Origin of the sequence: Streptomyces sp. NPDC090445 (assembly GCF_044769385.1) — a bacterium.
In the GTDB taxonomy this organism is placed as follows: Bacteria; Actinomycetota; Actinomycetes; order Streptomycetales; family Streptomycetaceae; genus Streptomyces.
In genome coordinates, this window is record NZ_JBIVXV010000012.1 from 1 (window position 1) to 56,171 (window position 56,171).

The 56,171-nt window shown below is 73.1% G+C and carries 33 protein-coding genes and 1 pseudogene; 17 read left to right on the forward strand and 17 right to left on the reverse strand.

All coding sequences use genetic code 11. From position 1 onward, the window contains the following. The coding region (locus ACIQUT_RS22645) for a type I polyketide synthase (protein WP_403565079.1) at window positions 1–10,604 on the reverse strand (10,604 nt) is incomplete at its 3' end. Between the two features lie 297 nt (window positions 10,605–10,901). Here ACIQUT_RS22645 and ACIQUT_RS22650 point away from each other — a divergent pair. Then, window positions 10,902–11,324, forward strand: a pseudogene (locus ACIQUT_RS22650) (hypothetical protein); the annotation flags it as partial. A gap of 76 nt (window positions 11,325–11,400) precedes the next feature. Continuing rightward, window positions 11,401–12,024: a nucleotide disphospho-sugar-binding domain-containing protein gene (locus ACIQUT_RS22655; RefSeq protein ID WP_403565081.1), complete on the forward strand. Its 624-nt coding sequence runs from the start codon at window positions 11,401–11,403 to the stop codon at window positions 12,022–12,024. A gap of 87 nt (window positions 12,025–12,111) precedes the next feature. On the opposite strand, the gene asnB is transcribed toward ACIQUT_RS22655, so the two are convergent. The 5 genes from asnB to ACIQUT_RS22680 all read right to left on the reverse strand — a co-directional run bounded on the left by asnB (window position 12,112) and on the right by ACIQUT_RS22680 (window position 23,745). Further along, on the reverse strand, window positions 12,112–13,956 hold the full coding sequence (gene asnB, locus ACIQUT_RS22660; protein ID WP_403565083.1) for an asparagine synthase (glutamine-hydrolyzing): 1,845 nt from the start codon (window positions 13,954–13,956) through the stop codon (window positions 12,112–12,114). Window positions 13,957–14,313: 357 nt separating this feature from the next. Further along, complete coding sequence (locus ACIQUT_RS22665) at window positions 14,314–17,187, reverse strand: AAA family ATPase (RefSeq protein WP_403565084.1); 2,874 nt, start codon at window positions 17,185–17,187, stop codon at window positions 14,314–14,316. 210 nt (window positions 17,188–17,397) lie between these two features. Then, window positions 17,398–18,153, reverse strand: a complete 756-nt coding sequence (locus ACIQUT_RS22670; RefSeq protein ID WP_403565349.1) for a thioesterase II family protein — start codon at window positions 18,151–18,153, stop codon at window positions 17,398–17,400. A 273-nt stretch (window positions 18,154–18,426) separates the two neighbouring features. Next, window positions 18,427–19,797 carry a M1 family metallopeptidase gene (locus ACIQUT_RS22675; RefSeq protein WP_403565085.1) on the reverse strand — a complete coding sequence of 457 codons (1,371 nt, stop codon included), beginning with the start codon at window positions 19,795–19,797 and terminating at the stop codon, window positions 18,427–18,429. Between the two features lie 42 nt (window positions 19,798–19,839). After that, window positions 19,840–23,745, reverse strand: a complete 3,906-nt coding sequence (locus ACIQUT_RS22680) for a Pls/PosA family non-ribosomal peptide synthetase (RefSeq protein WP_403565087.1) — start codon at window positions 23,743–23,745, stop codon at window positions 19,840–19,842. Window positions 23,746–24,063: 318 nt separating this feature from the next. Here ACIQUT_RS22680 and ACIQUT_RS22685 point away from each other — a divergent pair, with 318 nt between their 5' ends. The 3 genes from ACIQUT_RS22685 (at window position 24,064) to katG (ACIQUT_RS22695) (ending at window position 28,868) form a co-directional block, all read left to right on the forward strand. Continuing rightward, the gene (locus ACIQUT_RS22685) at window positions 24,064–24,849 is read left to right on the forward strand and encodes a class I SAM-dependent methyltransferase (protein ID WP_403565089.1); all 786 of its coding nucleotides are present in this window, start codon (window positions 24,064–24,066) and stop codon (window positions 24,847–24,849) included. 381 nt (window positions 24,850–25,230) lie between these two features. Beyond that, the gene (locus ACIQUT_RS22690; RefSeq protein WP_403565091.1) at window positions 25,231–26,526 is read left to right on the forward strand and encodes a serine hydrolase domain-containing protein; all 1,296 of its coding nucleotides are present in this window, start codon (window positions 25,231–25,233) and stop codon (window positions 26,524–26,526) included. Window positions 26,527–26,678: 152 nt separating this feature from the next. Continuing rightward, window positions 26,679–28,868: a catalase/peroxidase HPI gene (gene katG / locus ACIQUT_RS22695; RefSeq protein ID WP_403565350.1), complete on the forward strand. Its 2,190-nt coding sequence runs from the start codon at window positions 26,679–26,681 to the stop codon at window positions 28,866–28,868. A 71-nt stretch (window positions 28,869–28,939) separates the two neighbouring features. Here the strand turns inward: katG (ACIQUT_RS22695) and ACIQUT_RS22700 are convergent, their stop codons facing one another. Then, window positions 28,940–30,025, reverse strand: a complete 1,086-nt coding sequence (locus ACIQUT_RS22700; protein ID WP_403565092.1) for a DUF5954 family protein — start codon at window positions 30,023–30,025, stop codon at window positions 28,940–28,942. A gap of 102 nt (window positions 30,026–30,127) precedes the next feature. Continuing rightward, window positions 30,128–30,580, reverse strand: coding sequence for a Fur family transcriptional regulator (locus ACIQUT_RS22705; protein WP_403565094.1), 453 nt, complete (start codon window positions 30,578–30,580; stop codon window positions 30,128–30,130). A gap of 250 nt (window positions 30,581–30,830) precedes the next feature. On the opposite strand from ACIQUT_RS22705, the gene katG (ACIQUT_RS22710) reads away from it, so the two are divergent. The 3 genes from katG (ACIQUT_RS22710) (at window position 30,831) to ACIQUT_RS22720 (ending at window position 35,895) form a co-directional block, all read left to right on the forward strand. Continuing rightward, window positions 30,831–33,062 carry a catalase/peroxidase HPI gene (gene katG / locus ACIQUT_RS22710; protein ID WP_403565095.1) on the forward strand — a complete coding sequence of 744 codons (2,232 nt, stop codon included), beginning with the start codon at window positions 30,831–30,833 and terminating at the stop codon, window positions 33,060–33,062. 272 nt (window positions 33,063–33,334) lie between these two features. Then, window positions 33,335–35,011: a phospholipase D family protein gene (locus ACIQUT_RS22715; RefSeq protein WP_403565097.1), complete on the forward strand. Its 1,677-nt coding sequence runs from the start codon at window positions 33,335–33,337 to the stop codon at window positions 35,009–35,011. A 137-nt stretch (window positions 35,012–35,148) separates the two neighbouring features. Beyond that, a complete protein-coding gene (locus tag ACIQUT_RS22720; RefSeq protein WP_403565099.1) occupies window positions 35,149–35,895 on the forward strand; it encodes a class E sortase in 747 nt (248 codons plus the stop codon). 61 nt (window positions 35,896–35,956) lie between these two features. Here the strand turns inward: ACIQUT_RS22720 and ACIQUT_RS22725 are convergent, their stop codons facing one another. Both ACIQUT_RS22725 and ACIQUT_RS22730 read right to left on the reverse strand, forming a co-directional pair. Next, entirely contained in the window at window positions 35,957–36,757 is an 801-nt protein-coding gene (locus ACIQUT_RS22725; RefSeq protein ID WP_403565101.1) for a M4 family metallopeptidase, read from the reverse strand. Between the two features lie 103 nt (window positions 36,758–36,860). Beyond that, entirely contained in the window at window positions 36,861–37,292 is a 432-nt protein-coding gene (locus ACIQUT_RS22730) for a hypothetical protein (RefSeq protein WP_403565102.1), read from the reverse strand. Window positions 37,293–37,421: 129 nt separating this feature from the next. Between ACIQUT_RS22730 and ACIQUT_RS22735 the strand changes: the two genes are divergently transcribed. Both ACIQUT_RS22735 and ACIQUT_RS22740 read left to right on the forward strand, forming a co-directional pair. Further along, window positions 37,422–38,396, forward strand: a complete 975-nt coding sequence (locus ACIQUT_RS22735) for an aldo/keto reductase family oxidoreductase (RefSeq protein ID WP_403565104.1) — start codon at window positions 37,422–37,424, stop codon at window positions 38,394–38,396. Between the two features lie 224 nt (window positions 38,397–38,620). Then, window positions 38,621–39,202: a hypothetical protein gene (locus tag ACIQUT_RS22740; RefSeq protein WP_403565105.1), complete on the forward strand. Its 582-nt coding sequence runs from the start codon at window positions 38,621–38,623 to the stop codon at window positions 39,200–39,202. A gap of 73 nt (window positions 39,203–39,275) precedes the next feature. Here ACIQUT_RS22740 and ACIQUT_RS22745 read toward each other — a convergent pair whose 3' ends face one another. Beyond that, on the reverse strand, window positions 39,276–39,497 hold the full coding sequence (locus ACIQUT_RS22745; protein WP_403565106.1) for a hypothetical protein: 222 nt from the start codon (window positions 39,495–39,497) through the stop codon (window positions 39,276–39,278). Between the two features lie 223 nt (window positions 39,498–39,720). Between ACIQUT_RS22745 and ACIQUT_RS22750 the strand changes: the two genes are divergently transcribed. Continuing rightward, on the forward strand, window positions 39,721–41,412 hold the full coding sequence (locus tag ACIQUT_RS22750; RefSeq protein ID WP_403565107.1) for a SulP family inorganic anion transporter: 1,692 nt from the start codon (window positions 39,721–39,723) through the stop codon (window positions 41,410–41,412). A 164-nt stretch (window positions 41,413–41,576) separates the two neighbouring features. On the opposite strand, the gene ACIQUT_RS22755 is transcribed toward ACIQUT_RS22750, so the two are convergent. Next, a complete protein-coding gene (locus tag ACIQUT_RS22755; protein ID WP_403565108.1) occupies window positions 41,577–42,812 on the reverse strand; it encodes a PP2C family protein-serine/threonine phosphatase in 1,236 nt (411 codons plus the stop codon). A 261-nt stretch (window positions 42,813–43,073) separates the two neighbouring features. Between ACIQUT_RS22755 and ACIQUT_RS22760 the strand changes: the two genes are divergently transcribed. Continuing rightward, on the forward strand, window positions 43,074–44,075 hold the full coding sequence (locus ACIQUT_RS22760) for a formylglycine-generating enzyme family protein (RefSeq protein WP_403565110.1): 1,002 nt from the start codon (window positions 43,074–43,076) through the stop codon (window positions 44,073–44,075). An 88-nt stretch (window positions 44,076–44,163) separates the two neighbouring features. Here ACIQUT_RS22760 and ACIQUT_RS22765 read toward each other — a convergent pair whose 3' ends face one another. Beyond that, entirely contained in the window at window positions 44,164–46,515 is a 2,352-nt protein-coding gene (locus ACIQUT_RS22765; protein WP_403565111.1) for an arylsulfatase, read from the reverse strand. 221 nt (window positions 46,516–46,736) lie between these two features. On the opposite strand from ACIQUT_RS22765, the gene ACIQUT_RS22770 reads away from it, so the two are divergent. Together ACIQUT_RS22770 and ACIQUT_RS22775 are read left to right on the forward strand one after the other, a co-directional pair. After that, entirely contained in the window at window positions 46,737–47,228 is a 492-nt protein-coding gene (locus ACIQUT_RS22770) for an SRPBCC family protein (RefSeq protein ID WP_403565113.1), read from the forward strand. Window positions 47,229–47,364: 136 nt separating this feature from the next. Next, window positions 47,365–48,435, forward strand: a complete 1,071-nt coding sequence (locus ACIQUT_RS22775; RefSeq protein WP_403565114.1) for a PI-PLC domain-containing protein — start codon at window positions 47,365–47,367, stop codon at window positions 48,433–48,435. Window positions 48,436–48,522: 87 nt separating this feature from the next. On the opposite strand, the gene ACIQUT_RS22780 is transcribed toward ACIQUT_RS22775, so the two are convergent. Beyond that, window positions 48,523–49,770 carry a M20 family metallopeptidase gene (locus tag ACIQUT_RS22780; protein WP_403565115.1) on the reverse strand — a complete coding sequence of 416 codons (1,248 nt, stop codon included), beginning with the start codon at window positions 49,768–49,770 and terminating at the stop codon, window positions 48,523–48,525. A 285-nt stretch (window positions 49,771–50,055) separates the two neighbouring features. Between ACIQUT_RS22780 and ACIQUT_RS22785 the strand changes: the two genes are divergently transcribed. Next, window positions 50,056–50,718 (forward strand): 2'-5' RNA ligase family protein, encoded by a 663-nt coding sequence (locus ACIQUT_RS22785; protein WP_403565116.1) that lies wholly within the window; start codon window positions 50,056–50,058, stop codon window positions 50,716–50,718. Between the two features lie 82 nt (window positions 50,719–50,800). On the opposite strand, the gene ACIQUT_RS22790 is transcribed toward ACIQUT_RS22785, so the two are convergent. Together ACIQUT_RS22790 and ACIQUT_RS22795 are read right to left on the reverse strand one after the other, a co-directional pair. Beyond that, window positions 50,801–51,523 carry a lytic polysaccharide monooxygenase gene (locus ACIQUT_RS22790; RefSeq protein WP_403565117.1) on the reverse strand — a complete coding sequence of 241 codons (723 nt, stop codon included), beginning with the start codon at window positions 51,521–51,523 and terminating at the stop codon, window positions 50,801–50,803. Between the two features lie 64 nt (window positions 51,524–51,587). After that, window positions 51,588–52,919 (reverse strand): fibronectin type III domain-containing protein, encoded by a 1,332-nt coding sequence (locus ACIQUT_RS22795; RefSeq protein WP_403565119.1) that lies wholly within the window; start codon window positions 52,917–52,919, stop codon window positions 51,588–51,590. A 696-nt stretch (window positions 52,920–53,615) separates the two neighbouring features. Here ACIQUT_RS22795 and ACIQUT_RS22800 point away from each other — a divergent pair. Together ACIQUT_RS22800 and ACIQUT_RS22805 are read left to right on the forward strand one after the other, a co-directional pair. Next, on the forward strand, window positions 53,616–54,470 hold the full coding sequence (locus ACIQUT_RS22800; RefSeq protein WP_403565121.1) for a papain-like cysteine protease family protein: 855 nt from the start codon (window positions 53,616–53,618) through the stop codon (window positions 54,468–54,470). A 24-nt stretch (window positions 54,471–54,494) separates the two neighbouring features. After that, complete coding sequence (locus tag ACIQUT_RS22805) at window positions 54,495–55,436, forward strand: hypothetical protein (RefSeq protein ID WP_403565122.1); 942 nt, start codon at window positions 54,495–54,497, stop codon at window positions 55,434–55,436. 77 nt (window positions 55,437–55,513) lie between these two features. Here the strand turns inward: ACIQUT_RS22805 and ACIQUT_RS22810 are convergent, their stop codons facing one another. Further along, entirely contained in the window at window positions 55,514–56,017 is a 504-nt protein-coding gene (locus tag ACIQUT_RS22810) for an RICIN domain-containing protein (RefSeq protein WP_403565124.1), read from the reverse strand. Between the last annotated feature and the right edge of the window lie 154 nt (window positions 56,018–56,171).

The following is a 56,171-nucleotide window of genomic DNA, read 5'->3' on the forward strand; positions in this document are numbered from 1 at the left end:
CCGTTCCGACGGGCATCGGACAGCCGCTCCACGAGCAGCATGCCGACACCCTCACCCCACCCGGTGCCGTCCGCCGCAGCCGCGAACGCCTTGATCCGGCCATCCTCCGCCAGCCCCCGCTGACGGCTGAAGTCGATGAAGTTCTCGGGTGTCGACATGACGGTGACACCGCCGGCGAGGGCCATCTCGCACTCGCCGTTGCGCAGAGCCTGGATGGCCCAGTGCAGGGCGACCAGCGACGACGAGCACGCCGTGTCGACGGTGACCGCCGGGCCCTCCAGCCCGAAGACGTACGAGACGCGGCCGGACATGACGCTGCCGGCGTTGCCGGTGCCGATGTGGCCTTCCAGGCCGTCCTGCTCGCGGGTGATGAGGGAGAGGTAGTCCTGGCCGTTGGTGCCGACGAACACACCGGCGCGGCTTCCGCGCAGGCTGGTCGGGTCGATGCCGGCCCGCTCGAACGCCTCCCAGGAGGTCTCCAGCAGCAGACGCTGCTGCGGGTCCATGGCGAGGGCCTCGCGCGGCGAGATCCCGAAGAAGTCGGCGTCGAAGTCCCCTGCCCCGGTGACGAAGCCGCCCTCGCGGGTGTACGAGGTTCCGGGCCGGTCCGGGTCGGGGCTGTAGAGGCGGTCCAGGTCCCAGCCGCGGTCGGCGGGGAACGCGGCGACCGCGTCCGTGCCGTCGGTGAGCAGCTGCCACAGCTCCTCGGGGGTGCGGACGCCGCCGGGGAAGCGGCAGCTCATCGCGACGATGGCGATCGGGTCGCCGTCGACGGCCGCGGCGGCGGGCAGGAGGGTGCCGGAGACGGGGACGCTGCCGACGAGTTCCTCGCGGAGGTGGTCGGCCAGCGCGGCGGACGTCGGGTAGTCGTAGATGAGGGTGACGGGGAGCCGCAGTGCGGTGGCGGCGCCGAGGCGGTTGCGCAGCTCGACGGCCGTCAGCGAGTCGAACCCGAGCTCCTTGAAGGCGCGCTCGGCACCCACCGCGTCCGCGGTGCCGTGTCCGAGGACGGCGGCGACGTGCGTGCGGACGAGGTCCAGCAGTTCCCGCTCCTGCTCGGCGGGCGCGAGCGTGGCGAGCCGTCCGGAGAGGGTGGCCGGGCTGTCGGTGTGCGCGGCGGTCCGGCCGGTGCGGGCTTCGGTCTCCGCGCGGGTCGCGCGTGCCTCGCCGAGCTCGCTGAACAGTTCGGTGCGGCGTACGGCGGTGTGGCCGGCGAGGTACCGGTCCCATTCGATGTCGGCCACCGTCAGGGCGGCGTCGTCGGCCATGCCGACGGCCTGGCGGAGGGCGCGGATCGCCGACTGCGCCTTCATCGGGGGCACGCCGTCCCGGCGCATCCGGGCTTCGAGGGCCTCGTCGGCGGCCATGCCGCCCTCGGCCCACGGGCCCCACGCGATCGACGTCGCGGCCAGGCCCGCGGCCCGGCGCTGCTCGGCGAGCGCGTCCAGGTAGGCGTTGGCGGCGGCGTAGTTGGCCTGCCCGGCCGCACCGATGGTGCCGGTCATGGAGGAGAACAGCACGAACGCCGACAGTTCGACGCCGAGTTCGGCGGTCAGCTCGTGCAGGTTGGACGCCGACACCGCCTTCGCCCGCAGGACACCTTCGAAGCGCTCGGGGGTCAGGGTGTCGATCACGCCGTCGTCGAGGACGCCGGCGGTGTGCACGACAGCGGTGAGGTTCTCGGCCTCGGCCGCGAGGAGGGTCCGCAGGGCGTCACGGTCGGCGGCGTCGCACGCCACCACCGACACCTCCACACCCAGCTCCGACAGCTCGGCCACCAGCTCGGCGGCCCCCGGAGCGTCAGCGCCCCGGCGGCTGGTCAGCACCAGCCGCCCGGCACCCGCACCGGCCAGCCAACGCGCCACCCGGCCGCCCAGCGCGCCGGTACCGCCGGTCACCAGAGCCGTGCCGGACGGCGACCAGGACGGGGCACCCTCACCGCGGGCCGCCCGGACGAGCCGACGCCCGAAGACACCCGAGGACCGGACCGCGACCTGGTCCTCACCGGCCGAACCACCGGCCAGAACCCCGACCAGCCGGCCCGCGGCCCGCTCGTCGCACACCTCGGGCAGGTCCACCAGACCACCCCAACGCGCAGGCACCTCCAGCGCGGCCACCCGGCCCAGACCCCACACCTGGGCCTGCACCGCCGAGACGAGGCGGTCCGAACGACCGACGGACACCGCACCCCGGGTCAGGCACCACAGCGGCGCCTCCACCCCCGCGTCACCGAGCGCCTGCACGAGAACAGCAGTCGGAACCACACCCGCAGCCTCGTCCAGGGCGAGCAGGGAAACGACACCCGCAGCGGACCCCGCACCGGACAGCAGCCCGGCCAGCGCAGCACGGCCCGTACCCGCCGCGACCACGACCCGGCGGACCTCGGCGCCACGCCCGGCCAGTGCGCCCGCCAAGGAGTCGATCAGGGCATCTCCCTCGCAGGCCTCGGGGACGACGACGATCCACTCGCCGCCCGGCAGCCCGGACGACACGGCCGCCGTCAGCGGCTTCCACTGCACCCGGTAGCGCCAGCCGTCGGCCTGTGCCTGCTCCTGGTTCTGTCGGCGCCAGGCCGCCAGGGCGGGAACGAACGCGCCGAAGCTCGCCTCGTCGTCCACCTCCAGCTCCGGCAGGAGGGCGGCCAGATCGCCGCGCTCGACCGCGTCCCAGAACCGGTCGTCGACCGCGTCAGCGGCCCGGACAGGGGCCGTGCTGTCGCCCGACGGGGCCGTCTCCGGCCAGAACCGCTGCCGCTGGAAGGCGTACGTCGGCAGCGCCACCCGCCGGGCATGCGTACCGGCGAAGAGGGCTGTCCAGTCCACCTCCGCACCCCGTACGAAGGCCTGAGCCACAGCGGTGACCGCGGTCTCCGCCTCGGCCCGCGCCGCGCGGAGAGCGGGCGCGAAGGCGACGTCGGCCGTGCCCGTCAGGCAGTCCTGGGCCAGTGCGGACAGGGTCCCGTCCGGGCCGAGCTCGATGTACGCGGTCACACCGGCGGCTTCGAGCGTGCGGACGCCGTCCAGGAAGCGCACGGCCTCACGGACGTGCCGGACCCAGAACTCGGCCGAGCTCATCTCGTCGGTGACGACGGCACCCGTCAGGCACGACACGATCGGGATGGCGGGGGCCGCGAACGCCAGCCCCGCCACGACCTCGCGGAAGTCGTCCAGCATGCCGTCCATGTGCGGCGAGTGGAACGCGTGGCTGACCGTCAGCTGCTTGGTCTTCCGGCCCTGGGCCTGGACGGTCTCGGCGATGGCGGCGGCCGCGTCCTCGTCACCGGCGATGACGACCGACTGCGGGCCGTTGATCGCGGCGATGCTCACCCGGTCGCCCTCGCCGATCAGCGGCAGAACCTCATCCTCCGACGCCTGCACCGCGATCATCACGCCGCCGGCCGGGAGCGCCTGCATCAGCCGGCCACGAGCCGCCACCAGCGCACACGCGTCGTCCAGCGACAGCACACCCGCCACATGCGCGGCGGCGATCTCACCGATGGAGTGACCGGCCACGAAGTCCGGCCGCACACCCCACGACTCGACGAGCCGGAACAGCGCCACCTCGACCGCGAACAGGGCAGGCTGGGTGTACTCCGTCCGGTCCAGCACCGCCGCATCGGCACCGAACAGGACGTCCTTCAGCGGCCTGTCGAGGACGGCATCCAGGTGGGCGCAGACCGCGTCCAGCGCGTCCGCGAACGCGGGGTGGGTGTCGTAGAGCTCCTGGCCCATGCCGAGGCGCTGGCTGCCCTGCCCGGTGAACAGGAAGGCGGTGCGGCCGTCACCGGCCGAGCCCGTCACCGTCCGGGGCGCGGTCTCGCCTGCGGCGAGCCGGGCCAGGACGTCCTGCAGGTCTTCGCCGTTCCCGGCGGTCAGGACGGCGGCGGCGCGGTGGTCGAGGTGGGCGCGGCTCGCGGCGAGGGAGTGGGCCACGTCGACCGCGTCCGCGGTGGCGTCGAGGTGTGCGGCCAGGGCTGCCGCCTGCGCCTGGAGGGCTTCCTTGGTCTTGCCGGAGAGGAGGTACGGGAGGACACGGGCGGCGCCGGGGCGGTGCGCCGGGTGCGCGCCGGTGTCGATGGGCGGCTCGGTGTCCGGTGCCTGCTCGATGATCGTGTGGGCGTTGGTGCCGCTCAGGCCGAACGAGGAGACGCCGGCGCGGCGCGGGCGGCCGGTCTGCGGCCAGTCCACGGCTTCGGTCAGCAGTTCCACATCGCCGGCCGACCAGTCGACGTGCGGGGTCGGCGCGTCCACGTGCAGGGTCCGGGGCAGCAGCCCGTGCTGCATGGCGAGGACCATCTTGATCACACCGGCCACACCGGCCGCGGCCTGTGTGTGCCCGATGTTCGACTTCACCGAGCCCAGCAGCAGCGGACGGTCGGCCGCCCGCTCCTGGCCGTACGTGGCCAGCAGCGCCTGCGCCTCGATCGGGTCACCCAGCCGCGTACCCGTACCGTGCGCCTCCACCGCGTCCACGTCAGCGGCCGACAGACCCGCACTCGCCAGCGCCTGACGGATGACGCGCTGCTGCGAAGGACCGTTCGGGGCGGTCAGACCGTTGCTCGCACCGTCCTGGTTGATCGCCGAACCACGCACCACCGCCAACACCGGGTGCCCGTTCCGACGGGCATCGGACAGCCGCTCCACGAGCAGCATGCCGACACCCTCACCCCACCCGGTGCCGTCCGCCGCAGCCGCGAACGCCTTGATACGGCCATCCTCCGCCAGCCCCCGCTGACGGCTGAAGTCGATGAAGGCGTCGGGGGTGGACATCACGGTCACGCCGCCGGCGAGGGCCATGGTGCACTCGCCCTGGCGCAGCGCCTGAACGGCCAGGTGCAGGGCGACCAGCGACGACGAGCAGGCCGTGTCGACGGTGATCGCGGGGCCTTCGAGGCCGAAGACGTACGACAGGCGGCCGGAGACGACGCTCGCCGCGTTGCCGGTGGCGACGTGGCCTTCGAGGCCGTCGGCGTCGCCCGTGACGAGGGAGAGGTAGTCCTGGCCGTTGGTGCCGACGAACACGCCGGCCCGGCTGCCCTTCAGCGCGGCCGGGTCGATGCCGGCGCGCTCGAACGCCTCCCAGGAGGTCTCCAGCAGCAGACGCTGCTGCGGGTCCATGGCGAGGGCCTCGCGCGGCGAGATACCGAAGAAGTCGGCGTCGAAGTCCGCGACGTCGTAGAGGAATCCGCCCTCGCGGGTGTACGAGGTTCCGGGCCGGTCCGGGTCGGCGCTGTAGAGGCGGTCCAGGTCCCAGCCGCGGTCGGCGGGGAACGCGGCGACCGCGTCCGCGCCCTGGGCCAGCAGGCGCCAGAGTTCCTCGGGGGTACGCACCCCGCCGGGGAAGCGGCAGCTCATCGCGACGACGGCGATCGGGTCCTCGTCGGCCGCGACGGCGACCGGCAGGGCGGTGTCCGCGGACTCCTCGCTGCCGACCAGTTCCCCGCGCAGGTACTCGGCGAGGGCGGCCGAGGTCGGGTGGTCGTAGACGAGCGTGGTGGGGAGCCGCAGCGCGGTGGCGGCGCCGAGGCGGTTGCGCAGGTCGACGGCGGCCAGCGAGTCGAAGCCGAGGTCCTTGAAGGCACGGTCCGCGCCCACCGCGTCCGCGCCGTCGTGTCCGAGGACGGCGGCGACGTGCGTGCGGACGAGGCCGATCAGCTCCCGCTCCTGCTCGGCCCGGGGCAGCCCGGCCAGCTTCGCGAAGGCGGCGCCCGCGACATCGGCGCCCGTGACGACGGTCCCGTGGCCGGGGGCCGGGGTGTCGCCCGCCGGCGCTCCGGTGACGAACTCGGCGACCGACGGGTTGGGGCGGACGGCTGCCACGACGGAGGAGTAGCGGTCCCAGGCGATGTCCGCGACGGTGAGGGCGGCCTCGCCCGCTCCGACGGCCTGCGCGAGCGCCGCGATGGCCGCATCGGGGGCCATGGGCGGCACGCCTTCGCGCCGCATCCGGGCGTCCATCGCCTCGTCGGCGGCCATGCCGCTCTCCGCCCACGGACCCCATGCGAGAGAGGTCGCGGCCAGCCCGACGGCACGCCGCTGCTCGGCCAGGGCATCGAGGCAGGCGTTGGCGGCGGCGTAGTTGGCCTGCCCGGCCGCACCGATGGTGCCGGTCATGGAGGAGAACAGCACGAACGCGGAGAGCTCGATGCCGAGCTCGGCGGTCAGCTCGTGCAGGTGGAGCGCCGAAGCTGCCTTCGCCCGCAGGACGCTCTCGAAACGCTCGGGGGTCAGGGCGTCCAGGACGCCGTCGTCGAGGACGCCCGCGGTGTGCACGACGGCCGTCAGGTTCTCGGCCTCGGCCGCGAGGAGGGTCCGCAGGGCGTCACGGTCGGCGGCGTCGCACGCCACCACCGACACCTCCACACCCAGCTCCGACAGCTCGGCCACCAGCCCGTCCACGCCCGGAGCGTCAGCGCCCCGGCGGCTGGTCAGCACCAGCCGCCCGGCACCCGCACCGGCCAGCCAACGCGCCACCCGGCCGCCCAGAGCACCGGTACCGCCGGTCACGAGGACCGTGCCCGACGGCGACCACGGCTGGTCGCCCTTCCCGGCTGCGGCCCGGACCAGCCGACGCCCGAAGACACCCGAGGACCGGACCGCGACCTGGTCCTCGCCGGCCGCACCACCGGCCAGAACCCCGACCAGCCGGCCCGCGGCCCGCTCGTCGCACACCTCGGGCAGGTCCACCAGACCGCCCCAACGCGCAGGCACCTCCAGCGCGGCCACCCGGCCCAGACCCCACACCTGGGCCTGCACCGCCGAGACGAGGCGGTCCGAGCGGCCCACGCTCACCGCACCCCGGGTCAGGCACCACAGCGGCGCCTCCACCCCCGCGTCACCGAGCGCCTGCACGAGAACAGCAGTCGGAACGACACCGACGGCGTCGTCCAGCGCGAGGAGCGACACCACACCGGCCACGGCGCCGGCCTCCGACAGCAGCCCGGCCAGGAAGGCCCGCTCCGTGCCCGCCGCGACCACGACCCGGCGCACCTGGGCACCGCGCGCGGCCAGCGCACCCGCCACAGCCGCGTCGTCCACGTCCGCGCCGGGCGTCACGACGAGCCACGTCCCCGAAAGCCGGACACCGCCGGTGGTGACATCGGCCAGCGGCTTCCAGGACACGCGGTAGCGCCAGCCGTCCACCTCGGACTGGGTCCGGATGCGGCGGCGCCACGCCGAGAGGGCGGGGACGACCTCGCTCAGCGGCTGTTCGCCGTCCGCGTCCAGTTCGAGGGCGGCGGCGAGCGCGGCCACGTCCTGGTGTTCGACCGCGTCCCAGAAGGCGCTGTCGGCCGGAGCCGTCCCGTGGTCGGGGGCGGTGGCCGCAGCGGTGGCGGGGGTGCGCGCGTCCATCCAGTAGCGCTGCCGCTGGAACGGGTACGTCGGCAGCTCCACGCGCTCCGCGCCCGTACCGGCGTAGCAGGCGGCCCAGTCCACGTCCGTGCCGCGGACGAACATGCGGGCGACGGCGTCGAGGAGGGTGGTGGTCTCGGGGCGGCCGGCGCGCAGGGCGGCGGCGAAGGCGGGGGGCGGGGTCGCGGTCGCCGTGTCCTGCGGGTCGGCGGCGGTGGCGGTGGCGAGGCAGTCCTGTGCCATGGCCGTGAGGACGGGGTCGGGGCCGAGTTCCAGGAAGGAGTCGGCGCCGCGCGCGTGGAGGGTGCGTACGCCGTCGAGGAAGCGGACGGCATCGCGGACGTGCCGGACCCAGTGCTCGGGGTCGGTGAGTTCGGCTGCGGTGGCGGTGGTGCCGGTGAGGAGGGAGACGACGGGCAGGGTGGGGGTGCGGTAGTTCAGGACCTGGGCCAGTCGGCGGAAGTCCTCCAGCATCCCGTCCATGTGCGGCGAGTGGAAGGCGTGGCTGACGGTGAGCCGCTTGGTCTTGCGGCCCTGTGCCTCGAAGGCCGCGGCAATGGCGAGCACCGCGTCCTCGTCGCCGGCGACGACGACCGACTGCGGGCCGTTGACGGCGGCGATGCTCACCCGGTCGCCCCCGCCGGTGCCGGTGCCCTCGCCCTTGCCGGCGCCGATCAGCGGCAGGACCTCGTCCTCCGACGCCTGCACCGCGATCATGGCCCCGCCGGTGGGCAGGGCCTGCATCAGACGGCCGCGGGCGGCGACGAGCGCGCACGCGTCTTCGAGGGAGAGGACTCCGGCCACGTGGGCGGCGGCGATCTCGCCGACGGAGTGGCCGGCGACGAAGGCCGGGCGGAGGCCCCAGGACTCGACGAGCCGGTACAGGGCCACCTCGACGGCGAACAGCGCGGGCTGGGTGTAGGCGGTCCGGTGGAGGAGGGCGGCCTCGGGGGTGTCCTCGTCGGCGAAGAGGACGTCGAGCAGCGGGTGTTCGAGCTGCTCGTCGAGGTACCAGCAGGCGTCGTCGAGGGCGTCGGCGAACACGGGGTGGGCGTCGTACAGTTCGCGGCCCATGCCGAGGCGCTGGCTTCCCTGGCCGGTGAACAGGACGGCGGTGCGTCCCGCGCCGGGTTCGCCGTGGACGGCGGCGGGGGTGTCGGTGCCGTCGGCGAGGGCGTTCAGGGCCTGCCGGAGGGCGGTGCGGTCGTCGCCGAGGACGACGGCGCGGTGTTCGAAGCGGCGGCGGGTGGCGGCGAGGGAGTGGCCGATGTCGTGCGGGGTGGCGTCCGGGCGGGTGTCGAGCCAGTCGCCGAGGCGTCGGGCGGCGGCGCGGAGGGCTTCGGGGGTCTTGGCGGACAGGGCCCAGGGCAGCGGTGCGGTGGTGTGGCCGGGAGCCGCGGCGGGTGCCTGCCCGGTCGGCCGGTCCGTGGTGTCGTCGTCCGCGGGCTCCTCGGACGGCGGTTCCTCGATGATGGCGTGGGCGTTGGTGCCGCTCATGCCGAAGGAGGAGATGCCCGCCCGGCGCGGGGCGTCGGCCGTCGGCCAGTCGACGGCGTCGGTCAGGAGGGAGACGGCGCCGGCTTCCCAGTCGACGTGCGGGGTGGGTGCGTCGACGTGGAGGGTCTGCGGCAGGACTCCGTGCCGCATGGCCATGACCATTTTGATGACGCCGGCGACGCCGGCGGCGGCCTGGGTGTGTCCGATGTTGGACTTCAGGGAGCCCAGCCACAGCGGCCGCTCCGCCGGGCGGTCCTGGCCGTACGTGGCGAGCAGGGCCTGGGCCTCGATGGGGTCGCCGAGCCGGGTGCCCGTGCCGTGTGCCTCGACGGCGTCCACGTCGGCGGCCGACAGGCCCGCGTTGGCCAGGGCCTGGCGGATGACGCGCTGCTGGGCGGGGCCGCTGGGTGCGGTGAGGCCGTTGCTGGCGCCGTCCTGGTTGAGGGCGGTGCCGCGGACGAGGGCCAGGACGTGGTGGCCGTTGGCGCGGGCGTCGGAGAGGCGCTCGACGAGGAGCATGCCGACGCCTTCGCCCCAGGCGGTGCCGTCGGCGGCGGCGGCGAAGGGCTTGCAGCGGCCGTCGGCGGCGAGGCCGCGCTGGCGGCTGAAGGAGAGGAACGAGCCGGGGCTCGCCATGACGGCGGCGCCGCCGGCGAGTGCCAGGGAGCATTCGCCGTTGCGGAGGGCCTGGACGGCGAGGTGCAGGGCGGCGAGCGAGGAGGAGCAGGCGGTGTCGACGGTGACGGTGGGGCCTTCGAAGCCGAAGGTGTAGGCGATGCGGCCGGAGGCGACGCTCGCGGCGTTGCCGGTGACGAGGTAGCCCTCGAAGCCGTCGGCGGCGTCCTCGAGCCGGGGGCCGTACTCCTGGGTTTCGGCGCCGACGAATACGCCGACCTGGCCGCCGCGGAGTCCGGCGGGGTCGAGGCCGGCCCGGTCGAATGCCTCCCAGGATGTTTCCAGCAGGATGCGCTGCTGCGGGTCCATCGCCAGGGCCTCGCGGGGGGAAATCCCGAAGAATGCCGCGTCGAACTGGTCGGCGTCGTGGAGGAATCCGCCCTCGCGGGTGTAGGTGGTGCCGGACCGGTCGGGGTCGGGGTCGTACAGCGAGTCGAGGTTCCAGCCGCGCCCGGTGGGGAATTCCGATATGGCGTCGGTGCCGGCGGCGACGAGGTCCCAGAGTTCCTCGGGGGAATGCACGTCGCCGGGGAATCGGCAGCCCATTCCGACGATGGCGATCGGTTCGTCGCTGTTGAAGGCGCGGGTGACGGGTGCCTCGGCGGGGACGGTCCGGCCCAGGAGGAGGGCGTGGACGCGGTCGGCGAGGTGGGCGGGGGTGGGGTGGTCGAAGGCAAGGGTGACGGGAAGGCGCAGGCCGGTTCCGGCGACGAGCCGGGCGTGCAGGTCGACGGCGGCGAGCGAGTCGAAACCGAGGTCGAGGAACGAGCGGTCCGGGTCGAGGGCGGCGGGTGCGGCGTCCCGCAGGGTGGCGGTGACCAGGGAGGAGACCCATTCGAGCAGTGCCCTGCGCTGTTCGCCCTCGGTCAGGCCGGCCAGGCGCTCGCGCCACTGTGCCTGTGCCGCCTCCGGGCTGTCGGCGCTGTCGGTGCTGCCGGTTCCGTGCGGGGCGGCCTCGGTCCCGCCCTGGGCGGCCTCGGCTCCGGCGGCTCCGGCTCCGGCTCCGGCTCCGGGCGGAGTCCCGTCGGCCTCGGAGGAGCCGCCGATCTCGGGTGCGAAATCCTGGGACTCGTTCGACATCGCGCGCTCCACCACTCCGTACAGAGAACTCCAATACTGGGGAGACCCTGACACGGGAGAGGGGCGGCAGAAACCCCTAACAATCCCCCTACGGACCCCTAGCCGGAGAACGGCGCAATACGCCTTGACTCTGCGGGCGAGACTGACCCATGATGCCGCCTCAGCAGGGCGATGGCAAGAATTCGGAAGGTTCTCGCCACCGGAATGACCGGAGATCGACCCGGCCTTCCGTCGCATCCGCCGCCGGGGGAATTCCCGGCTCCGTCCGTTCACCCCAACCGAGAGGAATTCGTTCTCATGCGCGTTCTGTTCGTCACTTATCCAGCCGTCGGGCATCTGTTCCCGACGATTCCGCTGGCCTGGGCGTTGCGTTCCGCCGGTCACGACGTGCTGGTCGCCAGCTCGGGTGACGCGTTGGAGGCGGCGAACGCCGGTCTTCACGTGGCCGACGTGTCCCCCGGTTTCCACCTGGAGGAGTTCCTCCAGACGGAGTGCGGGGAGCTGATAGCCCGGCTGCGGCAGCCGGGTGAGATCGACCCGATGGACGGGCTGAGAATGTTCGCCCGGCTCAACGACGCCCTCGCCGACGGCATCGTGCGGACCGCGGACGCGTTCCGGCCCGACCTGATCGTGTACGAGCAGATCTTCGTGGCCGGTCTGATCGCGGCGGCCCGTCTCGGGGTGCCGGCGGTGCAGCACAACTTCGGTTGTGTGCGGGCTACTCCGCTGCGCCAGCTGACCGTGGCGTTGATGTCGGACACGATGGCGGCACGGGGTGGCGGGGGTCCCGGACCGGGTGCCGACGATCGACATCGCGCCGCCCACCATGGTGGAGCCGGAGGTGGACGGCTGGCTGATGCGGCCGGTCCCGTACAACAGCGGTGCGGTGCTTCCCGATTGGCTGTTGGAAGAGCGGTCCGGCCGGCCGCGGATCGGTGTGACGCTGGGTACGGCGACGGTGCACGTGAACGGTCTGGGCCCGGTCCAGCGGCTGGTGGCCGCCGCCCCGCAGGTGGACGCGGAGTTCGTGCTCGCACTGGGCGAGGTGGAGACGGACGGGCTCGGCGAACTGCCGGAGAACGTGCGGGTCGTGGGCTGGGTGCCGCTGGCGAAGCTGCTGGAGACCTGTGACGCGGCCGTGCACCACGGCGGTGCCGGGACGATGCTGGCCGCGCTCAACGCCGGCGTTCCGCAGCTGGTGCTGCCCGACGGGGCGGACCGCGGGATCAACGCCCAGTGCGTGCAGGACCGGGGCCTGGGCCTGAGCCGTTCGGCGGAGGACCTGGACGCGGAGCTGCTGACGCGCCTGATCACGGACGAGAAGATGGCCGTGGTGGCGCGGGAGGTGCGGGCCGAGATCGAGGCGATGCCGACCCCGGTGTCGCTCGTGGCGCGGCTGGAGGAGCTGGCCGGCCGCTGAGCGGGGGGCTGCCGGAGCTGAAACGGCGCGGGCCGGCGGGGATCTTCCCCCGCCGGCCCGTGCCGTGCCTGCCGCCGCGGGCGGCTGCTACATGCGGATCTCGGGCCGGTAGGCGTCGAGCCAGATCGCGGTGTCCAGGGCCCGTTCCAGGCCGTTGCGGGCGGCCGCGGTGAGGGTTTCGGGCGCGGCCTTCGCGGACTCGGCGAGCCAGTCCCGGCTGACGATCTGGAAGACGGGGCCGTCCTCGCCGACGAGCTGCTTGGCGTGCTGCTGGAGGGCTTCGGCGTAACGCCAGTCCTGGACGACCGGGTAGGGGCTCTTGACCCGCTCGATCACGGACTGCGGCAGCAGGCTCGCGGTCGCGCCGCGCAGCAGGCTCTTCTCCCGGCCGTCGTACGTCTTCATCGACCAGGGCGTGTTGTAGACGTACTCGACGAGGCGGTGGTCGCAGAAGGGCACGCGGACCTCCAGGCCCACGGCCATGCTCATGCGGTCCTTACGGTCCAGCATCATCCGCAGGAAGCGGGTGAGGTGCAGGTACGAGGACACGCGCATGCGGTGCTCGTGGGGGCTCTCGGAGTCGATGCGGCCGACCTCGGCGACGGCGGTCGCGTAGTGGTCGGCGAGGGCCTCCAGCGGGTTGAGGGCGATCAGCGTGTCGAGGTTGTACATCTCGGCGGGCTGGGTGTTGGGGGTGGCGCCGATCATGCCGGCGGTGATCCAGGGGAAGGTGTCCCCTTCCTGGACGGTGGGGTTGTGCAGCCATCCGTAGCCGCCGAAGACCTCGTCGGCGGCCTCGCCGGACAGGGCGACGGTGGACCGCTCGCGGATGGCCCGGAAGAGCAGGTACAGGGAGACGTCCATGTCGCCGAGGCCGGCGGGGCTGTCCCGGGCGATGACGACCCGGCGGCGTACCTCGGGGTCGGCGAGGGAGGTCGGGTCGAGCACGATGTCGGTGTGTGCGGAGCCGGCGTGGCGGGCCATGGCGGTGGCGAAGTCGGCGTCGCGGCTGCCGTGCACGCCGGTCGGTACGAAGGTGTCGGACTCACCGGTGAAGTCGACGGCGAAGGTGTGCAGGGGCAGCCCCTCCGCGGCCCGGTGTGCGGCGGCGAGGCCGGTGATGGCGCTGGAGTCGAGGCCGCCGGACAGCAGGACGCAGGTGGGCACGTCGGCGACGAGCTGCCGGGCGACGGTGTCGTCGAGGAGCTCGCGGATCCGCTCGACCGTGGTGTCGAGGTCGTCGGTGTGCTCGCGGCTCTCCAGCCGCCAGTAGGTGTGGCTGCGGACGCCCTCGCGGTCGACGGTGACGACGGTGCCGGGCACCACCTCGACGACGTCCTCCCAGATGGTCTCGCCGGGCGGCCGGTTGAAGGCGATGAACTCGCGCAGGCCGCGGGCGCTCACCACGGGCTTGGCCAGCGGGTTGGCGAAGATCGCCTTGGGTTCGGAGGCGAACAGCACGCCGTCCGCGGTGCGGTGGTAGAAGAGCGGCTTGACGCCCATCCGGTCGCGGACCATGACCAGCTTCTGCGTGCGGCCGTCCCAGACGGCGAAGGCGTACATGCCGTTGAGGCGGGACGCCATCGCCTCGCCCCACTCCAGGTAGGCGTGGAGGACGACCTCGGTGTCGCTGGAGGTGCGGAAGCGGTGGCCGCGGCCGCGCAGCTCCTCGCGGAGCTCCCGGAAGTTGTAGACCTCGCCGCTGTAGGTGAGGGCGACGCGGCCGGCCGGGGTGGCGGCCTCCATCGGCTGGACGCCGCCCTCCAGGTCGATGATGGCGAGCCGGCGGTGGCCGAGGGCGGCGGGGCCGTCGATCCAGCTGCCTCCGGCGTCGGGCCCCCGTTCCGTCAGCGTCCGGACCATGTCGTCCAGGGTGGTGGTCTCCTGGGCCAGATCCCGTTCGTAGGCGATCCAGCCGGCGATGCCGCACATGCGATGCTCCTCGGTCTTCGCGGCGCTTCCCGATGACTCGATGCATGCGGCTCCCTCGCCCCGTCCGTGGGGCCGCGGTGTTCGGACACCTGCGGGGCCTCGACGCCCGACGGGCGCGCCTGTCCTCCCCGATCGTAGGTTCCGGCGGTGTCCGCCCACATCCCCTACCTGCCCCTCAAGGCCGCAGGTGGGGGCGCGCGGGGCAGTGGGCGACGGCGGACGCGGAAGGGCGCGGCGGACGCACGGAGGGCGCGGACCGGAGGGGCGAGGCGGAGGGGCGGTGAAGGGGGACCGCCCCTCCGCCTCGTGAGGGTGCGCCGGTCGGTCTGTGGGGGGGTACGTGCATCCGGCCGCGGCTCAGGCGATGCCGGGCAGGCTCAGGTCCCAGAGCCGGGCGGGCAGGTCCCGGCGCCGTTTGACCTGGAGCTTGCGGTAGATCCGGGTCAGGTGCTGCTCGACGGTGGAGACGGTGACGTACAGCTTGCCGGCGATCTCGCGGTTGGTGTGGCCGCGCGCCGCGAGGAGCGCGACCCGTGCCTCCGCCTCGGACAGCACCTCGGTCTCGCGGAGCGGATCCGCCGCCTCCCGGCCCGCGGTGACGGGCTCGCCGTCGCCCTGCCCGGGTGTGAACTCCTGGCACAGCGGCTGTGCCCCGCAGGACTTCGCGACGTGCCAGGCCTTGCGGACGAGCATCCGGGCCCGGTTGAAGTCCCCGGCCGTGCGGTAGCCGCTGCCCAGCTCGCCCAGGGCGCGGGCCAGCTGGATGCGGTCCTCGCCCTGTTCCAGGGTTTCGACGGCCTCGGTGAGCCTCTTGAGGCGGTACGTGAGGTCGCCGCTGGTGCGGGCGAGGGCGAACAGCAGGGCTCCGCGGGTCCGGGTGCCGGCGGCGCCCGCCTCGCGCTGCTTCTGCTGCTCGGCGAACTCCCGGGCGCGCGGCACGTTGCCGAGGGCCAGCCAGGCCTCGGCGGCGTCCAGCCGCCAGGGGACGAGTTCCACGGCGTCCATGCCCCAGCTCTGCATGAGTTCGCCGCAGGTGAGGAAGTCGCGCAGGGCGGCGTGGTAGCGGCCGGTCGCGAGGTGGCAGCGGCCCCGGGCGCGGAGGTAGTGCAGCCCGATCTGGGTCTCCAGCATGGTCTCGGGCACCGGCTGTTCGAGCAGGTTCATGGCCTCCTCGATGTTGCCCATCTGGGTCTCGGCCTCGATGAGGACGGCCAGCGGCAGGGCGATGCCCACGCCCCAGCACTGCACGGATATCAGGGACATGGCCTGGCGGGCCTGGGCTGCCGCGCCCGGCAGGTCGCCCTGCCGGAGGACGGCCTCGGCCCGGACCGCGCCGAGGACCGCCTGCCAGGTCGGGGCGTTGCGGGCGGAGCACTCGCCGAGGAGGCGGTCGGTCCAGGTGAGGGCGAGGTCGAGGCGGCCGGCGTAGACGAGGGCCAGCACGGCGAGGACAAGGGGGATGAGGGTGCGGTCGCTGAGGTGGTAGCGCTGGAGGACGCGGGTGGCCTCGGCGACGGCCGCTTCGCCCTGGCCGCCGCGCAGGGCGGTCCGCAGGGCCTCGACGGCCGGGAGGTGGGCGTCGTCGGGCATGTCGTACGGGGCGGGGGTGCGGGCGGCCGGGGGGCGCGGGGCTCCGGGCCGGGTGGCGCCCTGGAGGCCGGTGGTGGGGAACGCGTCGAGGACCGGGGGGCTGACCACGGAGAGCCAGCTCCGGGCGGCGGCGAGGGTCTCGGGATCGTACGCGAAGGCCTGTCCGGCGTCCCGTGCCTCCTCGGCGGCGGCCTGGAGGCGGCGTACCTCCTCGCCGGCCTGCCGGGCCTCCCCCATCCAGCCCAGGCAGCTCACGGCGTGGAGGAGGTCGCGGTCGGTGAGGCGGCCCGCGCAGAACTCGCGGGACAGCTGCCGCAGATGGCCTTCGGCGGCGACGGGGCTGCTGCGCCAGACGATGCTCACGAGGCGGGACTTCAGGGCGGTGCGCCGGGGGCCGTCGGGGCAGGAGTCGACGGCGAGTTCCCCGCAGCGCAGGGCGAGTTCGGGGTCGTCCTCGACGAGGGCGTACTCGGCGGCCTCCTGCAGGACGGGGATGGCCCAGTCGTCCGCCGGTGTGCGGGTGGCGAGGAGGTGGCGGGCGACGTCGAGGGCGGGGGCGCCGTCCTGGTGCAGCAGCCGTGCGGCGCGCCGGTGGAGGGCGGAGAGTTCCCCGGGCGGGGTCGCCGCGAGGACGGCTGCGCGGGTCGCGGCCGTGCGGAAGGCGCCGCCGCCGAGGATCCCGCAGCGGTCCAGGTCCTGTACGGCCAGTTCGACGGCCTTGATGTGGACGTCGGTGATGCGGCTGAGCAGGGCGGGCGGGTGGGCGCCGCCGAGGACGGCGATACCGCGGGCGACGGCCGGGATCTCGGCGTCGCCGCGGTGGAGGCAGTCCAGCACGGCGCGCTCGAAGTTCTCGGCGGGGGCGAGCGGCTGGAAGGGTTCGCTGTCGCCGAGGGCCGTCAGGCCGTCCTCCAACAGGGCGTTGACGAGGATCGGGTTGCCGCCGGTCGTCTCGTGGCAGTCGGCGGACAGCCGCTGGGCGGCGGCGGTGGCGAAGTGGCCGGCGAGGATGCGGGTGGTGCCGGCGGTGCTGAGCAGGGGCAGCCGGATGCTGGTGCAGTTGGGCTGGCGCCGCAGTTCGGCGTGGAAGGCGAGCTGGGCGGGGAGCAGGCGTACGGCCTCGGTGAGGACGATCAGGACGCCGGCCTGCCTGACCCGCCGTGCCAGGCACAGCAGGAAGGCGCGGGAGAGTTCGTCGCCGTGGTGGACGTCGTCGACGGCGATGACGACGGTGCGGTCCCGGGCGATCCGCAGGAGGAGGGCGCAGACGTGCGGCAGGACGCGCATGCCGGCCTCGACGCCGCCGGTGGTGTCGGCGGCGTCGCCGGTCGGGGCGGCCACGGCGTCGAGCAGGGCGGTGGCCTCGGCGTGGACGGCGGGGTCCAGCGGTGCGGCGCTGTCGAGGATGCGGCGCAGGATGCCGAAGGGGACGTGCCGCTCCGGCCGGGAGCCGGCGGCTTCCAGGACCAGCGTGCCTTCGGCGATGGCCTGTTCGGTGAAATCCTCCAGCAGGGCCGTCTTTCCGGCGGCGATGGGCCCGCTGATCACCGCGACGCGTCCGCGGCCCCGCCGGGCGCTGCCGAGCAGGTCGTTCAGCGTCTCCCACTGCTTGTCGCGCTCGACGAGCCTTGCCACCTGCACGTCCCTTTCCCCCGGACTGTGTGTACCTGTCCTGCACTGCACTGCGTCGCGCCTCCTCGTGGCCCGCCGGGTCGGCGGGGCGGGTACGGGGCGGGTGCGGCCGTGGCTCGTGTCTTCCGGTGCGGAGGACCGTCCGGCCCGGCTGTGGACCCGCCTCGTCCGTGCGCCCGGGGCGGCCGTCGGTCATGCGGCCGGGCCCCGGGTTGCGGCTCATCCCTTCCGGGTGGCCGCCGCGAGTTCCGCTGAAATGATCTTCAGGATCTGCGCCTGTTGCTGGGCGAGGTAGAAGTGGCCTCCGGGGAAACGGTGGATGTCGAATCCGCCGAGGGTGTGGCCTTCCCAGGCGTCCGCTTCCTCGCGGCTGGTCCGGGGGTCGGACTCGCCGGTCAGTACGGTAATCGGGGCCTTCACCGTGTCGCCGGCGGCGGCGCGGTAGTTCTCGATGGCGGTGTAGTCGCTCCGAATGGCGGGGAGCACCATGCGGAGGATCTCCTCGTTGCCGAGAATCGCGGCGTCGGTTCCGCTGAGTTCCCGCATTTCGGCCACGATGCCGTCGTCATCGCGCAGGTGAACGGTTTCGTGGCGGAAACTCGACGGCGAGCGGCGGCCCGAGGCGAAGATGCGCACGGGGGTGATGCCGTGGTCGCGCTCCAGGCGGCGGGTGACCTCGAAGGCGAGGATCGCGCCCATGCTGTGGCCGAACAGTGCCGTCGGCCGGTCCAGCCAGGGCAGAAGGGCGCTGGTCAGGGCGTCGGCGTAGGCGCCGATGTCGGTGAACCCGGGCTCGTGCCGGCGGTCCTGCCGTCCGGGGTACTGCACGGACAGGACGTCCGCCGCAGGGGAGAGCGCCTGGGAGACGGGGAAGTAGAAAGAGGCAGATCCGCCGGCGTGCGGCAGGCAGATCAGGCGGATCGGACTGTGGTCCGCGGCGTGATAGCGGCGGATCCAGCCGTCGGCATTCTGCATGTCGGTCAAGGGGATGAAACTCCGTTTTTCCGGTCCGGACGCAGCACGCACGTTCGATCACGCGATCCGTGCATTTTCGCTGCTTCCGCACACGCGTTCCGTTGATCCATGTCTAGCAGAGCGGCAATGCCGCCAGTACCCCTAGATCGGACCCCTACGGCGGCCGGAAATGCACCTTCCCCGCCTGGCGTACGGAGTATTTTCCGGCCGGATGTCCGAGGTCATACGGGCAGCCCCGCGCCACAGGAGCGAGTTTCGGCCACCTGTCCGGTATTAGCGCTTCCCTTTGCGCGGGGGAGCCGGTGCCGCCGGCGCGGGCGGCGCCGCGGGGAACGGCGGGAGGGCCGGCTCGAACAGCCAGGCCGCGAGCAGTTCGTCCACCGGGCGGGCCGCATGCCGGGCGACATGGCCGGTGAACGCGGCGGTGGTGACCACGCCGTGGCGGTGCACGGCCGCCCAGTCGCGCAGCATGGGGAAGAACGCGGCGTCGCCCAGGGCGCAGCGGACCGCGTGGACGGCGAGCCCGCCGCGCTCGTACAGCCGGTCGTCGAACATCAGCTTCCGGCCCGGGTCGGCCAGCCGCAGGTCCTGCGGCTTCGAGGTGAGCAGCCGGTGTGCCGCGGCCGCCAGCGCGTGGGCGGTGCGGCCGCCGGAGTGCTCGGACCAGAGCCATTCGGCGTACTTCGCGAGGCCCTCGTTGAGCCAGATGTGCCGCCAGTCGGCGATGGTCACGCTGTTGCCGAACCACTGGTGCGCGAGCTCGTGGGCGACGAGGCGCTCCGAACCCCGTACGCCGTCCACGTGGTTGGTGCCGAACAGGGAGAGGCCCTGGGCCTCCACGGGGACGTCCAGTTCCTCGTCGGCGATGACGACCGTGTACTCACCGAAGGGGTACGGGCCGAACAGGTCCTCGAACAGCCGCATCATCGCGGGCTGCCGGGCGAAGTCCCGGGAGAACCGCGACAACAGGTGCGGCGGCACGTGCGCGGTCTGCGGGACACCGCCGAGGCCGAGGTCGCCGAGCAGCACCATCTGGTACGTGCCGATGGCCAGGCCGACCAGGTAGCTGGAGGTCGGCGCGGGCTGCTCGTACACCCAGGTGGTGGTGCTGGCCCGGGTGGTGCGGGTGAGGAGCCGGCCGCCGGCCACCACCGTGTACGCGGACGGCGTGTTGACCGAGATCTGGTACGCGGCCTTGTCGGCGGGCCGGTCGTTGCACGGGTACCAGGAGGGCGCGCCGACCGGCTGGCTGGCCACCAGCGCGCCGTCGGTCAGCTCCTCCCAGCCGATGCCGCCCCAGGGGCTGCGCACCGGCCTGGGGTTGCCCGACCAGTGCACCTCCACGGTGAACGCGGACCCGGCGTGCAGCGGCTTGGCCGGGCGGATCCGCAGCCTGCCGCCGCGGTGGGTGTAGTGCGGGACCCGGCCGTCGACGAGCACCCGGCCGAGCCGGAAATCGGCCAGGTTGAGGTGGAACTCGGTGAGCGGCGCCCGCCCGGCGATCGCGCTGAGCCGGGCCGTTCCGGCGAGCCGGTTGGGGCCGGGACGGTACTCCACGGCGAGTTCGTACCGGTGCACGCGGTAGCGGGGATCGCCGTTGTCCGGGAAGTAGGGGTCGGATCCCGCTGTCTGCTGGCCGTTCACTGACGCTTCCGCTCCCTGCCGCCCGGTGCCCGCGGCGGCCGGTCACGACCGCCACGCCTCGATCGGATTGCCCAGCCAGCGGGAGTCGGCGGGGACGGACTCCCCGGCCATCACGAGGGAGGCCGGGCCGAGCGTGCTGCGCGCCCCCAGCGTGCTCCCCGGCAGGACGATTCCGCCCGGGCCCAAGGTGGCGCCCTCACGGAGGATCACAGTATCCGTCCGCAGGATCCGGTCGTGGAAGAGGTGTGTCTGCAGGACGCAGCCGCGGTTCACGCTGACGGCGTCACCCAGCACGACCAGGTCCGTCTCGGGAAGCCAGTAGCTCTCGCACCACACGCCCCGCCCGATGCGGGCCCCGAGGCAGCGCAGCCACAGCACCAGCAGCGGCGTGCCGGACAGCGATCCGGCCAGCCACGGCACGGCCAGGACCTCGACGAAGGTGTCCGCCAGCTCGCCCCGCCACACGAAGCCGCTCCACAGCGGGTGCTCCCCCGGCCGGTGGCGGCCCACCAGCAGCCACTTCGCGGCGACGGCGACGGCGCACGCGGCCCCGCCCGCGGCGAGCAGGACCGCCCCGGAGAGCAGCGCCGCGCCCCCGGTGCCCGGGCCGCCCGCCGTGGCCGCGGCGCTGAGCGCGGCCACGGCGAGGACGGCGAGCGCCGCCGAGCAGAAGACCGGGACGAGCCGGCACAGCTCCACCGCGCCGCGGGCCCACAGCAGCCGCGCGGGCGGCTCGTACGTCCGGGCCAGGTCGGCGTCCGCGGCGGACCGCGGCAGCCGGACGGGCGGCAGGCCCAGGTACGAGCTGCCCTTCTTGGCCTTCTTCGGGGTGGCGGACAGGACGCCGACCAGCCCGTCGTCCGGCACGGTGCGGCCCGGGGCGGTCATCCCCGAGTTGCCGAGGAAGGCCCGGCGGCCGATCTCGGAGCGGCCGATCCGCACCCATCCGCCGCCCAGCTCGCAGGGCGCGGTCAGGGTGTCGTCGGCGAGGAACGCGCCGTCGCCCACGGTGGTGAGGCTGGGCAGCGCGAGCACGGTGGACACCTCCGCCCCGCGGCCGACCTTCATGCCGAGGAGCCGCAGCCACACCGGTGTGATCAGCCCGGCGTACAGCGGGAAGAGCGTCCCCCGGGAGAGGTCCATCAGCTGGGTGACGGTCCACGCCTGCCAGGCGACCCGGCTGTGCGTCGGATGGCTTCCGGCGTGCAGCCCGATGCTGAGCAGGCGTACGGAGACCAGCACGAGGAGGACGTACGCGCACCCGAAGGCGAGAGCACCCGGCACCACCGCGAGCAGTGCTCCGCGCAGCGCCTCGCCGAGTCCGGCGCCGGCGGGCACGAACCGGCCGGCCACGAGCAGGGCGGGCACGGCGGCGGCCACCGGCAGGAGCGTCAGGCCGAATCCGGTCGCCCCGTACATGGCACGCCAGTGCACCGACCGGGGCGGGCGCTCCCGGGGCCAGTTGTGTTTGGCCCGGCCGATCTTGACCGCGGGCGCCCCGGCCCAGCGCTGGCCGGTGGGGATCTGCCCGGCCACCGCGGAGCCGGGGGCCACCTCGGCCCGCTTGCCGACCCGCGCCCCGGGGAAGAGCACGCTGCGGGTGCCGACGACCGCGCCCGCGCCGACCTTGACCGGGCCGATGACCAGCCGGTCCCCGTCCAGCCAGTGCCCGCAGAGGTCGACCTCGGACTCGACGGCGCAGCCGCGGCCCAGTTTGAGCAGGCCCGTGACCGGGGGCAGGGAGTGCAGGTCGACGTCGCGGCCGACCTTGGCGCCGAGGGCCCGGGCGTAGCGTTCCAGCCAGGATCCGGTGAGCGAGGTGGCGCCGGCGTACTCGGCGAGCCGCTCGGCCGTCCACAGCCTCAGGTGCACGCTGCCGCCGCGCGGGTGGCGCCCGGGCTGCACCCCGCGCAGCAGCAGCCGCGCGCCGCCCGCGGCGATCGCCAGCCGGCCCGGAGGGCTGAAGAGCAGGGCCGCGCCGGCAGCGACGAGCCACCACGAGGCGGTCGGCGCCCACGGGTAGGGCCCGATCCCGTGCAGGACGTTGCCCAGGGCGAGCAGCGCCACCGTCCAGCGCAGGCCGGCCAGGGTGGCCAGCGGGAGCAGCAGGAGGCACTGCGCCGCCTGGGTGCGGGCCGGGACGGGGGCGACGGGCCGGGCCGCGGCGTCGTCCTGCGCGGACTTCTCCAGGCGCCGGGCGAGTTTGCGCAGGGTGGGCTGCTGGTAGATGTCGAGGACGGCCGCGCCCGGGTAGCGGGTGCGCAGGCGGGTGGTGAGCCGGGCGGCCGCGAGGCTGCCCCCGCCGATCGCGAAGAAGTCGTCGTCCGCGCCGGTCACGGGCACGCCGAGGGTCTCGTGCCACTGTTCGGCGAGCCAGGCCTCGGTGCCGTACAGCTGCTCGGCGGGGCCGGTTGCGGATTCCTGCCCGGGCAGGGGCCAGGGCAGCGCGTCCCGGTCCACCTTGCCGGAGGTGCGGGTGGGCAGTTCGCCGACGGGTGCCAGCAGCGGTACGAGGGCCGCGGGCAGCGCGGCCCTCAGCCGTTCGACGGCCGCCGCCCGGTCCCAGCCGTCCTGCGTGACGAGGTAGCCGACCAGCAGCTGCGTGCCGCCGCGCGCGGTGCGGACGGCGGCAGCCGCGGCGGACACGCCGGGCAGGGCCTGCAGGGCCGCGTCCACCTCGCCCAGCTCGATGCGGCGGCCGCCGAGCTTGACCTGGTCGTCGGCGCGGCCGAGGAAGACCAGGCCCTCCGGTTCCGCGCGGACGAGGTCGCCGCTGCGGTAGGCGCGCTCCCAGCCGAGGGCGTCCAGCGGGGCGTACTTCTCCCGGTCCTTGTCCGGGTCGAGGTAGCGGGCCAGGCCCACCCCGCCGATCACGAGCTCGCCGCTGCCGCCCATCGGCACGGGCTCGCCGGCCGCGTCGACGACGGCCAGTTCCCAGCCGTTCAGGGGGAGGCCGATCCGGACCGGTTCCCCGCCGGTCAGGAGCGAGGCGCAGGCGACGACGGTCGCCTCGGTGGGGCCGTACGTGTTCCAGACCTCGCGGCCCTCGGTGACCAGGCGCCGGCCCAGCTCGGGCGGGCACGCCTCGCCGCCGAAGACCAGCAGCCGGACCTCGTTGAGGGTGTCGGGCTCCCAGAGCCCGGCCAGGGTCGGCACGGTGGAGACGACGGTGATCTCCTGTTCCGCCAGCCAGGGGCCGAGGTCGGCGCCGCTGCGCACCCGGGAGCGGGGCACCGGCACGAGGCAGGCGCCGTGGCGCCAGGCCAGCCACATCTCCTCGCAGGAGGCGTCGAAGGCCACGGACAGCCCGGCCATGACCCGGTCACCGGGTCCGATCGGCTCGTCGGCGAGGAACAGGGCGGCCTCGGCGTCCACGAACGCGGCCGCGCTGCGGTGGGTGACGGCGACGCCCTTGGGCTTGCCGGTGGAGCCCGAGGTGAAGATGATCCACGCGTCGTGCTCCGGCCCGGGCCGCCCGGCGGGCGCCGCCCCGTCCCGTACCGGACCGGCGGCCTCATCGGCGCCGAGCACGGCCCGTACGCCGGCCTCGGCGAAGACCAGCGCGGCCCGCTCGTCGGGGTCCTCGGCGTCCACCGGGACGTAGGCGGCCCCGGCGGCGAGTACCGCGAGGATCGCCGCGTACAGCTCGGCGGTGCCGGACGGCACCCGTACGCCGACCCGGTCGCCGAGGCCGATCCCGGCGGCCGCCAGGGCGCGCCGCCGGCGCTCGACCTCGGCGGCCAGCGCCCGGTAGGTGAGCCGGGCGGTGCCGTCGTCCAGGGCGAGCTCGTCGGGGTACGCCCGTACGGAGGCGTCGAAGACGTCGACGAGGGTGCGCGGCGGGGCCGCGGGCCCGGCGCGGAACCGGGCGGATTTCCCCGGTTCCTGCGGGGGCGGCGTGCCGTCGTCGATCAGAGTGAGTTCACCGTGCTCGGGTGTGGCTGCCATCGGCCCTCACGTCTCGCACCCGGACATGTCCGGGTTGTCGGTGTATCCCGGTTCGCCCCGGGTTGCTCCGTTACAGCACCAAACAGCCCGCCAGTTTAGAACATCGGCGGGGAGGATCGGCGGTTTCGCCGCGTATCGACGCCATGCAGGCACACTTTGTCGCCACCTCCGAAGCCACCCGCTCAGATGCGATGCCATTCCGATCGTTAGCCACGCATATCACATGAAATTATCGATCATCACCCGCAGATGCGGGATGGCATAGGATCGTTTCCGGCGGCCGAGGCGGCCGGACGGGCGACGGAGAGGGCAGACCCCATGACCACCGGGACGACACGCAGCCAGGACGGCAGCGCCGGCGACGTCGACTACGGCGCCATCGGCTCCGGCTACTCCGCCCACCGTCGCCCGGACGAGCGGATCGCCCGGTTCATCGCCGACGCCCTGGGCGGCGCCCGGACCGTGCTCAACGTCGGCGCGGGCACCGGATCGTACGAGGGCGCGGCGCGCACGGTGACGGCGGTCGAGCCCTCGCGGTCGATGCGCGACCGGCGGCCGGCGCAGCTGTCGCCGGCGATCGACGCCGTGGCCGAGGACCTGCCCTTCGCCGACGGGGAGTTCGACGCGGCGATGACGCTGTTCAGCGTCCACCAGTGGTCCGACGCACGGGTCGGCCTGCGGGAGATGCGGCGGGTGACCCGCGGGCCCGTGGTCGTCCTCACCTGCGACCCCGCCCTGGTCCGGGAGTTCTGGCTGCACCGGTACGCGCCCGAGGTCCTCGACACGGAGGCCCGCCGCTACCCGACCGTGGCGGAGCTGGCCGCCGCGCTGGGGGGCACGGGAACCGTGCAGACGGTGCCCATCCCGCTGGACTGCACCGACGGGTTCAACGAGGCGTACTACGGTCGCCCGGAGATGCTCCTCGACCCGGCGGCCCGCCAGGCATGCTCGGCGTGGAGCTTCGTCGACGACCGCGTCCGCGAGCGCTTCGACGCGACGCTGCGCCGCGACCTGGAATCGGGCGCCTGGGACGGGGAGTTCGGCCACCTCCGCACCCAGGCCGCGTACCAGGGTTCGCTCGTGATCGTACGCGCGACCCCGTAGCCCCTCCGCCAACCGGGCAGCAGGGGCACGGACCTGCCCGCGGTCCGGTCGGGCCTGCCGGACCGGACCGCGTACGGGTTGGCAGCCCCACCACCCAGCGGCGGATGTCCGGTGCGGCGGGAAGAGCGACCCCACCTCCGAACGGAAAGCCGGAGGCTCACCCCAGCCCCGGACGGGGCCCGTCCCCGCAGGTTCGCTTGTACACGAGCCACTCACCGGCCCGGCAGTCGAACGTCCGGCGGAGACGCCGCCCGGGGCGTCGCCGCCCGTCTGCCGGATGCACCGGCCCGGCGGGGCCGTCGCCACGCACTCCCCCGCCCCGGCCCGGCACCGCCGTCAAGCGGAAGTGCGCCGTACGGCGGGCCCGTCCACACTGGCAGGATGAGGCACGCACCTGCGGTGTTGCTCTGCACGGCCGGCCTGATCGGCGCAACCCTTCCGGCCGGGACCGGCACGGCGCCGAACACCCCGACGCCCCCGACGTCCGCGGCGGCAACGCCGACAGCGACCACAACACCGGCAGCGACCGCAACGGCAACCGCGACCGCGCCCACGCCCGCGGCGCCACGGCGGCCCTGTGTCGCTTCGCCGAAGCCGGCCGCCGGCGACGGACTCCAGGTCCTCGCCATCGCGGAGCAGGCCAAGCGGGAGTTCGGCCTGAACTCGGTGGTCCTGAAGGTGTCCTCGCGCGGCCGGGAGGTGGTCACCGCGGCCCTCGGCGAATCGATGACGGGGGTTCCGGCCGAGCCGTCGATGCACTTCCGCACCGGTTCCGTCGGCATCGTCTACATGGGGACGATCCTGCTGCAGCTCATCGAGGAGGGAAAGGCCTCGCTGGACGACCCGGTTGCGCGCTGGCTGCCGGACGCGCCGCACGGCTCTGAGATCACGCTGCGCATGCTCGGCGCCTCCACTTCCGGCCTGCACGACTACGTCACGAACCCGAAGTTCATAGCGGAGTACGAGGCGGCGCCGTTCCGCGCATGGACCCCGGAAGAGGTCATCAAGATAGCCGCGACGCCTCCGCTCCTGTACGAGCCGGGTACCAACTGGAGCTACTCGCACGCCAACTTCCAGCTCCTCGGCGCCGCGCTGGAGAAGATCAGCGGCATGCGCCTGGACCGGCTGATCGCCCAGCGCATCAGCGGCCCGCTGGGCCTCACCCAGACCGGCAACCAGTACACGCCGCAGATCCCGTCCCCCGTCCTGCACGCCTTCACCTCCGAGCGCGGCACGTACGAGGAGTCGACGTTCTGGAACCCCTCCTGGACCACGGCCCCGGGCGCGGTCCTCGTCCAGGACATCTGCGATCTGGAGCGGTCGGCCCGCGCCATCGGGAGCGGCGAGCTGCTGTCCCCGAAGTACTTCCGGACCCAGCTCGATCCGGGCACGGTCGGCCTGGGGAAGGCGACGCCGTCCTGCCCGGCCAGCGTGTGCCTGACCAATACGCAGGCCAGGCACTTCGGCCTCGGTGTGATCGTGGTCGACGGGTGGATCCTGTCGAACCCGTCCTTCTCCGGCTATGCGGCCATTCAGGCCTATCTGCCGGTCCGGCAGCTGTCCCTCGCGGTCAGCGTGACGCAGGGCCCCAAGAGCCCGCAGGGCAATTCGGCCCAGGTCATCGCCGAACGCATCGCCGCCGCTCTCGCTCCCGAACAGCCCTTCAGGATGCGCTGACAAGAAGCCCTCCCTGAAAGCCCTTCCGGAAGCCCTTCCGGAAGCCCTGCGGAAAGCTCTCCGGAAAGCCCTTCCAGGCGTGTTCTCACCGCTCCGCGGTCTGCCGTACGCGACCATACGGACAAAATACCCAAACAGGAAGAAGGATGGACGTGCCCGGCAGCGAGAGCGAGAACCCGGCAATCCCCTCCCCGGCCCCCACGCACCCCCGGCCCATGACCAACCAGGACTGGTGGCCGAACCAGCTGGACCTCCAGGTCCTGCACCAGAACCCGCCCCTCGCCAATCCGCTGGGCGGGGACTTCGACTACGCACAGGAGTTCGCGAACCTCGACGTCGACGCGCTGAAGCGGGACGTCTTCGAGGTGATGACGACGTCACAGGACTGGTGGCCGGCCGACTACGGCCACTACGGGCCGCTCTTCATCCGGATGAGCTGGCACGCCGCGGGCACGTACCGCATCGCCGACGGCCGGGGCGGCGGCGGGGCCGGCGCCCAGCGCTTCGCCCCGCTCAACAGCTGGCCGGACAACGCGAGCCTCGACAAGGCACGCCGGCTGCTGTGGCCGGTGAAACAGAAGTACGGCCGGCAGATCTCCTGGGCCGACCTGCTGATCTTCGCCGGGAACTGTGCGCTGGAGTCCATGGGGTTCAAGACGTTCGGGTTCGGCTTCGGCAGAGAGGACATCTGGGAGCCCGACGAAGTCTTCTGGGGGCCGGAGGACACCTGGCTCGGAGACGAGCGCTACAGCGGCGACAGAGAACTCGCGGTTCCTTTCGGCGCCGTGCAGATGGGCCTGATCTACGTGAACCCGGAGGGCCCCAACGGGAACCCCGATCCCCTGGCGGCCGCCCGGGACGTCCGCGAGACGTTCGCGCGCATGGCGATGAACGACGAGGAGACGGTCGCGCTCATCGTCGGCGGCCACACCTTCGGCAAGTGCCACGGCGCGGTCGACTCCCGGTACGTCGGCCCGGAGCCCGAGGGCGCCCCCGTGGAGCAGCAGGGCCTCGGCTGGCGGAACACCTACGGCAGCGGCAAGGGCTCCGACACGCTCACCAGCGGGCTGGAGGGCGCGTGGACGACCGAGCCGACGACATGGGACAACGGCTATCTGGACAACCTGTTCGGGTACGACTGGGAGCTGACGAAGAGCCCGGCCGGCGCCAACCAGTGGAAGCCGAAGGATCCCGAGGCGCAGGGCACCGTGCCGGACGCGCACGATCCGTCGAAGCGGCACGCCCCCATGATGCTGACGACGGACCTCGCGCTGAAGCTGGATCCGGTGTACCGGCCGATCTCCCAGCGCTTCCACGAGCACCCGGACGAGCTCGCGACCGCGTTCGCGAAGGCGTGGTACAAGCTGCTGCACCGCGACATGGGGCCCGCCGTGCGCTACCTCGGCCCGTGGGTTCCCGAGCCCCAGCTGTGGCAGGACCCCGTCCCCGAACGCGACCACGACCTGGTCACGGACGGGGACGTCGCCGCACTCAAGGAGCGGATCCTGGGCTCGGGCGTGCCCGCATCCCATCTGGTCGCCACGGCGTGGGCGTCGGCGGCGAGCTTCCGCGGCACCGACATGCGCGGCGGCGCCAACGGTGCGCGGATCCGGCTCGCGCCGCAGAAGGGCTGGGAGCCCAACGACACGCCCGAGGTGGCCGCGGTACTCGACGCGCTGGAGCGGATCCGGCAGGACTTCAACGCCTCGCAGTCCGGCGGGACGCGGGTGTCGCTGGCCGACCTGATCGTCCTGGGCGGCTGCGCGGCCGTCGAGCAGGCGGCGCGGAACGCCGGGTACGCCGTCACGGTCCCGTTCGCGCCGGGACGTACGGACGCCTCGCAGGAGCAGACGGACGTGGAGTCGTTCGCGGTGCTGGAGCCGAGGGCGGACGCGTTCCGCAACTATGTGCGGGCCGGGGAGAAGCTGCCGCCGGAGACCCTGCTCCTGGACCGGGCCAACCTGCTGACGCTGACCGCCCCCGAGATGGCCGTGCTGATCGGCGGCATGCGCGTCCTGGACGCCAACGTCAGGCAGTCCCCGCGCGGGGTCTTCACCGACCGCGCCGGGACGCTGACCAACGACTTCTTCGTCAACCTGCTGGACATGGGCACGGAGTGGAAGGCGTCCGAGACGGTCGAGAACGAGTTCGAGGGCCGGGACCGGGCCACGGGCCGGGCCAAGTGGACCGCGTCCGCCGTCGACCTCGTCTTCGGCTCCCACTCCCAGCTCCGGGCCATCGCGGAGGTCTACGCCTCCCGGGACGCGGACGAGAAGTTCGTACGTGACTTCGTCGCCGCCTGGGACAAGGTCATGAACCTCGACCGGTTCGACCTGGCCTGAGCCCGGGCGTCCTGGCCGGCCGGCCCTGCTCCCCCGGCCGGCCCGGACACGCGTGCGGCGGGCCGCCCCGCTCACTCCTCGGGGAGGACGTTGCCGTCCTCGTCGAGCTGCAGGTGGATCCGCGCCGGGTCCTGGGTGTTGAGGTCGGACGGGCGGGGGCCTTCGGGCCCGTCGGGCCCCCAGCGCAGCAGGCGGCGGGTGCGGGCGATCCGGTACACGGCGCCCTGGAACTCCAGCCGGTTCACGCGGCCGGCCCGGATCCTGTCGGCGGCCTCGGCGTACTCGGCCAGCTCCGCCGCCTCCGGGTCCGCCTGCTCGCCGTCGGCCGCCGCCCGGCTGCGGGCGGCGGCGTGCACGTCGGTGCCGACGGGGATGAGGCCGCGCATCCGCGGCCACGCCCAGGTCAGCCCGAAGTCCAGGGACCTGCGGGCCGCGTGCGCCGACGGGTGCGGGCCGCTGACCGGCTTCCAGCCCCTCCCGGACTGCTCCACCACCGCGAACGTCGGCGGCAGGAGCAGGACGTCCGGGTGCGTGTCCAGCGCCCGCCGCGAGTCGGCGCGCACGTCTCCGGGGAACCGGTCGCCGGCATAGTGCAGGCCGCGCAGGGCCAGCTGCTCCAGCGCCTGGGTAGGGGTGACCGGGGCGTCCGGGTCCAGGACCAGGCCGGCGTCGACCTGCGGCTCCGAGGCGGCCCGGCCCCAGTCCGGGACCGGGGGCTCCGGATCCGTCGGGCGGGGCTCCTCGATCCCGTCCGGGCCGGCTCCCGCGTACTCCTCGGCGCGCACGATGCGGTACCGGGTGCCGGCCGCGACGAGTTCGTCGACCCGCTCGCCCTCCAGCCGGGCGACCGCCGCCAGGAGGTCGCGCCGCTCCGCCCTGTCCTTCGCCTCGTCCTTCGCGCGGAACCACAGCCGCGAGTTCAGGCTGTCGCGCGCCTGCTGCGGGCAGCCGTCCGCCACCGCGACCACCACCCGCCACCGCTGCCCGTCCCCGGGCCCCTGCGCTGCCACCCCGAACAGCGGTCCGCGGACGACGACGTCGCCCGCGCGCGCCGCGGCGTCGACGGCGTCGGCTTCCACTGCGGCTTCCACCGGCTCCACCGGTACGCGCACCACCATCGGCCGCGACCGGCCCCGCCCTGCATCCCCACGGTCCATGCCCCCATCCTGCCGACCGGAGCACGGCGCCGTGGCGGATTCGCCGTTCCTGCCCCCTGCCGGGTGGCATCGGCCGGGCGGGTGGCATCGGCCGGGGCGCGGCTACCCTGCCGCGCCGGCGTCGTCGGCCGCGTCGGCGCCGCCGGGGGCGCAGGCGGGGCACAGGCCCCGGTAGATCACGTCGGCCCGCGCGACGGTGAAGCCGAACCGTTCGGAGGCGGGCAGGCCGGCCAGCGGGTCGCCGGCCGGGTGGACGTCCCGGATCTCGCCGCAGCCGGAGCACACCAGGTGCTGGTGGGGGCGGTGCGCGTTCGGGTCGTAGCGCTTCGCGCGGCCGTCCGTGGTCACCTCGACCACCTCGCCGAGCGCGACGAGCTCGCCGAGGGTGTTGTAGACGGTCGCGCGGGACACCTCCGGCAGCCGGGCGGTGGCCCGGGCGAGCACCTCGTCCGCCGTGAGGTGGACGTGCTCGCCGTCGAGTACCTCCGCGACGACCCTGCGCTGGGCCGTCATGCGCCAGCCGCGTCCGCGAAGCCGGTTCACCAGGTCGCTCATGCCCCACCAGCCTAAATGCGCATCGTTCGACTAATGAATCCGTACAGAATTGGTTGCCGCATTGACTTGGACTTGGTCCATCGTAGGATCGGTTCCGGCGACAACCAAGGGACAGGACCGCGGCGGCGACGAGCGCGTGACGGAGTGAGGACCGGTCCCGAAGAAGGAGCTCACCCGCTCCCCCTGCTCCACCCCTCGCAGTTCCCGAGCACCGCGGCCCACCCAGTCCGGAAGGATTCCGAGGATTCCCATGCCTGAGAACGATGAAGCAATCGTGGTGGACGCGAAGGCCCAAGGCGCCGGAGGCTGCCCGGTCGCGCACGAGCGCGCCCCGCACCCGACTCAGGGCGGCGGAAACCGCCAGTGGTGGCCGGAGCGGCTCAACCTGAAGGTCCTCGCCAAGAACCCGGCCGTGGCCAACCCCTTCGGCGAGGGGTTCGACTACGCCGCGGCGTTCAGGACCCTGGACCTGCCGGCGGTGAAGCGGGACATCGCCGAGGTGCTGACCACCTCGCAGGACTGGTGGCCGGCCGACTTCGGCCACTACGGCCCGTTCATCATCCGGATGGCCTGGCACAGCGCCGGCACGTACCGGATCAGCGACGGCCGCGGCGGTGCCGGGGCCGGCCAGCAGCGCTTCGCCCCGCTGAACAGCTGGCCGGACAACGCCAACCTCGACAAGGCCCGCCGCCTGCTGTGGCCGGTCAAGAAGAAGTACGGCCAGAGCCTGTCCTGGGCCGACCTGATGATCCTCGCCGGCAACGTCGCCCTGGAGACGATGGGCTTCGAGACCTTCGGCTTCGGCGGCGGCCGCGCGGACGTCTGGGAGCCCGACGAGGACGTCTACTGGGGCCCCGAGACCACCTGGCTCGACGACCGGCGCTACACCGGCGACCGGGAGCTGGAGAGCCCCCTCGGCGCGGTCCAGATGGGCCTGATCTACGTCAACCCGGAGGGCCCGAACGGCAACCCCGACCCGGTCGCCGCGGCCCGCGACATCCGCGAGACGTTCCGCCGGATGGCGATGAACGACGAGGAGACCGTCGCCCTGATCGCCGGCGGCCACACCTTCGGCAAGACCCACGGCGCCGGCCCGGCCGACCACGTCGGCGCCGATCCCGAGGCCGCCCCGCTCGAACAGCAGGGCCTCGGCTGGAGCAGCTCGTACGGCACCGGCAAGGGCGGCGACACGATCACCAGCGGCCTCGAAGGCATCTGGACCGACACCCCCACCGCCTGGGACAACAGCTTCTTCGAGATCCTCTTCGGCTACGAGTGGGAGCTGTTCGAGAGCCCGGCCGGCGCACGGCAGTGGCGGCCGAGGGAAGGAGCCGGCGCCGGCACCGTCCCCGACGCCCACGACGCGTCCAAGAGCCACGCCCCGACGATGCTGACGACCGACCTCTCGCTCCGCTTCGACCCGGTCTACGGGCCGATCTCGCGGCGCTTCCTGGAGGACCCCGCCGCGTTCGCCGACGCGTTCGCCCGGGCCTGGTTCAAGCTCACCCACCGCGACATGGGCCCGGTCGTGCGCTACCTCGGCCCCGAGGTGCCGTCCGAGACCCTGCTGTGGCAGGACCCGCTGCCCGGGCGGGCGGCCGAGCCCGTCGACGCCGCGGACCTCGCCGACCTGAAGACCCGGATCCTCGACTCCGGCCTCACCGTCTCCGAGCTGGTGTCCACCGCGTGGGCGGCGGCGTCGTCCTTCCGCGGCAGCGACAAGCGCGGCGGCGCCAACGGTGCCCGCATCCGGCTCCAGCCGCAGAGCGGCTGGGAGGTCAACGAGCCCGACCGGCTGACGGCGGCGCTGCGCACCCTGACCGGGATCCAGGAGTCCTTCAACACCGGACGGGCCGACGGCAGGCAGGTCTCCCTCGCCGACCTGATCGTCCTCGCCGGCAACGCGGGCGTCGAGGCGGCGGCCAAGGACGCGGGCTTCGACGTGGAGGTCCCCTTCACGCCGGGCCGCGTCGACGCCGCGCAGGAGCAGACGGACGTCGAGTCGTTCGCCGCGCTCGAACCGGCCGCGGACGGCTTCCGCAACTACCTCGGCAAGGGCAACCGGCTGCCCGCCGAGTACCTGCTGCTCGACAAGGCGAACCTGCTCACGCTGAGCGCCCCCGAGCTGACGGTCCTCGTCGGCGGCCTGCGCGTCCTCGGCGCGAACCACCGGCAGACGCAGCTCGGCGTCTTCACGGCGACGCCCGGAGTCCTGACCAACGACTTCTTCGTCAACCTGCTCGACCTGGGCACGACGTGGAAGGCGACCTCCGAGGACGCGCACACCTTCGAGGGCCGCGACGCCGCCACCGGCGAGCTCAGGTGGACGGGCAGCCGCGCCGACCTGCTCTTCGGATCGAACTCCGAGCTGCGCGCGCTCGCCGAGGTGTACGCGAGCGACGACGCCGGGCGGAAGTTCGTGGAGGACTTCGTCGCGGCGTGGAGCAAGGTGATGGACCTGGACCGCTTCGACCTCGTCTGACGGCGCCGGCCCCGGTCCGACGACGGCGTCCGGGGCGGAAACCCCCGATCCGAGGGGACTCTGCGTGGCGGGCCGCCACCGCGGGCGCCGGGCACTCCCGGTGGCGGGCCGCCACCGGGAGTGCCCGGCCGCCGGCGGGGGGGCGGGGCCGCCCCCCCGCGGGGGGGGCCGGGGCCCGGGGGGGGGGGGCCCCCCCCCGGGGGGGCCCCCGCCCCCCGCACCGGGGGAGGAACACCCCCGGCGCGGGTAGGAGGGGTACGGAGGACCGTGCCATGAACCGCACCGACTGGCTGCTCACCCCGCCCGAGCGCGGCAACCCCGCCACGCGCCTCGACCGCCGACGGCCCGGGGGCACGGCCTGGTCGGAGGGGAACGACGCACGGCCCGTGGTGCACGGCGCCGCGTACTTCGCGGAGCTGCTGGAGCGGATCGACGCCCAGCGCGCCGGCGACCTGCTCCTGTTCACCGACTGGCGCGGCGACGCCGACGAACGGCTCGGCCGGCACCACCCCGGCCGTGACGGCACCGACCGCCACGGCACCGAGATCGGCACCGTCCTGGCCCGTGCCGCCGAACGCGGCGTCATCGTCAAGGGCCTGCTCTGGCGCTCCCACCTCGACAGCCTGCACTTCAGCCAGTCCGAGAACCTGCACCTCGGCGCGGAGATCGAGAAGGCCGGCGGCGAATGCCTCCTCGACATGCGGGTGCGCCCCGGCGGCTCGCACCACCAGAAGCTGGCCGTCCTGCGCCACCCCGGCCGCCCCCGCCTCGACATCGCCTACATCGGCGGCATCGACCTGTGCCACAACCGCAACGACGACCGCCGCCACACCGGCGACCCCCAGTCCACGGCGATGGCGGAGGCGTACGGACCGCACCCGCCCTGGCACGACGTCCAGCTCGCCCTCCGCGGGCCCGTGGTCGGCGACATCGAGGCCGTCTTCCGCGAACGCTGGCAGGACCCCGCGCCCCTCACCCGCAGCCCGGTGACCCGCCTGCGGGAGCTCCTCCACCACGAGGACACCGACGCGGACAGCCTTCCGCCACAGCTCCCCGACCCCGAACCCTGCGGCACCCACACCGTCCAGGTGCTGCGCACCTACCCGAACCGGCTGCTGCGCGGCTACCCCTTCGCCCCCGACGGCGAGCGCAGCATCGCCCGCGGCTACCTCAAGGCCCTGCGCCGGGCCCGCGCCCTGGTCTACCTGGAGGACCAGTACCTGTGGTCGCCGCGCGTCGTGGCCTGCTTCGCCCACGCGCTGCGCGTCAACCCCGGGCTGCGGCTGATCGCCGTCATCCCCTCGCTCCCCGAGCAGGACGGCCGGCTGACGCTCCCCATGAACCTGATCGGGCGGATCAACGCCCTCGACCGGCTGCGCAGGGCGGGCGGCCCCCGGGTCGCCGTCTACGGGCTGGAGAACCACGCCGGCACACCGGTCTACGTGCACGCCAAGGTGTGCGTCATCGACGACGTGTGGGCCTCCGTCGGCTCCGACAACATCAACCTCCGCTCGTGGACCCACGACTCCGAGCTCAGCTGCGTCGTCCTGGACGACACCCCGGACCCGCGCCCGCCCTGCGACCCCGGCGGCCTCGGCGACGGCGCACGCGGCTTCGCCCGCCGCCTCCGCCTGGAACTCTCCCGCGAACACCTCGACCTCGACCCCGACGACGATCCGGCGCCGCCCGACGCGTCCGGGGAGCCGCACCCCGCCGCCGACGCCCTGTACGACCCGGCAGCCGCCTTCCACGCCTTCGCCGCGGCCGCTGCCGACCTCGACGCCTGGTACGCCGACGGCTGCCGCGGACCCCGCCCGCCCGGCCGGCTCCGCGGCTACCGGTCGCCGGACCTGGCCACCACGCCACGCGTCCTGGCGACCCCCCTGCACCATCTGCTCGTGGACCCGGACGGCCGCCCGCTCCGGCTCCGCCGCCGCAACGCGTTCTGACCCCGGTGCCCGGACCGCCGGGGAGGTCACAGGCCGCGCCCCTTCTGGACCCCCACCGCGTGTGTCACCCTGGCACAGCGAACCGGGTCACCCATATGCCGCACGGCCCGGCAAACCGACAGGAAACGCACACGCCCATGCCCCTGCCCTTCCTGCCCCGCGCCGTACCCGCCCTGGCGGCCGGTGCCGCGACCGTCCTGCTGGCAGCCTGCGCGCCCGAAGCCGCCGCCCGGACGGCGGCCCCCGCCGTGACGACGGCAGCCGCGGCCACCACCACGGCCGCAAGCACCGCAAGCACCGCGAGCGCGAGCACCGCGGGCCAGGCGCCGCAGCCGTCCGCGCCGGCGGCGCCCTCCGTGCAGCCCCGGCCCCGGCCCGCCACGCTGTCGATCCCGTCGATAGGCCTCTCCGGCCTGCATGTGGAGCCGTACGAGGGCACGACGGACGACGTGCCCGGGACCCGCATCCAGGACCGCGGCCTCGCGGCCAGCCCGTTCGGGGAGCGGGGCGGCGTCGGTCCCGGCCAGGTCGGGAACTTCCTGGTCACGGCGCACCGCCTGTCGGCCGGCGGGCCCCTGCACGACCTGCCGTCGGTGAAGAAGGGCGACACGGTCGTCGTGGCCGCGGGTGACGCCGTCCACACGTACGAGATCGTCGCGACCCGCTCGACGTCCTTCCGGTCGGAGCGCTCGCTGGACGAGCAGCGCGCGGCGGTCCCCGGGGCTCCCGGGCAGCCCCCCGCCCAGGCCATGATCACGATCTCGACGTGTGCCACGCCGGAGGACCACGCCGCGGGGAACTTCTGGAGCGATGCGCAGGGCAATCCCGAACACCGCATCGACAAGATAGGCGTGCTGCGCAAGACGTCGGCGGCATCGCCCTGACCGACAGAGGGCCCCGGCCGCTGCACCGGCGGCCGGGGCCCTCCATCGATCAGCCGGGGGATCAGCGGTCCACGCCGACCGCGCTCCACGCCGTGGCCACCACGTCCGCCGGCATCTCCAGCTCACGGGCGGCGCCGAGGGTCGCGTACCGGAACGCGGAGAAGTTCGTGGTCCGGGCGGCATAGCCCATCAGGCCCTTGTACCAGATGCGTCCGGCCCGCTCCCAGGCGTTGCCGCCCAGCTCGGCCGCGACCAGGTGGAACGCGCGGTTCGCGATCCCGGCGTTGACGTGGACGCCACCGTCCTCGTCGACGGTCTCGTCGTACGCGGACATGTGGGCCGCCTGCCGGAACCGCGCGGGGTCCGCCAGGGAGCCGGTGGCCTCGCCGGAGGGCAGCAGGCCCCGGCCGAACAGCCAGTCGGAGTCCTCGGCGGTCTGCTTCAGGCTGTACTGCTCGGCCAGGAGGCCGAAGACGTTCCCGAGCGAGACGGCGAGGGCGCCGGGCTGGCCGTAGGACTCCAGCTCGGCGGTGTGCCGGATGACGCCGAGCGTGTACTGCGCGGCGACCGCGTCCAGGGGCACGGCGCCGTCGCCGAGCAGGATGCGCGATCCCTGCCAGGTGGCGCCCGGCTCCCCGCCGCGGAGGACCGCTTCCACCGGGCCGCCCCGGCCGTCGATGGCGTTGCGCCCGTACACCGTGCGGAAGAAGTCCCAGGTCACGCCGAGGGCGTCATAGGCGCCGTCCACCAGCGCGTCGCCGCTCGGCGCCCCTCCCTCCTCGCGCACCAACGCCGGGCTGTCGGAATCGTTCCGGCCGTCGAAGATCCTGCGAACCGGACGTACGGATGCACTCTCAGTCATGATCGCCATGCTGGCAGGAAACCCCGCCGCCACCCCACCGCCGGCCGACCGATCAGTCAGGTCGGTCGGGTCGGCCAGCGGCGGTGACGGCGGGGCGGCGGCCTCAGGACCCGGCGGAGACGCGGGCGCCCTCCGCGTTGCCGGGCACGACCTCGGTGTGGATGTCGTCAGGCGGGCCGCAGGGGGCGGTGATGCACTGCCAGACCGGCTTCTCGGGGACCTTCGCACCGGTGCCCTCGGAGGAGCCGCCCTTGCCGGGGCGGTTCTTGCCCCACTTGCCTTCGCTCTTCTTGCCCGTACCGCCCTTGCCCGGCAGCTCCTTGTCGGGGGCGACCTGGATGGCGTTCTCGGGCTCGCCGAGGAACAGCAGCGTGGACTTCTCGCCGCCGCTGATGTCGTCGCTGCGCACGGCGGCCGTCTGCGGAGTCGTGGGGGTGGCGGCGAACGCGGTACCCGGCACCAGCACACCTCCCGCGGCTATGGCGGTCGAAGCGGCGAACAGGGCGAGACGTTTCGTTCGAAAGGGGTGGGTCATGGTGTTCTCCTCTGCCGATAGGGCCGGACGGGGTACTTCCAGTACGCCCCGGAACGCGCGCCGGGTCATGCCCCTGAAAGTCGTGGCTTGACAGACGGGGGCAGGGCGGGGAGGCCGTAAGGTCGGGGGGTGACGACGAACGCGAGCGCGAACGCGAGTACGAACGCGAGTACGAGCCGGCCGCTGTACGGATGCATGGGACTCGGCGGCACCTGGGGGCCCGAGCCCTACGGCCCCGCGGACATCGCGGCCGCGGAGGCGGCCGTCACCGCGGCCCTGGACATCGGGATCACCGCCTTCGACCACGCCGACATCTACCGCCACGGCAAGTCCGAGGCGGTTTTCGGCGAACTCCTGGCCCGCGACGCCGGGCTGCGCGCCCGGATCACCATCCAGACCAAGTGCGGGATCCGCCTGGCGGACGGCGACCGCCCCGGCATCTACGACCTGCGCGGCAAGACGGTGCTGCGCCGGGTGGAGGAGAGCCTGACCCGGCTGCGCACCGACGTGATCGACGTCCTGCTCCTGCACCGGCCGGACCCGCTCGCGAACCCCGACGACACCGCCGAGGCCCTGGCCTCCCTGCACGCCCAGGGCATGGTGCGCCGCTTCGGCGTCTCCAACATGGGGGCGGCGCAGATCGCGGCGCTCCAGGCGCGGCTGGAGCTGCCGCTCGTCGTCAACCAGCTGGAGATGAGCCTGCACCAGCGCGCCTGGGTCGAGGCCGGGGTCCTGCTGAACACCCCCGCGGCGGCCGCCAACGGTTTCCCCTTCGGGACCCTCGAACACTGCCGCGACCACGGCATCCGGCTGCAGGCGTGGGGTGCGCTGGCCCAGGGCCGGTTCACGGGACGGCAGGAGACCCCGCAGGAGCGGGCGACCGCGGAGCTGCTGGCAGCGCTGGCCGAACGCAAGCAGGTCACCCCGGAGACGGTGCTGCTGTGGTGGCTCCAGCGGCACCCGGCCGGCATCGCACCGGTGATCGGCACCTCCGACCCGACGCGGATCCGGTCCTGCCGGCAGGCGGTCGCCCACCCGCCGGAGCTGGACCACGAGGAGTGGTACTCCCTCTGGCTCACCGCCCGCGGCGAACCACTGCCCTGACACGCACGCCGTCTGGCGACGGCCTCTCGTGGTCCAGGATCCGGCCGGTTCCGGGAACTGGCTGAGCCCCTGGCGGACATGCTCGCCGTCCCAGCCATGCCGGGGCGTCCCGGGGGAGCCACTGCCGGACGCGGCAGCCGGTGAGTCGGGCCGAGGGCAACCCGGACTCACTGGTCATCATGGGCGTATGGAGCAGACGCGCGGGCTGTGCAGGCGGGATGGCCATGACGGATGACGGGCGCGCACCCGGTACGGAGGGTACGAGTCGTCTGCCGCAGATCGATCCCGCTCTGCGGGCGACTGCGACTGCCTCGGTGGGGGGAACCCTCGTCATCTGGTGGCCTGCGTTCACGTTGGGCGCGTACAACGCCGTCTTCTTCGACAACGTGCTGGCACTCTGGGCGGTGGCCACGACGGTGCTGCTCTCGGGCGTGATTCTGCGCAGCAGAGGAGCAGTCCCTTGGGGTGGTTGGATCGCCCTGTCGCTTCCCTCCGCCTGGATCGTCCTGGCCATCGTGACGCCGAAGAGCCACGGCTATCCCTACGTTCACTACTTCGAGGTCGTCCTCACCGTCGTGGGTGCCCCGGTGCTGGCATGGCTGCTGTCGCGTCTCCTCGTGCCCGACTACGCAGCACTTCCCACGTTCCAGCGTCTTGGTGCCGTCTCTGTCACGATCATCGTGGGGGTGCTGGCATTCCTGCTGGGCACGTTCAACTACCTCTTCCTCACGTGCGCCGACTTCGAGGCGAGCGGCAACAATGCGCCGGCCGGGTGCGCCAAGGGGGCGGCTTTCCATCGCCGCTGAAGTGCCGTAGCCGGCGGTTCGTGAGCCGGCAGCGGTCCGGGGGAGCGTGGTGGTCATCCTGGCGAAGGTTTGCTCAGGTCCACGTGGCCCGGCCGGTCTGCTGGGACCGTCGTTTGCCTGTCGTGTATTTTCCCCGCCGCTCGTGGCGGTCGACCAGTGCGGTGAGGAAGCGGCCGAACGCCCATGCGGCGCCCACGAAGACGATCAGGGCGCCGCCGGCTTCCACCAGGCCGGCCAGAGAGCCGATCGCGTCACTGAGCCAGGACTCGGGCAGCACCTCCCCCGACATGATCATGCTGGGAGCCTTCCCCCGCGGGCAGCCCGGTCTGGCACGGCCGCGGGCCAGAGGGCTCGAATGGCTCATGGATTCCTGTCCGCCGGGGCAGGGGGCCCGGATTGCGGCAGTGGCGGCAGCAGAGCGGGGCCGGGCGGACGGGTGGTGGGCCGACATGGCGAAACCTGGGTGGTCGTGCGGTTCGTTCCGCGGGCGGTGGGGCCCGGTTCCCGACAATGACCGGGTGAAGGAAGGTCGCGTTTCTGCGGCGGGTGTGGTGCCGCTGCTGGGGCAGCTGCAGCAGTATGCGTGGCGCGGGGTGCGGGGGGACGTCGTGGCCGGCTTCGCGGTCGCGGTGACGCTGGTGCCGCAGGGACTGGGGTACGGGCAGGTGGCGGGGCTGTCCCCGGTCGCCGGCCTGTACACGGCGCTGGGGGCGATGGTGGTGTTCGCCCTGGTGACCTCGACGCGGGTGATGGCGGTCGGGCCCTCGTCGACCATGGCGATCATGACGTTTGCGGCGGTGAGCACCCGTGCCGGCGGGGACGCCCGGCGCGCCGCGGCGCTGGCCGCGTGCTTGGCGCTGATGACCGGGGCCCTGCTTCTGCTGCCGGGGCGGGTGCGGGGGCTGGCCATCTTCGTGTCGGGGCCGGTGGTTCTGGGGTATCTGGCCGGGACGGCCGTGCAGGTCATGGCCAGCCAGGCCGGCACGCTGCTGGGGATCAAGACCGACAGCAACCGTCCGATGGTGAAGCTGTGGCAAGTGCTCACGAACCTGGACCAGATGCAGGTGGTGACCGCGGCGGTGGGTGTGGGGTCTGTGGTCGCGCTCGTGCTGCTGAGGAAGGCCCTGCGCGCCGTGCCTGCCCTGCGTGCCGTGCCGGCCACGCCTGTGGTGTGCGCGGCGGCGGTCGTCGTATCGGCCGCCGCGGACCTCGCCGCACACGGGGTGGCGATGACCGGCGACATCGTCGGCGGTCTGCCGGTACCGGCCTGGCCGGAGGTGACCGCGGGGGACGTGTGGGCGTTGCTGCCCACCGCGGCCGGCATGGCCATGATCGCCTCGATCGAGGGGGTGGCCGACCTGCGCCGGACGGCTGCCTCCTCAGGCGGGCATGTTTCCCTGGTGCGGGAGTCGGTCGCCATGGGTGCGGCCAGTGCGGGCGCCGGATTCCTCGGCGGCTTCCCGTCGATGGTGAGCACCCAGCGCAGCCTGTCCGCACAGGGCGCCGGAGCCCGGTCACAGCTGTTCCAGCTGGCGGGCGCCGGCTTCGTGGTGGTGGGCCTGCTCACCACCGGTCCGGTGATCGGGCTGCTCCCGCGGTCGGTACTGGCCGCAGTCGTCATCGTGTCGGCCTCGCACCTGATCGACGTCGCCGGATTCCAGCGGCTGTGGCAGGGCTGGCGGACGGAGGCGGTGCTCGCACTGGTCACGATGGCCGGTGTGCTGGCGCTCGGCGTGCTGCACGGCCTGCTCCTGGCCGTGATCCTGGCGCTGCTGCAGCTGCTGCGCCGCGTGGCCTGGCCCCACGACGCCGTGCTCACCGTCCCCGACGGCGGGTCGCCCCGCGAGGTGGCTCCGGAGGATGCCCCCGACACCGGGGTGCTGATCTACCGGGTCGATGCGCCGTTGTTCTTCGCCAACACCAACCGGGTCCATCAACGCGTCCTGATGCTGGCAGCGGCCCGGCCGGCCTATCCCCGGTACGTGGTCCTCGACGCCGAAGCGGTCTTCCACGTGGACGCCACCGCAGCGGAAGTCCTGGCCCAGCTCACCGTCGACCTGCGGTCCCGCGACTGCGAACTGGTCCTCGCCCGCCCCCAGGAGCAGGTACGGAACACGCTGCGCACCAACCCCTACCGGGACGGCGCCACCCGGCAGCTGCGCGTCTTCCCCACCGTCCGGGAGGCCGACGCTGCCCTGCAGGCGCGCTGATCTCCTTCCGACTGCCGAAGCCCTTCCCGGTCGCGCGCCGCAGCGGCCGCCGCGGTGGCGGAGCCGACGGTCTCGGCCCCGAAGTCCCGGCTCGGGCACCGCGCCCGAGGCGAACGTCCCCGCCGGGTCGAACCGGTAGCGGGCCGGGGATGCGAGGTGCGAGGTCAGAGGCGGATGATGACCAGGGCGGTGTCGTCCGTGGCACCGTCGGCCGGGAGCATGTCCGTGAGAAGCGCGGTGGCGAGGGTTTCCGGGTCGCTTCCGCGGTGGCCGGCGAGGCAGTGGGCGAGGCGGGCCAGGCCGGTGTCGATGTCCTCGTGGCGACGCTCGATGAGGCCGTCGGTGTAGAGGGCGAGAGTCGCGCCCGGGATGAAGCCGGTTGTCGCCTGGGGGTAGGAGGTGGGGCCCGGGCGGACGCCGAGCGGGGGGTCGGTGGCCTGGTCGAGGAACGCGACCGAGCCGTCAGGGTGTACCAGTGCAGGTGGCAGGTGACCTGCACTGCTGTAGGTGATCGTATGGTCGACGAAGTCGATGAAGGTGCTGATGGCGGTGGTGGACTCGGCGCCGTCGACGAAGGGGGCGTACAGGTCGAGAGCGTCCAGGGCAGCCGCCGGTCCGTCTGCGACGCGGGTGGCGGCGCTGAGAGCGCTGCGGAGCTGGCCCATGACGCAGGCGGCGGGCAGGCCGTGCCCGACCACGTCGCCGACGGCGACCGCGACACGGCCGCCGGGCAGTTCGACGAGGTCGTACCAGTCGCCGCACACGTTCAAGGCTCTGGTGGCGGGCCGATAGCGTACGGCGGTTGCGCATCGTGCCGGCGGTTGAGGCTTGGGCAGCATGGCTTCCTGGAGGGCCAGGGCCACTTCACGCTCCTGGGCGTGGGCCCGGCGCAGGCGCTCGTTGACCTCCTGCAGTTCCCGGGCACGGGTGTAGAGCTTCGCTTCGAGCGCCAGCGTCTGGCCGGCTGCGTCCTCGCCCTGTCGTGTGCGGGCGCGGATGAGCTCCGTGACCTCCTCCACACGGTGCACAATCAGCTCCACGCGACCTCCGGCATCAAGGACAGGTGCGAAGACCGAGCTCCAATACCGCTCCTCCCATTCGCCCGGCCGCTCGGGATTCTCGATGTCGTAGCGTTGCAGCGCCATGGCGTCCTGCTCCCCGGTGGCCAGTACCCGTTGCAGCGACGCCTGGAGACCACGTGCTGCGGTGGTATCCGGATCCTGCGGGTTGGCGGGAAAGACATCGAACGCACCGCGCCCGATCATCTGCTCCGAGGAGCGCCCGGCCTGACGGCCATAGGCGTCGTTGACGTCGACATACACCAGATCCGGGGTGAGCAGAGCCACTGCGCCGGGCAGGGCCCTGAAAGCGGCCCTGTAGTCGATCGCGGGTGTGGTCATGGTGCATCACCGCCTGCGCGCAGCCGTGGGGGATCGTGTGGCTCACCATAGGCCCGGGACTCAGCCGCAGTGGCGAACCCGCCGCGGACACGCAGCGCTGCACCACCGGCGCGGCACGTCTGCTGCCGAGGACGATCGGGTGACAGCTTCTGCGATGCGAGCGGCGTCGCCGCACGGCGCGAAGACGTGTCGTCCTCCGCCCGGAGAGGAGCCATACCCCAAAATCGTCCGAAGCGGTCCGATCGCGGTGAAGGGCAGACAATGACAGACGGCGAGGGGCGCCCGGCATGCTGCAACCCGTCCCGACCGGACTCGGCGGTGGCGGTGGCGGTGGCGGTGGCCGACCCTGCGGCGCAGGCCGCGCTCGAAAGCTCCGCAGAATGCAGCCCGTCTGTGGACGGGATGGTGCGGCTGGAGGCCGCCACGTTCCTGATGGGCTGCCAGGACCGCCGGTGGGTGGTGCCCGGCGACGGCGAGAGCCCGGTCCATGAGGTGTCGCTCGCACCGTACTGGATCGACCGGTGCGCGGTCTCCAATACGGACTTCGGCGCCTTCACGGCCGCGACGGGATACGTGACGGAGGCCGAGCAGTACGGCTGGTCTTTCGTTTTCGCCGGGCTGCTGCCGCCCGGCTTTCCCGACACCCGCGCCGTCGCCGCCGCCCCGTGGTGGCGGCAGGTCCACGGCGCCTGCTGGCGCCATCCCGAAGGCCCCGGCTCCGGCCTGGAAGGCCGTGCCGACCACCCGGTGGTGCACGTCTCCTTCAACGATGCCTCCGCCTATGCCGCCTGGGCCGGCAAGCGCCTGCCCACCGAGGCGGAGTGGGAGTACGCCGCCCGCGGCGGTCTGGAACAGGCCGCATTCCCCTGGGGCGAGGACATCGAGCCCAGCGGCACGCGCAGGATGAACGTGTGGCAGGGCCGCTTCCCCGACCACCACACCCGCCCCGACGGCTGGTACGGCACCGCCCCCGTGACCGCCTACCCGCCGGGCGGCCACGGCCTGTACAACGCGTGCGGCAACGTCTGGGAGTGGTGCGCCGACTGGTACGCCCCCGATTACTACGTGCGCAGCCCCCGCGACAACCCCACCGGACCCTCGCTCGGTACCGCGAAGGTGATCCGCGGCGGCTCGTATCTGTGCCACGCCTCCTACTGCCGCCGCTATCGGGTCGCCGCCCGCAGCTCCAGTACACCGGACAGCAGTACCGGCCACCAGGGTTTCCGCTGTGCCGCTGACGCCCGGCCCCTCCACGCTCCCTGACCGCCCCGACCACCGCTCCCGGCAAGGGCCCCGAGCACGCCCGCGCCGCCCGGCTCGGAGTGTCCCCTGGCCGGGCGGCGCGGGAGCGTCAGTCGCGGTGGAACATGCCGATGAGTTCCTTCTCCACGTCCGCGAAGGCTTCGCCGCTGACGTCCACCACCACCCGATGGATCGTGCCGCCGAGGAACCCGAAGGGCGTTTCGTAGTCGCCGGAGACCGGCTGGCTGGTGTCCCTGCCGACCCCGAGGCCCTCGCCGACCAGGGAGAAGCTGCCCGGCTGGGTCTTGATGTCGGCCTCGGCGACCTGCCGGTCGCCGACGTGGAGGGTGAGTGTCCCGTGCGTACTTCCCTGCTCGTCACGCTTGCCTGCCCGGAAGGCCACCGAGAACGTGAGGTCCCCGGTGCCGACCGGATCCGGTGAGCTGACCTTCTGCTCCATGCGGCCGAGCCAGTTGTAGACGTAGTGCAGGTGCCCGTCCTTCAGGTACAGGCTGTGACCGCCGAAGCGACCGCCGTGGGAGAAGAGCACGCCTTGGGCCTCGGGGGTGTCCAGGCGGGTCTCGGCGACGATCGTGTAGGAGCGCCCGCGGATGTTGACGGCCACGGTCTCCGGCACGTCTGCGCAACCGGGGTAGTAGACGTACCGGTCGCGGGGCTTGGACAGCTGGGGCCGGGGTGTGGCCAGGATTTCCACTGGGCTGCGGTCGTCCAGCGGCAGGCCGTTGTACTTGGCCGCTTCCCGAGCCCACAGGCGTTTGAGCTCTTCGAGCTTCTCCGGATGCCGTGTGGCCAGGTCGCGGTTCTCCGAGCGGTCCTCGCGCAGGTTGTACAGCTCCCATACGTCCTGTTCGAAGTGGCTCCAGTTGGACGGCGCCGGCGGATGGGCCGTGGCGGCGTGCCAGCCGTCGTGCCAGATCCCGCGGGTGCCGAGCATCGTGTAGAACTGCGTCTGCCGCGGCTCGGGGGCCTGCGCGTCCTCGATCACCCTGCGGAAGCTTGCGCCCTCGATCGGATTCTGCGTGACGCCCTTGACCACGTCCGGGGGCTGGATGCCGACCAGGTCGTAGATCGTCGGCACGATGTCGATGGCGTGCACGTACTGGTGGCGGATCCCGCCCTTCTGCCTGATGCCCCTGGGCCAGGCGATGATCATGGGGTCGGCGATGCCGCCTTCGAAGGAGACCCAGCGCTTCCAGTACTTGAACGGGGTGTTGAAAGCCCACGCCCACCCGGTGGGGTAGTGGTTGTAGGTTTTCGTGCTGCCCAGGTCGTCGAGGTGGCGCAGGTTCTCGGCGATGTCGTCGGCCACGCCGTTGAAGAAGTTCATCTCGTTCATCGACCCGTTCGGGCCGCCCTCGGCGCTGGCGCCGTTGTCCGAGACCGCGACGATGATGGTGTTCTCCAGCTGCCCGGACTCCTCCAGGTAGTCCAGCAGGCGTCCGATCTGCGCGTCGGTGTGGGCGACGAAGCCGGCGAAGACCTCGGCCATTCGGGCGAACAGGCGCTTTTCGTCGGCGTTCAGTGACTCCCACGGGCGGACGAAGTCCGTGGCCGGCCAGGGCTGTCCTGACGGCCCTGTCGCCTCGGGTTCGCCGTGCGGGTTGATCGGGGTGAGCTCCGTGCCCTCGGGCAGGATGCCCAGTTCGATCTGGCGCTGGAGCGTCATCCGGCGGTAGACCTCGTAGCCGTCGTCGAACTTCCCCGCGTACCGGTCCGCCCACTCCTTGAAGATGTGGTGCGGCGCATGGCCGGCACCCGGGCAGAAGTAGGTGAACCAGGGCTTCTCCGGGGCGATGACCTTTGCATCCCGGATGAACTGGATCGTCCGGTCCGTCAGGTCCTTCGACAGGTGGTAGCCCTGCTCCGGAGTGTACGGAGGGTCGATCGGGTGGTTGTCGTACACGAGGTCCGGGTACCACTGATCGGCCTCACCGCCCAGGAACCCGTAGAAGCGTTCGAAACCGCGGCCCAGCGGCCAGTGCCGCTTCGAGGACGCCAGGTTCGCCTCGTCCGAGGGGACGAGATGCCACTTGCCCAGGGCGTAGGTGTTCCAGCCCCGCTCCACCAGTACTTCGGCCAGGCTCGCGTTCTCGAACGGGATGCGCCCGTTGGACCCGGGGAAGCCGCTGGTCATCTCGGCGACACAGGCCATGCCGTTGCTCGTCGCGTTGCGGCCGGTCAGCAGGCAGGCCCGCGTCGGGGAGCACAGCGCGGTGGTGTGGAAGTTGGTGAACCTCACCCCCATGTCGGCGATCCGGCGCATCGCCGGTGTCTCCACCAGCCCGCCGAAGACGTCGAAGGTGCCGAAGCCCACGTCGTCCCACACCAGGTACAGCACGTTCGGCGAGCCCTCGGGCGCCTGCGGCTGCTTGTACGGCTCCCAGTCCGGCACCGACTGCCGGATGTCCTCCTGGATCACGCCCTTGAACGGAACAGCCATCCCTACACGTCTCCTCGCACGTCCAGGCGGAGGCCTCGACCTCTGACGGGTGAAACGTCCCCCGCTCAAGGTGACCGTTAGACCGGATCGGACATCAGTCATCCCATTGGCGGCACCAACCCTGAGGGACCTCCCGCGCCAGGCGACGATGAGCACGGCGGAGGCACGCCTGCCAGGTGCCCCGCCCCTCCCCGAGCCGCCGTCGGAAGGGCCGAGACCCCATGAAATACCAGCTGCGTGCCGAAGACCTCGGATTCCTGGACCGCGCCCCCTTCCGGCAGTCCTGCACCCGAGAGCTCCACGCACCCTCGGACGCCGTCTTCGACCAGCTCGCCGCCCACCCGGAGAACTGGCCCCGCTGGTTCGCCCCGGCGAACGACGTCCACTACGAAGGCGCACCCCCCTACGGAAAGGGCTCGACACGCTACTTCCGCCTGTACCGCATCATCCGGGCCCGCGAACAGATCACCGCCTGGGACCCCGGCGAACGCTTCGCCTACCGCGCCCACGAAGCCAACGCACCCGGCGTCTCGGCCCTGATGGAACAGTGGACCCTGCAACCCACGTCGGAAACGACGACGGCCGTCAGCTGGACCCTCGCCATCGACTCCAAGCCCCCCGTCCACCTGCTCCTGCGCGCCAGCCGGCACCACATCGACAAGCTCTTCCGCAAGGCGACGAAGCAACTCGAAGAGCTGTGCCGCCACTCTTGACCACCAGTTGCATTGAGTCGGTCCCGCACTGACGCCGCGAGCCGGCAAACCTTCCCGGCCAGAGCACCGGCGTCGCGTTTCGGCCGGGCGTGTCCGCGGGGGCGCGGATCGCGGGTGCGCACGCTACCCTCCGGCCATGATTGGCATGAACATGCTGCGGCTGCGGAGAAGCGGCCGGTACCCACTGGTGTGCCTCCTCCTGATGGCACTCCTCGGCACGGCGACCGCCGCGGCCGCCTCGGCCCCGGCCCGTACCCCCGCCGCCGCTCCCCCCACCACCGTCACCGCCCCCGCCGGCTCACGGGCGGCCGAGGCCGCGGCCGCCCGCTGGGGCGAGCGCCGCCTCGACGAGGCCGCGTTCCTCACCACCCACAACGCCTTCACCAACTACGAGGACTCCCGCTGGAGTTCGGTGAACCAGTCCGAGTCGGTGCGCCACCAGCTCGACCACGGCGTCCGCGGCCTCAGCCTGGACACGCACTGGTACGAGCGCAGCACCTGGCTGTGCGTCATCAGCTTCGGCAGCGACTGCTACCCCAGCGACGTGTACCTGTGCCACGGCGACTGCAAGACGTTCGCCGGTGCCACGTACGCCCTGCCGCGCCAGTCCTTCCACGGCACGATGCAGACCGTGGTGGACTTCCTCGCCTCCCACCCCCAGGAGGTCGTGACCGTCTTCCTGGAGGACTACGTCAGCGCCGAGCAGCTGCAGCAGTCCCTCGGCCGCGTACGGGGCCTGCCCGAGCTGCTGTTCCGGCCCGACGAGTGGGGCGTACGGCAGCACGGCTGGCCCAAGGTCGCCGACATGGTCACCGCCGGCAAGCGCCTGCTGATCCTCTCCGACCGGTCCGACCGCGAGCACCTGGGCGTCATGTACGACCGGTCCTGGACGGTCAGCAACTACTGGAGCCTCGGGGACATGGGCAACGACCTCGCGTGCGTCAGCCGCTGGGCCGACGTGCCCCTGGACCGCCGGGAACCCGGATTCCGGCGGCTGTTCACCATGAGCCACCACCGCAACGTGCCCACCGTCCTCACGGCCGCCCTGGACAACGGCAGCAAGCTGCGGAACCGCATCGCCGGGCAGTGCCGGGAGGCGGCCGGGGGCCGCACCCCGAACTTCGTGTCCGTCGACTTCCACCGGCTCTCGGACAGCAGCGGCCACACGCCCGCCTCGATCGTCGCGGAGCTCAACGCGGGCCCGTGAGGCAGACCCGTCCCGGCGCGACGGCGTCGCAGTACCGCAGTACCGCAGTACCGCGGCATCGCAGTACCGCGGCGCCGTCGCGCTCCGTCATGGCGACGCGGGTTTCTCCCCTCCCCCGGCCAGGTGGTGGAGGGCGACGGCCGTGTGCACGGCGACGCCCGTGGCCATGGCGTCCTCGTCGAAGACGACGCGGTGGGAGTGGCAGTCCGGGCCGCCTTCCGCCGGTGCGGAGGGCGGCCGCGCCCCGAGCACGGCCATCGCGCCGGGCACCCGCTCCAGGACGTAGCTGAAGTCCTCGGCACCCATGACCGGTTCGGGGAGCTCCCGGGCCAGGCCGGGGCGGACCAGGGCGGCGGCCTCGACGACGGATTCCGTGAACGCGGCGTCGTTGTGCAGGACGGGATAGCCCTCGACCAGGGCCACGTCCGCGTCCGCACCGTGTGCGGCCGCCACATGGCGAGCCACCTGCTCGATCCCGGTGCGCAGCCGCACCCGGGTCTCCGCGCTCATGGTGCGGAAGGTGCCGTGCAGTTCGGCGGTCTCCGGGATGATGTTGGTGGTCGTGCCGGCCTGGATGCGGGCGATGGTCACGACTGCCGGGTCGAAGACGTCCACGGTGCGGGTGACGAGGGTCTGCAGCGCCTGCACGATCGCGCAGGCGACCGGAATGGGGTCGAGGGCGCGGTGGGGCGCGGAGGCGTGCCCGCTCCGGCCGCGGACCGTGATGTGGATCTGGTCCGCGGCGGCGTACACCGGGCCCGGTCGCACGTACAGGGTGCCGCTCTCGAAGCGCGTGGTGACGTGGAGCGCGAAGGCGGCCTCCGCACCACGCCCCGCGGGGGTGTCGAGCACCCCCTCCTCGATCATGTAGCGGGCTCCGCCGCCGTTCTCCTCGGCGGGCTGGAACATGAACACCACGTTCCCGCTCAGCTCCGCGCGACGGGCGGCCAGCAGCCGGGCGGCGCCGACCAGCATCGCCGTGTGCAGGTCGTGGCCGCAGGCGTGCATGGCGCCGGGCACGCCGGAGGCGAACTCCAGGCCGGTGTCCTCCTGCTGGGGGAGGGCGTCCATGTCGCCGCGGAGCAGGACCGTGGGGCCGGGGCGGGCGCCGTGCAGGGTCGCGGTGACGGAGCTGAGCCGGTCTCCCGTGGTGACGGTCAGCGGGAGTCCTGCCAGGGCGTCGAGGACCGTGCGCTGGGTGCCCGGCAGGTGCAGGCCCAGCTCCGGGGCACGGTGCAGGGACCGGCGTACGCCGATGACCTCGGGGAGGAGCGCGCGGGCCTCCCGGAGCAGGGTGGTGGGCTCCGGCAGCGGCGGGCGGGAACCGGCGGTCATGCCCGCGCCCCCGTCCGGTGTCCCGCGTCGACGCGGCTGTCGGCGTACGGGGCGGGACAGGAGCCCGCCTCGGCCGGAGTACCGACCGGCAGGGTCATGCACACGGAGCACCTCCACACGACGCTACGGCGGGCGGGGCGGGCAGCCGTGCCGCCGTCCCTCCCGGTCCGGCGGACACCCGGGCCGCTCGGACCCTGCCCACGCAGACCGCGTACCACGCAGCGGTCCGGCGGCGGTCTCCCGACGGTGATCCGACTCACTGCGCCTCGGCGTCATCATGGCACCGTGAACGCGTTTCCGAACGGCGGCGGCGGAAGCGGGGCCCCCGGGGTGCCCGACCTCCCCGGCGCCCCGGGCGTCCCCGGCGTCCCCGGCGTCCCCGGCTTCCTCGATGTCGCCCCCACGCCGCGGACCGCTGTCGCGTGGCTGCCCCCGGCCGGGCTGTGGCCGGCCATCCAGAGCATCCGGGCCGTGCACGACCCCCAGATCCGGCGGTGGCCGCCGCACGTGAACCTGGTCTTCGGCTTCGTCCCGGAGTCCGACTTCCCGGTGGCGGCGCCGCTGCTGGCCGCCGCGGCCGCCGCGTCGGAGCCGTTCGACGTCCGCCTCAGCGGGGTGCGCTTCTTCCGCCACCGCGCGTACTCGACGGTGTGGCTAGACCCCGCCGCGGCCGGGCCCGCTCCCTGGGCTGCCCTTGAGCGGGACCTGATCGAGCCGTTCCCCCGCTGCGGCGGCCGCTTCCCGCGCTTCACGCCCCACCTGTCGCTCGGCCGTACGCACGATCCGCGGCGCCTGGCCGCGGACTGCGAGGCCCGCCTGGGCAGCCTGGCGGCGCGGGTCGAGGAGGTCGTGCTGCTCTCCCGCCGCGGCGAGGGGCCCATGCGGCCCCGCGTCGCGGTCGCCCTCGGCACGGGCGCGGTGCGCCGGTGTGCAGAGGCCGGGGAGTGAGGGAGTGAGGGAAGTGAGGGAAGGGAAAGGCCCCGAGCCCGGGTGGGGGCGCCCGGGCTCGGGGTTCGCCTGCCGGCGCCGCCTACTTGAAGGTGACGTCCGAGCAGGAGTAGAAGGCCTCCTCGCTCTGGAAGGAGCCGTCGGGCCGCTTCAGCCCGTGCCAGACCGTGTAGATGAGGTGCTTGCCCTTCTTCTCCGGGAGCACCGCCTTGAAGGTGAACGCCTTGGCGCCGAGGTAGCCCGAGGGCGCCGCGGTGGCCGCCGTGTTGTCCGCGCTGAGGAAGGGGGTGTCCTCCAGGTCCGACCACTTCAGCGGCTTCTTCGGGTCGTAGCCGTCCTTGGTGACGTACATCTCCATGCGGTACGGGTTGTGCAGCGCGCTGATGTCGTAGCGCAGGTCGTACTCGGCGCCGCCGGGCAGGGTGGTGGAGGGGAAGTCGTCCCGCGCCAGGTCCAGGCCGGAGAACTGCGCGTTGCCGGCGCTGCACAGCTTGCCGTCGGGAATGCGGGCGCGGTGCTGCGGGGAGGAGGTGGGGGTGCTGTGGTCGATGGCCCGGCCCTGGACGATGGACTTCCAGTCGCCGGGGATGCCGGGGCTCTGGGCGAGGGCCAGCCGGCAGGCCTCGCTCGCCTTCGGGTTCTTGGTGCAGGCGACGCTGCGGCTCACCGGGTCGGCGGTGGAGCCGTGGGCCGAGGCGGGCGCGGAGCCGAGGGTGGTCACGGCGAGGGGGAGGGCGACGAGCGCGGTGAGGCGCAGGGCGGCGGTGCGGCGGGAGGCCGCGGGGGCGGGCGGGGTCGGGCTCATGCGGGATGCTCCTGGCTGGTCATGGGTCGGGGGTGCGGCGTGGGCCGTCGGGGCGGGCGGGCGGTCAGCCGCCGGTCTGCACGGTCAGCTCGCGGGAGAACGCGCCCCACTTGCCGTCGCCGAGGCGCGCCCGGATCTTCACGGAGTACGTGGTGCCGGGGTGGGCGCCGACGAGCACCTCGCGGGAGGCCTTGCCCGTGGGGACGGGCAGCACCGGGTCGCCGGTGCCCCACATGAAGGTCTGGGCGGGCTTGCCGTTCAGGTAGACCTGGTAGGTGCTGACCTGGCCGACGCCCTGCGGAACGGACCATGTGAGGTTCAGGTAGTGCTGGGTGACGGTGCCGTCCTGCTTCGTGGCGGTGGTGGCGGCGAAGTCGCCGGGGGCGCCGGTGCCGACGCCGTTCCCGTCGGGCGCCGCGGCGGTCGTCACCGGTGCCTCGCGGGTCGGGTCGGATTCCTTGCCGGAGGCGTCGACGGCGGTGACCTTGAACCGGTAGGCGGTGCTCGGGGTCAGGCCGGAGACGGTGGCCGAGGCGGCCTTGCCGTCCGCCTCCTGGATCTTCGTGCCGTTGCGGTAGATCCGGTAGCCGGTGACGGCGACGTCGTCGGTGGCCGCGTGCCAGCGCAGGGAGGCCTGGTACGGGCCCGAGGCGGTCGCCTCCAGGTCGGCGGGGATGACCGGCTTCGCCTTGTCCTGGCCGGGCGCCGCGTGCGTGGTGAGGACGATGTCCTTGCTGAAGCCGGTGGTGCGGCCGTCCGCGCGGACGGCGCGGACCTTGAACGCGTAGCGGGTGGCGGGGGCCAGCCGCTCGATGTCGGTCATCGTGTCCTTGGCGGTCTTGACCTGCTTGCCGTCCTGGAAGACCTCGTAGCGGACGATCTCGGCTCCGCCGGCGGGCGGCTTCCACATCAGGTGGACGGCGGTGTGGTCCTTGACGAAGGAGCCGCTGTCGGCGGGGACGGCGGTACCGGTGCCGGTGTCGGTGCCCGACGCGCCGTTCACCTTGCATCCGCTGATCTTGGGTATCCCCTTGCCGGCCGGGTTGATCCCGACCTTGACGGCGCGGGTGCCCTTGGCGGCCACGTCGGCGCGGTCGCCGATCGGCTTGACGGTGACGTGCTTGCCGTCCTGGCGCAGTTCGTACGCCCAGGGGTTGTCGATGGTGACCTGCCCCTGCGACACGTCGAACTCGGCGGTCCAGTCCCGTACGGGCCGGTCCCCCTTGTTGGCCAGGGAGACCTCGCCGGACGCCCACCACGCGGTGGCCTGGTCCGCGACGCGGCAGGCGGCGCCGAGGCCGTCCTCCTCTCCGGCGTTGGCGGCCACGGGGATGACGACGGAGCCGACCCCGACGACGACGACCGCGCAGGCCAGGGCAATTCGCTTTCGGGACATCAGAAACCTCTTGGTAAAGCCGATCCGCCGGTACGGCGGCGGCATCGGAAGTGCCTCGGTCAACACCGCTGACCCTAAGGGCGCTTTGAGGCGCGAAAGGGCTTCCGAGTGCCCGCGGGGACGCTGTTATCCGTCCCTTAAGGTCCGGATAGGACACCCTTGAACCCCTGCCCGCGGGTATCGACACTGCGAGCACGACGGGTCACGCTCCGTCCCGGCGCCGCGGAGAACGGCGATCGCCGACCTGATGCCGGCCGTTCACTTCCCGAGCGATTCCCCATTGGAAAATATATGGAGAGTCACACGGCATGCACGCTCGGCTATTCGGCTATTTGACGGCGCATCCAATAACGGGCCACACAGTGTCAAGTTCACGTAAAGTCCGCGCACCATCGAACCGGCCGAGATGGACTGGACCATCCTTCCCGCCGCCCCCAAGTACCCATGCCCCAAAGAAGAATTGACGTTCCATCACTTCCCGTCGGGCGGTGGTTGAACGGGCGACATCTTTGCGCGTAGAGCAACATCGTTCAGATCGCCCTTTCTCTCTGGCAGGATTCCCGGCACCCCATCCAATCGAGGAAAGCGGTACCGATATGCCCGGCCACGGAACCATGGCCGGGCTGCAGCGCCATGCAGTGTCGGCCCGCGGGTCACCCCCCTCTCGGTTCAAGGAGCACGATGCACAAACGTCGCATGTCCCGCGGCAAGAAGGCCGTGATAGCCACGGTCACCGCGGCCCTCTCCGGCGGCCTGCTGTTCGGCTTCGGCGCCCTCGCGCAGGCCGGTTCGGTCAGCGGCACCGTCTACGGCGGGCAGGGCAACTACCGGACGGTCAACCACCGCGTCAAGCCGTCCCTCTCGGCCCAGATCAACGGCTCCTCGAAGGCCGGCGACCGGATCCAGATGTCCTGCCGCGCCACCGGGGACACCGTGGAGAACAACAACCGGTGGATCTACACCGGCTCCTACTACATCGCCGACGCGTTCATCCGTGAGAACACCACCGGCCTGCCCGTCTGCGGCGCGACCCCGACCCCGAAGCCGACCAAGCCCAACCCCGGCCCGGTGACGGCGAAGTCGCTGAACATCGACATGCAGAAGCAGGTCAGGACGCAGTGGTGCTGGGACGCCTCGGGCGTGACCATCGCCAAGTACTGGGGCCGCAACGTCACCCAGGAGCGGTTCTGCCAACTCGCCGCCCAGGGCACGTGGGTGGACTGCAACAACCAGCCGGCGACGCTGGAGGACATGGCCAACGGCCTGGCCAAGCTGGGGATGGGCAACAGCGGCCGCAGCCTGTACCGCAACGCCTCGTTCAACGAGTCGACCGCCGAGATCGCCGCGGGCCGGCCGTTCGCCGTCCGGTTCGGCTGGCGCAGCGGCGGCGGGCACATGAACGTCATCTACGGCTACGACAGCGCCACCAACATGATCGCCGTCGGCGACCCGTGGCAGACCACCCAGACCTACACCTGGTGGAACTACTCCACCTACGTGAACAACAACTCGTTCCAGTGGACCCACTCCCGGGTCGGCATCCAGGGCTGACGAGAGGACCCGAACATGCACACCATGCAGACCATGCGTCGCTTCCGGCGCACCGCGGTCCGGGCAGCCGTCCTGGCCACCACCGCGCTCGCCGCCACCCTCTGCGGGAACGTTTCCGCCCAGGGCGCGGACGGCGACGGGATCGCCGGCTACCAGTCCGCACAGCAGACCCTCAGCAGCGACCAGGTCCGGGACACCGTCTCCCGCTTCCTGGTACAGACCCGGCAGCCCGGCGGTCCCGCCGCCGCGGACGGCGGCAGCCAGGGCGGCCCCGCCAACGCGCCCGCCGCTGCCGCCGCACCGCCCCGGTTCGACCTCAAGGACCCGGTGCCGATGTTCGAGATCAGCCCCGAGTTCGTGTCCGGCAAGAGCCAGAACAGCCCGCAGACCGCGCTGCGGCTCTCCTACCTGGCCTCCCGGGTGAACGCCTCCGACGGCCGCCCCGCCTCCGTACTGCTCGCACCCCAGGGGAACCCTTCCTCCACGGGCAGCAGCCCGCAGACCCCGGGCGCCGAGGGCTGGCAGCTGGCCGGCATCCGCGACGGGGACAAGGACCTCAGCCTGGCCGAACGCGGCACCCCGCAGGCCCGCGTCTTCACCGAGCCGCAGATCCACGCCTGGTACCGGCTCACCGCCGAGGGCATGGTCGAACCGCTCAACGACGAGGCGAACACCGGCCTCGGCGGCAAGCGCTCCCTCCCCCTCGCCGCCTACCAGAAGCTGGTCACCGCCCGGTACGGCGACAAGCTGCCCGGCTCCGAGTACGACCGCAAGGGCCTGGCCGGCGGCTACGCCGAGCTCACGGAGGACCAGCCGGAGCGGACCGCGGCCGCGGCGGCCGCGGACGGGCAGTCGGCGGACGAGGCGTCCTGGCAGCCCGTCGCCGTCACCGGGGTCGCCGCCCTGGCGGCGGTCGGCGGTGCCGCGGTGTACGCCCGGCGCCGGCGGAGGCTCTCCCCGCTCTGACCGCATCCCCTCCGCATGCCGGAACGGCGCCCGTCCACCGCAGTGGACGGGCGCCGTCGCCGTGCTGCCGTCCGGCCTCAGCGCCAGGTCTGGTACGGGCTCTTCTGGCTGTGGGTTCCGCACGGGAAGGTGCGCAGGTGATGGGCCGGGCTGTCGTCCAGGCACAGGCCGGTCTGCTGGTTCTTCAGCTCGACCGCCCCGTCCGGGTAGCGGTGGACGAACCAGCTCTGGTCCTTGGCCTTGTCGCACGGATACGGCGCGACCCGGCCCGCCGGGCTGTCGGTCAGGCACCTGCCCGTCTTGATGTTCCGCAGTTCACGGGTGCCGTCGGCCCACTGGTGGACGTTCCACTTCTGGTGGTCGTTGCCCAGGCAGGCGTATGTGCGGATCCCGTGCTCGCTGTCGTCCAGGCAGGCGGAGGTCGCGTTGTTGCGGAGGGTCTGGACGCTGTCCGCCGCGGCCGCGGGAACGGCGCCGGCCTCCGTGGTGAACGTGGCTGTGGCCAGCCCGGCGGCGAGCAGCGCGCACGCGAGGGCAGCGGCGGCCCGGAGCCTCTTCGCGGTCGTCGGAACGGTGTTCATGGCTCTCCTCGGTGAGGGGGTGGGTGGGGAGGGATGTGGTGGGTGGGGAGGCGGGGGGGGGGGGGGGGGGGGGGCCCCCCCCCCCCCCCCCCGCCGGGGCCCCCCCCCCCCCCCCCCGCGCCGGGGCCCGGCGCGAGGGGTTGGACACGGCCCC

What these genes read in the sequence shown, in the direction of transcription:
- ACIQUT_RS22805 (WP_403565122.1), top strand. Translation starts at nt 54,495, where the DNA reads ATGCAGACCATGCGTCGCTTCCGGCGCACCGCGGTCCGGGCAGCCGTC.
- ACIQUT_RS22765 (WP_403565111.1), bottom strand. Translation starts at nt 46,515, where the DNA reads ATGGCTGTTCCGTTCAAGGGCGTGATCCAGGAGGACATCCGGCAGTCG.
- ACIQUT_RS22700 (WP_403565092.1), bottom strand. Translation starts at nt 30,025, where the DNA reads ATGGACCGTGGGGATGCAGGGCGGGGCCGGTCGCGGCCGATGGTGGTG.
- asnB (WP_403565083.1), bottom strand. Translation starts at nt 13,956, where the DNA reads ATGTGCGGCATCGCCGGCTGGATCGCCTACGAACGGGATCTGGCCCAG.
- ACIQUT_RS22705 (WP_403565094.1), bottom strand. Translation starts at nt 30,580, where the DNA reads ATGAGCGACCTGGTGAACCGGCTTCGCGGACGCGGCTGGCGCATGACG.
- ACIQUT_RS22725 (WP_403565101.1), bottom strand. Translation starts at nt 36,757, where the DNA reads ATGACTGAGAGTGCATCCGTACGTCCGGTTCGCAGGATCTTCGACGGC.
- ACIQUT_RS22775 (WP_403565114.1), top strand. Translation starts at nt 47,365, where the DNA reads ATGATTGGCATGAACATGCTGCGGCTGCGGAGAAGCGGCCGGTACCCA.
- ACIQUT_RS22690 (WP_403565091.1), top strand. Translation starts at nt 25,231, where the DNA reads ATGAGGCACGCACCTGCGGTGTTGCTCTGCACGGCCGGCCTGATCGGC.
- ACIQUT_RS22740 (WP_403565105.1), top strand. Translation starts at nt 38,621, where the DNA reads ATGACGGATGACGGGCGCGCACCCGGTACGGAGGGTACGAGTCGTCTG.
- ACIQUT_RS22810 (WP_403565124.1), bottom strand. Translation starts at nt 56,017, where the DNA reads ATGAACACCGTTCCGACGACCGCGAAGAGGCTCCGGGCCGCCGCTGCC.
- ACIQUT_RS22730 (WP_403565102.1), bottom strand. Translation starts at nt 37,292, where the DNA reads ATGACCCACCCCTTTCGAACGAAACGTCTCGCCCTGTTCGCCGCTTCG.
- katG (WP_403565095.1), top strand. Translation starts at nt 30,831, where the DNA reads ATGCCTGAGAACGATGAAGCAATCGTGGTGGACGCGAAGGCCCAAGGC.
- ACIQUT_RS22720 (WP_403565099.1), top strand. Translation starts at nt 35,149, where the DNA reads ATGCCCCTGCCCTTCCTGCCCCGCGCCGTACCCGCCCTGGCGGCCGGT.
- ACIQUT_RS22780 (WP_403565115.1), bottom strand. Translation starts at nt 49,770, where the DNA reads ATGACCGCCGGTTCCCGCCCGCCGCTGCCGGAGCCCACCACCCTGCTC.
- ACIQUT_RS22715 (WP_403565097.1), top strand. Translation starts at nt 33,335, where the DNA reads ATGAACCGCACCGACTGGCTGCTCACCCCGCCCGAGCGCGGCAACCCC.
- ACIQUT_RS22670 (WP_403565349.1), bottom strand. Translation starts at nt 18,153, where the DNA reads ATGCAGAATGCCGACGGCTGGATCCGCCGCTATCACGCCGCGGACCAC.
- ACIQUT_RS22760 (WP_403565110.1), top strand. Translation starts at nt 43,074, where the DNA reads ATGACAGACGGCGAGGGGCGCCCGGCATGCTGCAACCCGTCCCGACCG.
- ACIQUT_RS22685 (WP_403565089.1), top strand. Translation starts at nt 24,064, where the DNA reads ATGACCACCGGGACGACACGCAGCCAGGACGGCAGCGCCGGCGACGTC.
- ACIQUT_RS22800 (WP_403565121.1), top strand. Translation starts at nt 53,616, where the DNA reads ATGTCCCGCGGCAAGAAGGCCGTGATAGCCACGGTCACCGCGGCCCTC.
- ACIQUT_RS22795 (WP_403565119.1), bottom strand. Translation starts at nt 52,919, where the DNA reads ATGTCCCGAAAGCGAATTGCCCTGGCCTGCGCGGTCGTCGTCGTCGGG.
- ACIQUT_RS22745 (WP_403565106.1), bottom strand. Translation starts at nt 39,497, where the DNA reads ATGATCATGTCGGGGGAGGTGCTGCCCGAGTCCTGGCTCAGTGACGCG.
- ACIQUT_RS22755 (WP_403565108.1), bottom strand. Translation starts at nt 42,812, where the DNA reads ATGACCACACCCGCGATCGACTACAGGGCCGCTTTCAGGGCCCTGCCC.
- ACIQUT_RS22770 (WP_403565113.1), top strand. Translation starts at nt 46,737, where the DNA reads ATGAAATACCAGCTGCGTGCCGAAGACCTCGGATTCCTGGACCGCGCC.
- ACIQUT_RS22680 (WP_403565087.1), bottom strand. Translation starts at nt 23,745, where the DNA reads ATGGCAGCCACACCCGAGCACGGTGAACTCACTCTGATCGACGACGGC.
- ACIQUT_RS22790 (WP_403565117.1), bottom strand. Translation starts at nt 51,523, where the DNA reads ATGAGCCCGACCCCGCCCGCCCCCGCGGCCTCCCGCCGCACCGCCGCC.